This window comes from Butyrivibrio sp. MB2005, assembly GCF_000424285.1.
GTDB lineage: Bacteria > Bacillota > Clostridia > Lachnospirales > Lachnospiraceae > Butyrivibrio.
This window is the reverse complement of record NZ_KE384157.1, coordinates 157,167-214,837: the sequence shown is the minus strand read 5'-3', so window position 1 is coordinate 214,837 and position 57,671 is coordinate 157,167. Positions and strand designations below refer to the sequence as shown.

The window sequence follows — 57,671 nt, the reverse complement described above, 5'->3', positions numbered from 1 at the left end:
GAGACTGTAGAAGCCATAGCTGAACTGAGTAATCCATGCAGGGACACCTGTTACGGTATATGCCCACTGCCAGGGTACCTTAAAGGTCCAGAACAGCTTCACCACTGTCTTAAGAGATGCGCCGCCATAAACAAGGTAAGTCTGATAGATCATGTTACCGAACATTGTCATGAAAAATGCAAGGAACCCGTATCTGAAATATTTGCTGTACATCCAGGCAGGAGCAACCTTCCTGTTTTTCATTTTAAGAGCTCTCGGGATTATGGCAAAAAGCTTACCTCTGCCGCAGTATCTGTTACAGAAGGCTTTGCCGCCGCCAACTGAAGCTACTATGATCGGAACAATAAAATCGATCATTCCAAGCCATGCGAACAAAATATTGAAAAAGCCCAGTGAAAAATAAATGATGGGCCATATCCACAAATAGTCGTACCAGTGTTTCTTTTTCATTTTTTCATGTCCAATCTTTCTATCAGTGTGATGCATCCTGTGGGGCAGGTCCTGCTGCAGAGTCCGCAGCCTACACATTTAGCTGCATCCACATCCGCATAGCATCCGTTAATGGTTTTTATGGCGCCTACGGGGCATGCTTCCATACATGCCCCGCAGCTTACGCAAATATCTTTATCTACTACCGCGTTTTTTCTGATCATCTTTTTCTCCCGACTATTATGCTGAAATAAGAGAATCAAGCTTTGAAGAGAGAACTGATTCAGGCATTCCGCCCACTTCTGTATCAACAACCTTACCGTTCTTGATAAATACGAAGCTGGGGATGCTCATTACGCCATATTCTGCAGCGAGGCTGGGCTCTCTGTCTGTGTTGACCTTGCCAACCTTAACCTTGCCGTCGAATTTTTTTGCCATCTCTTCCACAACGGGGAGCATCATACGGCAGGGGCCGCACCAGTCTGCGTAGAAATCTACGAGTACAGGGATGTCGCTGTTTAAAACTTCTTCATTGAAATTGTCTTTTGTGAACTGATATTCCATTTTTATTACCTAACCTTTCTTAAAAAGCATTGTTAAATCGTTCTGATAATGTTAGTATATGTGGTATAAAAATTATATCAAGTACGCAGATTATATATACCTGGTAAGAAAAAACTGAGTAATGTGAAAGGAAGCGGATTATGGCAGCTAAGAAAAATTCGAAACCGGATCATGAACCCCTCTGTGAGGACATCGCAGGAAAGGGCTGCGGTCTGAAAAAGGTAATAGATATTATAGGTGGAAAGTGGAAGATAATGATCCTGTGCGTTATGGATAAGGAAGGCACCATCAGATACGGCGAGCTCAGGCGCAGAGTCTTTGGCATCACCAACACCATGCTCGCAACATCTCTTAAGGAAATGGAAGAGGATGGCCTTGTGGAGCGCATTCAATACATGGAAATGCCTGTAAGGGTTGAATATACTTTAACTAAGAAGGCTGAGAGCATCGTTCCTATTCTTCTTCAGTTAAAGAAATGGGGAGAGGAGAATCTTTGAATAATATGGGAGCTTATTTATTTGTACATTTTAGAGAAAAGACCACTCCTGACGGCGAGCAGGTTTATTTTGGACTTTCAAAGGATGGCTTTAACTGGGAAGAAGTAAATGGTGGCAAGCCGATTTTAACCAGTACCCTCGGCGAATGCGGCGTTAGAGATCATGTTATTTTCAGGAAAAAGGAAGGCGGCTTTATCATCCTTGCAACTGATCTTAGCCTTGCCAATAATTTTGCAACCAGATATCACTCCGACTGGAAAGAAGTAAACCACAACGGAAGCCCATATTTATCAAAGTGGGAATCCAAGGACCTTGTTCACTGGTCAGAGCAGGAACTGATAAAGCTTGTAGACGACAGCTTTGGCTGCGTGTGGGCACCAGAAATAATAGCCGATGAAGAAAATGGCGATTACATGGTTCATTGGAGCAGCTTTAATAACGTCAATGACCCTGATTATACAGCTATTTACTATTCTAAAACTAAAGATTTTAAAACCTTTTCAGAGCCGAAGATTCTCTGTTCCAAGAAGGATACAGGAATCATCGATTCAAACATTGTGTATGCAGATGGCTACTACTATAGATTTATAAAAAGTGATTTTGAACCAAACCATATCATGCTGCACAGAAGCACTTCACTGATCGGAGAATACGAGAGAATGCCTGCTTTTGATGAGGAAATAGAGAAGGAAGAGCTTGGTCAGTTCGAAGCCCCTACCTGCTTCAAACTAAGCGATGGCAGATGGTGCGTAATGCTTGATTACTATGGCAGCGACAAGGATAAACAGGGATATGTTCCATTTGTCGCAGAGGATATTTCTACCGGAAGATTTGTACGAAGCGATGCGGAATTCTCATTCCCTTACGGCTTTAAACATGGAACTGTTATGAGCATTACTGATGAGGAATATGAGAGGATTAAAAGGGCATTTAAATAGTATGACTTCTTAGATGAAATTACAGAAATCCGCACTAGCTGCGGATTTCGTGAGAACATGATACGAAAGGCAAATAGGCCCTTCGACGAAGTCGACTTTTAATGGCCTATTTGCGGCATTCTTGAATCTCTGATTCAAGAATGCATATAATATAGTTGTCTCAGTAATCGTTTTTAGGTAGAGGGGGTACTTATGGCAGTTTACAAATGTATGGCGTGCGGTTACATTTTTGATGAGGAAAAAGAGGGCAAGAGCATCAGAGATATAGATTATTGCCCCAGATGCAAACAGCCTGATGACAGGTTTGTTCTTGTTGAGGAAGACAGTGAAAAATAAAGCTGAAGCTGATTGCATGGCGTATTTTCAAGAATCAGAAAACACCATGCATTTCTGGCTAAATTCGCATGGCGTATCCGTATAATTCAAAAAACACCATGCCATACAGGTCTATATGGCATGGTGTATTTAGAAAATGATGGAAACACCATGTTTCGGGTGCATTTTTCGCATGGTGTTTTTTAGAAAACGCTGATACCGCCATGTTTACAGCAGTATCGCTAGATTCAACTTCAAAGCAAAACATCTGATAAAACGATTTAACTTAGTTCCAAAGTAAACCGCTCAATCAAATCAGTTTAATTCAACTTCAAAGCAAAAAACTCGAATAAATTAATTTATTTCAGCTCAAACTCCGCTGCGTTTTCTGTGGCAGAATCAAATCCAATAAATACCTTGAATTTGCCTGCTTCAGTCTCAAATACATTACGCAGAGTAAAGAATGCCAGCATATCTTCAGTGATATCAAAGCTTACCTCAGTACTTTCGCCGGGAACGAGAGTTACTTTCTTAAAGCCCTTAAGTTCCTTTACAGGGCGGACTCTGCTGCCAACGAGATCTCTTACATAGAGCTGAACTGTCTGAGTTGCCTCAGCATTACCCTTATTAGTTACGGTAGCGGTAGCAACGATCTTGTCGCCGTCGGCATAAAGTGAGGGCGTGGCAGATGCAGAGGAGATTCCCTCTGCTTTCTTCATCTCAGCCTTATCAAGAGTTACTTCTGAAATCTCAAAATCTGAATAGGTAAGACCATATCCGAAGGGATATCTGGCTTCGTTGGGGCAGTCAAGATATCTTGTTGTGAAAGCAGAGTAACGGTCTGTGGGCTTGGGTCTTCCTGTGTTAAAGTTGTTGTAGTAAAGAGGCTCCTGACCTACGCAGTAAGGGAAGCTCATAGGAAGCTTACCCTGAGGTGAAAACTTTCCTGTAAGTACGTCTGCGATTCCGTGTCCACCCTCTGTTCCCGGTCTGAAGCAGATCATAAGTGCATCGGATTCTTCCGGTAAATTGCCAAGATCAAGAGGTCTTCCGTTGAAGATAAGAGTGATGATCTTTTTGCCTGTAGACTTAATTTTCTTAAAGAGTTCTAATTGAATCTCAGGAAGCTTTATCTGAGCCTTACTGGTTGATTCTCCTGTCTGGAAAGCACTTTCACCAAGACACATGATGACAATATCAGCAAAATCAGCTGCTTCAAGAGCTTCTGCAAGGAGCTTCTCATTGTCTGCTTCAAAATTATCCAGGTGAGAATGGAAAAATCCAAGGTCAGCATCCTCATCAAGAAGAGTGCAGCCATTAGCAAATCTAAGCTCGGTATCTGTACCTTCAAAGGCTTCTGTGAAGGCCTGTCTAAGTGTTACGTTTGTATCTGCATTGCAGGTGATAGCCCATGAACTCTGAAGGTTCTTCTCATCCACATAAGGTCCGATAAAAGCGATCTTTTTAGAGTTAAGAGGAAGGGCGTTGTCCTTATTTTCAAGAAGAACAAGTGATTCGCGAACGGCAGCTCTTGCTACTTCGCGGCTTTCTTTTGAAAATGTGAGCTTCTCATATTTTTCAGCGGATGCTCCGTGGTAAGGATCTTCGAAAAGACCAAGCTCGTTCTTGAGATTAAGAACTCGAAGCACTGCTTCATCCACAAGCTTCTCATCGATTTTGCCTTCTTTGATAAGTGCAGCAAGGTTAAAGCCATAGCTCTCCGTGCACATATCAATGTCTACGCCTGCCTCCATTGCAAGGTGGGCTGCTTCTTTGAGATCTGCGGCAAGCCCCCAGGGAACCATCTCGCCTATTGCACCCCAGTCGGATATGAGAACACCATCAAAACCCATTTCCTTTCTGAGGACATCGCGCATAAGCCACTTGTTTCCTGAAGAAGGAATTCCATTAAGAGTATTAAAAGAGGTCATTGCCATTTTGACTCCGGCATCAACGGTCTTTTTATAAGCTCTAAGATACTGATCCTTCAGGGCGTATTCAGATAATTCTACGCTGTTGTAATCTCTTCCGGCTTCTGATCCGCCGTAAGCTGCAAAATGTTTTACGCAGGCTGCTACATGGTCGTGGTCTGCGATGTTATCGCCCTGATAACCCTCTACCATTGCGGCAGTCATCACTCCGTTAAGATACGGATCTTCGCCTGTTGACTCGACAACGCGGCCCCAGCGGGCATCCCTTACAAGGTCAGCCATGGGAGAGAAGGTTACGTGAATACCGTCGGCAGCGGCTTCCTTTGCCTGAATCTGAGCACCCTTTTTGGAGGTCTCGGGATTAAAGGTTGCACCCTGACCAAGAGGGCAGGGGAAAACTGTGTCGTGACCATGGATTACATCCAGCATGAAAAGAAGAGGGATGTGATGAGGATGGTTCTTTACATACTCCTCCTGGATTTTTCTGATCTTATCAGCGCCGTGAAGACCAAGGGTGCTTCCTGCCAGCTGTTTTACCTTTGCAGATACTTCTGCATCGGCAATACCTGTAATTGCTGCGTCATCCTCGAAAGCCTGTCCCGGGAGCTGAACCAGCTGCATGATCTTTTCTTCAAGTGTCATGTCGTTAAGTAATTTCTGTAAATCTTCTTTTTTCAATGTAAAATCCTCCTGCCTTATCTAAGTGAAAAATATTAGGTGTCACATGTACTTACGAAAGTATGAGCGCAGCTCACACCTTCGGGATTAACTATCTATTCTGGCTGCAAGTTTGCCATTTGCCAAAATCGAAAGGCTTCTTGTGGCGCGGGAAATTGCAGTGTAGAGACAATGCTTACCAAGCTCGTTATCAGGGTATGATTCTGAGTCTGCGTCCGCCAAAATTACGTTATCAAATTCAAGTCCCTTAACCAGCTTTAATTCTATTAAAAAGGCACCGCTCTTTGGAAGAGAGTCTTCCTCTTCAATAGTAATGGGAGCCTTGTCACCAAGGGCTTCTGCAATCTTATCAATAGCAAAGTGATTTCTGCAGATGATAGCAGTAAGTCCGTCTTTTTTCTCATATTCTGCGATGAGTTTTGAAAGTTCCTTATAGTATTCCTTATCCGTTGAACAGGCCTTTACAAAAACTTCTTCGCCGGGACGCTTAACGGAAGAAACCATCATTTTCTTTTCAGCGGGAAGTATTGATGCAAACATATCTGTGATCTCAGGCGAGCTTCGGTAGCTTGTCATAAGAGGCAAAGTCACGAAGTTCTTTTTCTCAGCCCTTGTCATTTCTTCGATTTCAGCAAAGGTGATTGTGCCTTCGCGGATTGCCTGAAACTCATCTCCAAGCAGCATGAATCTTGCGTTGGGGAAATACTTTTTAAATACCATCATCTGAGCCATGGTATAATCCTGAACTTCGTCGATCATGACGTAGCGCATATTTCTGTCGCATTCGCCGGTGAGCTCCATTTTGGTATAGAGCCATTCTGCAGTGGTGATATTGGTAGTGCCGAGTATCCGCTGTGCCACATGCATGACATTTATAAAGCCGCAGTGCCTGATACAGCTAAGGGCACCGCCAAAATCATTCTCTATGCGGTTATCCTCAGCAGAGTCAGATTTTGCGCTACTGCCGGATTCGTTGTAGGAGTTATCATCCAGGTTATGAAGGGCTATCTTTGCTCTGTGTTCAAGCTCATCGGAGGCTGTCTGAATAAGGCGCACTCCCATGGGGAACTGTTTGAATTTCTTTATTACGGAAAAGACTTCGTTTTTGGACATAACGATCTTGTCCTTTTGTCTGATATCAAGGAAGTCCTCGGGCTCCGGAGACAGAGTCTGTATAGTGTCATGAATCTTTTTGAGACTGTCTGCCTCAGAGTAATCATATTCTTCGCCGGAAAAAGGAACATCCACCATCTCAAGAAATTCCTGCCAGGTAAGGGTAAGGGGATTGGTCTCTCCAAGGTCAGGAAGAACATTGTCGATATAATCCCTGAAAACAGGATTGAGAGTCATGAGACATACATGGTCAGGACGAAGAGTATCCCTCTTTTGATAAAAAAGATAAGCGATACGCTGCAAAAGAACTGAAGTCTTGCCACTGCCTGCAATACCGTTTACTAAAAGCACAGGAACGTCAGGATAGCGGATGACGGTATTCTGTTCCTTCTGAATTGTCGCAGTGATAGCCTGCATTTTGTCAGAGTGAGTCTGTGACAGTGACTGAAGCAGCATGGGATCTTCAATTGCTATCTGAGTATCGAAGTATGCGTTCAGCTTGTCCCTTGTAATATCAAACTGTCTGCGCATTTGAAGGTCTACAGGGATTTCTCTGTCCTCTACCATGTAGCTGGTGTGGCCGATTTCCTGATTGTAGTAAACTTCAGCGATGGGAGAGCGCCAGTCAATGACCATCTGCTCGTAGCCGTTTTCTGATACAGCAGCGCGTCCGATGTAGTAGTTCTCAGGCTCTTCATCCTCTTCATATTTTAGTCTGATCTCTGCGAAATAGGGAGATTCAAGCAGCTTATTTACTGTTTCAAGACGATTATCAAGAGAATTGCTTTCAACGTTATATGTATCGATATAACGATTCCAAACCTCGATTTCTGCAAGAGTTTCCATGGTGGTCTCAATGTCAGCATAGTCGAATCTGATGTTGTCGCGGATATCATTTTTATCATCTGTTGCCTGCTCATTCAGGGCAGTGATCCTGCTTTCAAGGTCCTCCTTCATGGCAAGGAGCTTGTTGTAGGTTTGGGATAAATGTGCCTGTTCGGCTTCGAATATTTCTTTTTCCATAGAATGCTTACCTTTGTTTAGAACTTGTTTTTCTGCGGTTAGTATCTTTTTATTATAGCATTGAAATCCAAATTGGACATAAACATTGTGGCCTATATTGTTAAATGTATTTTTGAATTTTCGTTTAGAAAAATATAATAAAGTATTCATTTTATCGTAATTTAACATTTCAGAGAAAAAAGTATAATTTATCTATAAGTATCATTATGGAGGTAGATATCTATGGCAGATAAGAATATTAGTAGACCCAATTCAAGGCACATTAGTGCGCAGCTTCTTGTGGTTATCATTCCGATGATAATTGTGGCTATCGCGATTGTAACTGTTTTCATCGGAATTAACGCAAAAAACGTTATTGTAGAAGAAGCCACAAACGGACTTGCAATGGAAGCAAAGGCAAATGCCGCTGAGATAGCGGGCGAAATGTCCGGAATGGTATCATACTATAACAGTTTGGGTGATGTTTTAGAGAAGAGTGTTTACGCAGATGATGCTGCCTACTTTAGAGCTCTTGAACCCGGAATGGCTGCTTATCCTGATGTTGTTATAGATGTTTATTTGGCTGTTGGAACAGAAAGCTTCTATGATGGTGGCGGATGGGTTCCTGATGCTGATTATGATCCAACAACAAGACAATGGTATAAAAATGCTCTTGGTAAGTCGTCAATAGTAATCGGCGCACCTTCTGTTGATATGACAACGGGGAAAATGGTTGTTTGCGGCTCAAGACAGATAAATCTTCTTGATGGAAGAACCGCAGTACTTTCAACCGATATAGTTCTTTCAGGAATCTCTGAAACAGCAAGTGCATATAAGCCTCTTGGCAAAGGTTCAACCATGATGTTCGATGGAACAGTAATGGTGGCATCACCTGCTGCAGATCAGATAGGAAAAGATGTTTCCGAGTACCCTGATGATGATTTTATTCAGCAGATATCAGCTATAACCACATCCGGTGGAAGGGATGATATTTTCACATTACATGGAACTGATGGAATAGATTACTACGTTTCCATTGATCCTGTTATCGGTACGAATTTTTATCTGGCATCCTTTGTAAAGGTGGGTGATGTTCTTGCACCTCTTTATAAATTCATTATGATCAGCGCAGTTCTTGCATGCGTAATGGTACTTGTTATGGCAGTCATTATGTTCCAGGCAATTAACTCAATGATCGCAAAGCCTGTAAAGAAGCTTACTGATAACATCAACAGAATATCCAGTGGTGACTTCACTGTTGAGATTCAGAAGGGCTCAGGAAATAAAGAAAACGAAATCGGTCTGATGAACAACAATATGTCTGACTATGTTGCTCAGATGCGTGACACTCTTATAAAGATGAAAGATGTTACACAGAAGTTGGCCGGAGAAGCGACTAATTCCAAGAACGCATCCAGTGATCTGAACATTCAGGCAGATGAGCAGTCAAAGGCAATGCAACAGATCCAGGGTGCTATGGACGATATGGCAGATGCAGTAACAGAACTGGCAAACCAGGCAACAACCCTTGCTCAGGAGGTTTCAAATCTTACCGACAAGAGCCAGCAGACAAGAGATACCATGGATTCGCTCGTCACAAAGGCAAAAGATGGACAGCGTGATATGGAAGTTGTTCAAAGCGGCATGACCGCCATTGCAAAGTCCATGGAAGATATGAACGATGTAGTATCAGTTGTTGGAGAATCTGCACAGAAGATTAACTCCATTGTTGATATGATCAATTCGATTTCCAGCCAGACTAACCTGTTGTCACTGAATGCTTCAATCGAGGCTGCAAGAGCCGGTGAAGCAGGAAAAGGCTTTGCGGTTGTTGCTCAGGAAATCGGACAGCTTGCCCAGAACAGTGCTGATTCCACTCAGCAGATTTCCACTATCATCAAGGAAATCACAGTTCAGATTGAGGAGCTTTCCAATAAGTCCAAGAATAACATGGAAGAAATCAACAACAATATGGACGCTGTTAATACTGCCGGAACTACATTTGAAGAAATCTTCAAGAGTCTTGATGAGACCAGCGATATCGTAGGAGAGATGATAGCCAAGGTAGGAAGCGTTGATGAGATCGCAACCTCTATGGCAGCTATCTCGGAGGAGCAGTCAGCAAGTACTCAGGAAGTAAGTGCAACAGCAACACATCTTACATCCAGTGCAGAGCTTGTGGCTGAGAACTCCAAGGGCGTAGACACCAGTGCTACAGCCGTTTCTGATTCTTCAGATGAGATTGAGAATCTGATCAATGTATTTAAGGTATAAGTGAAAACAGTAAATAGCATGGTTTCAGGGAGCTGCCAATTTGGCAGCTCCCTTTGTATTTCATACAGAGTGCTCCGTGAGAATGCTGCAAGCGGCATTATATTTACGCTGACATTCGATTTATCGAAAAACGATAAAAAATTATTGACTAACAAAAGTGCCCGTGATATAACGAAATTACAAAAGAGGTTCAGAAAGCCTTAAAAAAGTAGTTAAGGAGCAGACACATGAGCGATAAGCTAAACAGAGTTTTCAAGATTTGCCTTGATGTATTTTTTTACATAGGACTGATCATCGAGGTGACCGTACCCCTCACACTGGGAAAAGCTGTGGATATGACAGTTCTGGCACTTGGTGAGACCACAGAATATGCCAGGATCAGGGATCATTATGTTTTTGCAGTGATTTCAATAATGCTGGCAGGTGCCTTTGCACTTCTCATTCTCCGCGAGCTTCGGAAAATGATGAAAACAGTTATAGAGGATGACTGCTTTGTTCAGGCCAATGTGGACAGCCTTCGCAGAATGGGGACATTCGCATTTGTCATTACTCTTGTTAAGGTTATCAGATGTTTTGTCTATTTCACTCCCGGAGCGGTTATTACGGCAGCAGTTTTTTGTTTTGCCGGAATCTTAAGTAAAGTGCTCTCCAAAGTCTTTGACAGGGCGGTGAGCTACAAAGAGGAGAATGACCTGACAATTTGATGAAATAGTGCTGAAAAAAGCGGGAAGGAAATTATGGCAATAGTAGTTAATCTGGATGTGATGATGGCAAAGCGAAAGGTGGGTCTTACCGAGCTTGCAGGCAAGGTAGATATCACCCTGGCCAATCTGTCCATATTGAAAAATAACAAAGCAAAGGCGGTCCGTTTTCAGACTCTTGAAGCGATATGCAAGGCTCTGGACTGCCAGCCCGGAGACATCCTTGAATATGTCCCGGATGATGAGAATTAAAAGAATTACTGAAAAGAGAAGACTACCGGATGAGACCCTGCTTTAAGAGATATTGCGGTAGTTCTAAATGGAGGTTTCTAAGTATGGAAAACAACATGAATCAGGATGAAATTTTATTAAAAGAAGAAGTTAATACACAGCAGGAGGTATTGGCGGACGGAACCTATGGCAAGGTGCTGATTAACGGTTCTACTCCTGTTTTCTCCGGCTCTGAGCCCGCTATAAATCCTGCACCGGTGGTTCTGATCGAAGAAGAGAAGGGCGATGATGTTTCTTTTAAAAAGTATGCGCTGCCTGCAGTGATATATGCAATTATTCATACCTACTGTCTTTACAGAAATACAGATGCTGTGACTTATCCAATCAGCATGCTCATTACTTTGGTACTCATGGGTATAGCGAGAAAACGGGATGGATTTTCTCTTATTGCTGACAAAAACGGTGATAAGCGTCTTGGACTATTTTACGTAATATCGTTAATGCTTTTATCTATATCAAAATTCATGACAGCAAACAGTACCCTTTTGTGGATTGACGGCTTTGCAATAACTGTGCTTATATTCAGCTTTGTGCTGCATCTTTATGCTGATACAAAGGGATGGGATATCTTTTCCTGGGCTATCGGAATTATGGCAACCCTGATGAGACCCATATCATGTATAGCCGATCCTTTCTATGATACTCACAGCTGGCTTAGTAAGCGCAAGGATGGAGATAAGCCTAAAAACAAAAATCTCGCTGCCATTATCGCCGGACTTTGCATAGCGGTTCCGCTACTCTTTGTGGTAGTAGCTCTCCTTGCATCAGCGGATCTGGTTTTCTCAAGTATGCTTGAGCACATAGTGGACCTTATTGAGCTTCCGGACAACATCGAGGACTACTTTGGAATTACCATTATGCTTGTGTGGTCACTATGGCTTTTCTATACGGTATTTAGGAGCTTGTCCAAGGGCAAAACAGGAACCCATGAAGCGAGAAATATTGGAATTAACCCGGTTGTAGCTATTACCTTCACATCACTTCTTAGCGCGGTTTACCTGCTCTTTAGCGTGATCCAGATCGTTTATCTTTTCATGGGAAATATGACTCTCCCTGAAAACTATACCTACGCTGAATACGCCCACGAAGGCTTTTATCAGCTTCTTGCCGTTAGCATTATGAACTTTGCTATCGTGATGACCTGTAAGAGACTGTTTTCAGACAATACCGTGCTTAAGGTGATTCTGACCATCATCGGTGCATGTACTTATATAATGATCGCATCAAGTGCTTTCAGAATGTTCATGTACATCGAGGTGTACCACCTCACCTTCCTCAGAGTGTTTGTACTTTGGTTTTTGGCAGTGCTTGCGGTGTGTCTTGCATACCTTATCTTTTATCTGTATGCGGACAGGTTCCCCATTTACAATGCCTGCATGGTGACGGTGACGGTGATGTATCTTGTCTTTGCTTTTGCTAACCCTGATTATCACATTGCAAAGTATGATATGAACTATCTGAATAAAGCAGTCGATACAAAGGAGTATTCGGGAACTGTTGAGTATTATCTTATGTATGAGATTTCTCCCGATGCCGTTCCTGCCTATGTGGGTAATGAGAGACTTCTTTCCGAATACTATCTCTTAGATGGTGATGATACTTATAAAAAAGAAGATCAGCACTTAAGGAACTTCAACTATTCAAGAAACAGAGCATATAAGCTTAAAAATCACAAATAATTCCATGATCGGAGTGCACTGCCATGGCGGAGCACTCCGATTTTTAAATATACATTCTGCCTTTAACATTTCATGAGCCCATTTTAATAAAAATATAATAAACACGCGGCTTTTAGCGTGCTAGAATAGTTGTTGTAGGAGATATTTTTATCGGTCAGTTGTCAAAAAATATTCGCATGGTCGATGGAATGTCGCAGGATAAATTTTTAGAAAACGGAGGAAGTGAAATGGCAGAAAACAACAAGTGGAGATGCAGAGCAGAAGACCTTAAGGGCACGCAGACAGAGAAGAATCTGCAGGCAGCTTTTGCTGGTGAATCAGAGGCAAGAAATAAGTACACTTTCTTTGCATCCAAGGCAAAAAAGGACGGTTTTGTTCAGATTTCAAATATCTTTGCAGAGACTGCAGCTAATGAAAAAGAGCATGCAGAGATCTGGTACAAGATTTTGACAGGCATTGGAAGTACAATAGAGAACCTCAAGACTGCAGCTGATGGTGAAGGCTATGAGTGGAAAGAGATGTATCCTTCATTCGCAAAGACTGCAAAGGAAGAAGGATTTGACGAGATAGCTGAGCTTTTTGAGAGCGTAGCAGCAATCGAGAAGGAGCATGAGGAACGCTATAAGAAGCTTCTTAAGAATATCGAGGATAAGATCGTATTTTCACGTGACGGCGATGCTGTATGGCAGTGCAGCAACTGCGGACATATCGTGATCGGTCCTGCTGCTCCGGAGGTTTGTCCGGTATGTAACCATCCACAGGCATATTTCCAGCTTAAGGCTGAGAATTATTAATATTCCAAACGAACAAAGGAGGTTTCGTTATGAAGTTCTACAAATGTGAGAAATGTGGTAGTTTCGTAATCAAGATCAATGAGGCAGCCTGCACACCCGTATGCTGCGGCGATCCCATGACAGAGCTCATCCCCGGCACATCAGACGGCGCTCATGAGAAGCACGTTCCCGTTGTTGAGGTGGATGGAAGCAAGATAACCGTTAAGGTTGGCGAAGTAGAGCATCCTATGATGGATAACCATTACATCCAGTACATTTGGCTCGAGACAGACAAGGGCTTCATGCAGAAATCTCTTACTCCTTCAGATAAGCCCTGCGCTGAGTTCGTTCTGGCAGACGGCGAGAAGGCTATTGCAGCTTATGAGTTCTGCAACCTTCACGGACTCTGGAAGAAGGATATCTGATAAGATTTTTGAGGGACACCTCCTGCTTAAAAAGCAGGGGGTGTTTTTGTATGATCTGTTTAAACTTGACATTTTTAGCGGTACATGTTTTAATCACATTCGTTGTCTTTCAGACACACAGTTTGCGTTCAGCATACTGTTTTTCAAATGGATTGATATACATTTTCGGGGGATATGGTTTATCAATTTGAATACTGTGTTTTGCAATGCCATGAAATAGGAGAAATGGCTGTTGCTCAGCATGCTTTTTATTGATGCCTGAAACTGAAGTATAGGAGGTATTGATTTTTTCTAAATATAGAAAGGATATTACAGAATTAATGGATGATTATTTAATGCAGTTGATTGCGAGAGAAAAAGAGTTGAAACGCGAGATAAGCAAAAGGAAAGAACGAATAAAGCAGGCCCCGGATGGGAATTTGAGAATCGCTAAAAAGGGGAAATATTTCCAGTATTATAAAGGGAATATTGGGGAGAAGAACGGTAAATATATTCCAAAATCAGAAGAAGCACTTGTTCTTTCGCTTGCTCAAAAGAGATATGATAAGACGTTTATTGAGCTGGGTGAGGAGGAATTAGTGTTAATATCAAATTTTCTCAAGAATTATACAAATAAAACGCGGGAAGTATTATCTCTATTCCCTGATGAACTGAAGAATAGGCTTGATTACGTAGATCTTCCTGATGAAGATTTCGTCAGGCAGTGGCAGAGGACTAAGTATCCGAAAAAGGCAATAGGTGATGATGTTCCAATGCATATAACAACAAGAGGAGAGCGTGTAAGGTCGAAGTCGGAAGAGATGATAGCTAATGCACTTTTCAAGAAAGGAATTCCATATAGATATGAATTCCCGGTACTTTTGTATGACGGTTCATATAGACATCCTGATTTCATGGTACTGGATGTAAGAACAAGAAAAGAAACATTTTGGGAACACTTGGGAATGCTGGATAAGCCGGAATATGTAGATAGAAATTTGAGGAAGTTCAGGGATTACGAAAGCTCTGGGATCTGCTTGGGACGAGATATGTTGGTTACTTATGAGAGTTCTAAGATGCCTCTTAACAGCAAAATTATAGACGACTTTATTCGCATTCATTTCGGTGTTTGAGATATTGGATTTCTAATCAGATAGATGATTCGTGAAAAATATTTCTTATATCTTGGTTTATTTGAAGGATTACAGCGAACGGTATTGGATAGGGGTGATTCGCAGTATAGATTAGTACTATTTACTGCGGGAATGACGGATTATGATTATCGCGCTGTATTGTATATGAAAGGATTACTGCGCGGAGAGTCATGGATGATTGGTGCGCAGCAATTTGAAGCATAAATTACTGCGATGTGACCGATATATGAAATATGCGCAGTACTGAATAATATTGAAAGGCATAAATTACTGCGATGAGACCGAGAAACGAACTTAGCGCAGTATTGAAAAGAAATTGAAGGGTTTTAATTGCAGCGGAAAGGGAGAATTAGGTGTTGGTCGCGGTAATACAAAAATTGGACAACAGAGTCGATATTAAAATAAATCAATAAAAATGATTAAATATGCCCCTAGTTAAAATATTCTCAAGTGGTACAATAAAATACATCAACAAATAAATGCTAGAATTATTTACTGCATTAATTATGTACGGAAAATCAAGGGTAAATTTAATGCTGATACATGCCGATAAAAGATTTACCTGATTAGGAAGATGGCAACTTAGACTTTATCTCAAATCAGCACATAAGTTGCTACGTAAAAATATCACCTGAGGAGGAGCATTATGAAGAACTTCGAGAAGTATCAAAGGCAGTACTTTATGCCGCCAAAAGTTACATACGACTGGGTTAAGAAAGATTATCTTGATCACCCACCTATCTGGTGTAGTGTTGATCTTCGTGACGGTAATCAGGCACTTATAGAGCCAATGAGCCTTGATGAGAAGCTCGAATTCTTTACCATGCTTGTAAACCTTGGATTCAAGGAAATCGAGATCGGTTTCCCTGCAGCATCTGAGACAGAGTTTGAGTTTGCAAGAACACTTATCGAGAAGAACATGATTCCCGATGATGTTACCGTGCAGGTACTGACTCAGGCAAGAGAGCACATCATTAAGAGAACCTTTGAGGCTGTTAAGGGTGCTCCCAAGGCTATCATTCATCTGTACAATTCAACTTCTGTTGCACAGAGAGAGCAGGTATTTAAAAAGAACAAAGAGGACGTAAAGCAGATCGCCATTGATGGTGCTAAACTCCTTGATAAGCTTGCAAAAGAGACCAAAGGAAACTTCTCTTTTGAGTATTCACCTGAGAGCTTCCCCGGAACAGAAGTTGACTATGCAGTAGAAGTCTGCAACGCAGTTCTTGATGTTTGGAAGCCTACAAAGGAAAATAAGGTTATCATCAATATTCCTACAACTGTTGAGATTGCAATGCCTCACGTATTTGCAACCCAGGTTGAGTATATTCACAAGAATCTTAAATATCGCGATGCTGTAACACTTTCACTTCATCCTCACAATGACAGAGGATCAGGAATAAGTGATGCCGAGCTTGGATGCCTTGCCGGCGCAGATCGTATCGAGGGTACACTTTTCGGAAACGGTGAGCGTACAGGTAACGTTGATATCGTTACTCTTGCCATCAATATGTATTCACATGGCGTTGATCCCAAGCTTGATTTCAGCAGAATTAATGAGATCGGTGCAACCTATGAGCGCCTTACAAGAATGAGAATATTTGAGAGACAGCCCTATGCAGGACAGCTGGTATTCACAGCCTTCTCTGGTTCTCATCAGGATGCTATCAGTAAGGGATTCTCCTGGCATGACGCAGGAAAAGATAACGGAATATGGAGCGTTCCCTATCTGCCCATCGACCCCAAGGATCTTGGAAGAGAGTACGACGGAGATGTTATCAGAATCAATTCTCAGTCCGGAAAGGGCGGCGTAAGCTACATCCTCAAGACCAACTATGGCATGATGGTTCCCAAAGAAATGCAGGCTGACATCAGCTACACAATCAAGGATGTATCAGACAGAGAGCATGCTGAGCTGGCACCCGGACGTATTTATCAGATATTTGAGGATAAGTATGTTCACAACGAATCTGTATTTAAGGTAAATGAAGTTCACTTTAAGCAGGTTAACGGTATTCTTTGTGAGGTTACCATTTCTCATGCAGGAAAAGATCACGTTATTGAGGCAAACGGAAATGGTCGTCTCGATGCTGTAAGTAATGCATTTAAGCAGTATTTTGGAGTAAGCTATGAGCTTACAGTTTACGAGGAACACGCACTTAGCAGAGGTTCTTCTTCAAAGGCCTGCACCTATGTGGGAATCACCTGCGATGGCAAGAAGTTCTGGGGTGTAGGAATTGACGAAGATATCATCAGATCCTCCATCAATGCTTTGACAGTAGCTGTAAATCAGCTTGATGATGTGAAGAAGAGCACAGATGGCAAGGATGAGAGAATAAGCGCTATCCTTAATTACATTCAGGAGAATTACCTGACAGTTACTCTTGATGATCTCTCTAAGGAGTTCTATCTTTCAAAGCCTTATCTTTCCAAATATATTAAGGAAAAATCAGGCATGACCTTTGGCGAGAACGTTAAGAAGATCCGTCTTAAGAAGGCAAGTATACTTCTTAAAAACGGCAACATGAAGGTTGAGCGTGTTGCAGAGGCAGCAGGCTATCAGAACGTTGAACACTTCAACAGACTGTTCAAGAAAAAGTACGGTATGACACCTGTTCAGTATCGCAGCAACAGTCGATGACAGAAAATGAATTTAAAAATTTGCTAAATTAGCGGTTAAGTGATAACATTTTGGCAGTATCACAGCGTAAGGGCTGAGGGAGATACATATTCAATTCTTTAGGAGGAGGACATGAAAAAATGACATACGAAGAGGTTGTTTCAAAGGTAAGAGAAGCACTTACAGGCGTTGATGTAAGCAGCGTATCAGAGCATACAGCTATTCAGGTCAACGTTACAGGTGAGGGCGAAGGCGCTTTTTATATCGAGGTTCAGGATGGAAAAGTTAATGTTGAGCCTTACGATTACTTCGACCGCGATGTTCTTATCTATGCTTCTGCAGAGGATATTATCGGTGTGGCAGAAGGTAAGGTTGACGTTGTAAATGCTTATCTTACAGGTAAGATCGTAGCAGAAGGTGACCTTAGAAAGGCTGAGTTCTTAAAGAACGCAAGCAAGGAAAAGGCTGCTGCACCTGCTAAGAAGGCTGCTGCAAAGAAGCCTGCAACAAAGAAGCCTGCGGCTAAGAAGACCACAGCTAAGAAAGCACCGGCAAAGAAAACTGCCAAGAAATAATCTGATCAGACAATATTAGATATGGAAGGTGGCTGCTGAGTTTTTCGGCAGCCATTTTTTATTTCTTTTTTAGTAGGAAATACATGGAAATTCTATTAAAATATATGTATAATGCGAAAGCACAATTTTGTTTTTGAATATAAAAAGAGGTAGAAAAAATATGGCAACAAAAAATGTAGACGTACTTATTATCGGTGCAGGACCGGGAGGCATATTCTGTGCTTATGAGCTTATTCACAAGCGCCCGGACCTGAAGGTAATGATAGTTGAAAAAGGAAGATCAATAGAGAAAAGACAGTGCCCTAAGCGTACAACAGGAAAATGTGTAGGCTGCAAGCCCTGTTCAATTACAACAGGCTTTGCGGGAGCAGGCGCTTTTTCAGATGGAAAGCTTTCTCTTTCTCCTGATGTAGGCGGAACGCTTCCCGATATTCTCGGCTATGATGAAGCTACTAAGCTTATAAATGAGTCCGATGAGATCTATCTTTCCTTTGGCGCCGACAAGAGCGTTTATGGTGTAAATAAAGAGGAGCAGATCAGAGATATCAGAAGAAAGGCTATTAACGCCAATCTGAAGCTGGTTGAGTGCCCCATCAGACACCTTGGAACAGAAGAGGGCTATAAGATTTACAGTAAGCTTCAGGAGCATCTTTCTGAAAATGGCGTAGAGCTTAAATTCAACACCATGGTTGAGAAAATCCTCGTTGAAGACGGCGCAGCAACAGGTGTATGTACATCTGACGGTGAGACCATCTATGCAAAAGAGATCGTATCAGCTGTAGGCCGTGAGGGCGCTGACTGGTTCAGAGCTCAGTGCGAGGAAATCGGAATTGAGACCAAGCCCGGTACTGTTGACGTAGGCGTACGTGTAGAAGTAAGAGACGAAGTAATGCAGAGCCTTAATGAGAACCTTTATGAGGCTAAGCTTATTTACCATACCAAGACCTTTGATGACAAGGTTAGAACCTTCTGTACCAACCCTTCAGGCGAAGTGGCTACAGAGTACTATGAAGGCGGCCTTGCAGTGGTTAACGGACATGCTTACAAGAGCGCAGAGTATAAGACCAACAATACCAATTTTGCTCTGCTTGTATCCAAGAATTTCACCAAGCCCTTCAAGACTCCCATCGAATATGGTAAGAAGATCGCCGAGCTTGCAAACATGCTCTGTGATGGCAAAATCCTTGTTCAGACCTACGGCGATTTTAAGAGAGGCAGAAGAACAACCGATGAGCGTCTTGCCAGAAATAACCTTATTCCCACACTTAAGGATGCAGTACCCGGTGACCTTTCACTGGTATTTCCTCACAGAATAATGGTTGACCTTGATGAGATGATCCAGGCCCTTGATAAGGTTACTCCCGGAATTGCATCTGAGGAGACACTTCTCTATGGCGTAGAGGTTAAATTCTATTCCAACAAGGTTATTGTAAATAAAGACTTTGAAACCAGCATTAAGAATCTTCGCGCAATCGGAGACGGTGCAGGAATAACAAGAGGACTTCAACAGGCAAGTGCCAACGGACTTTGCGTTGCCAGAAGCATCCTTGCAAAAATGAGCTGATAACATGAGACGATATGGAAGTTTTTGGGGTAAAATAAAAAAGTTTATCGCCTGTGGTCTAATGATTACCTGCATGTTCTCATTTAGCGGCTGCGATAATTTAAAGGGCTCTAAGGTGGTTCTTACAACCGGATTTTTGAATGATGAGCTTTTCAGAATAGAGGACAGCTCCTGCATGAAATCTGAGTTTCTGGTATATCTTGTGAACTCACAGAACATGTATGTTCAGGGCCTTGGAGAAGATATTTTTGCGGTAAAAGCAGGCGACCAGACCATGGAGGAGAGCATAAAAGCTGACTGCCTTTCCACCATTTCACAGGTTAAGGCCATGAATCTTCTTGCAGCGGACACAGGGATAGAGCTCACTGATCCGGAAAAAGAGCAGGCAAACGAAGCTGCAACGGAATATTTTGAATCATTAAATGCCGATGAGATTGCTGGCATGGGTGGTATTACACAGGAGCAGCTTGCTTTGATGTATCAGGAGTATGCCACTGCAAACAAACTTTACGATTACATTATTCGCGATATCAATCCTGAGATAAGTGATGACGAAGCAAGAACCATCACTGTTGAGCAGATAGTCTTAAATACCTGGACTTTGGATTCTATGGGCGAGAAAGTGCCCATGAATACTGCCGAGAAAAACAGCTTAAGATCCACTGCTTCTCAGATCCTTCAGCAGCTTTATGATGGAACTGATTTTGACGTGCTGATAGAACAGTACAACGAAGCGGAGGAGGGAACCGTTTCCTTCGGTAAGGGAGAGGTTGATCCGATTTTGGAGGATGCTGCCTTTAACCTGGATAACGGCGAGATCAGCGGAATTGTTGAGACAGAGGATTCATACGTGATTCTTAAGTGCGTCAGCACCTTTAACCGTGAAGAGACTGAGGCTAATAAAGTCAGGATTGTTGAAGAGAGAAAGCGAGAGGTTTTCGGAAAACAGTACAATGAATACGCCGCGGGGCTTTCAAGAATATTCAACAATGAGCTTTGGAAAAAAATAAAAATTAACTACTCGGAGAACATGACTACCACATCCTTTTTTGATGTGTATCAGAAGCATTTTAAATAGTATGTTTTAAGGAAGTAGAGGGTTTTGCTATGAAGAGAAGAAATAAGATTTTTGAAATGGCACTACTGACAGCAGGAGCTGTATGCTTATGCTTTTCTTATTCGGGCGGCATGAGGGTAAGAGCTGCTTTGGATGTTAATGTATCCGAGTACGGCGCACTCCCTAATGATGGAAAAGATGACACAGAGCAGATAAACAGGGCTATCCGCGAGGTTTCGGAAGCAGGTGGTGGTACTGTAAATCTCGACTCAGGCGAATTCAATATTTCCACTCCTATTCAGATAGGAATAGAGCTTAAGGATAATGTCACCTTAAATATGACAGGCAGTACTGTTTTAAGGCTTAAGCCCAACGACAAAGGGTACTATGATTATATAGCCATCAAAAATGCTCACAATGTCACCATTAAGGGCGGTAAGATTTATGGCGATAAAAAGCAGCACGGCAAGGATTCCGAGGACTGTCATGCAGTCTGCATCAAGGATTCCAAGAACGTAAAGCTTGAGAATGTAAAGATATATGATGCAGTTACTGATGGTATTTATCTTGGCACCATGAATGACAGTGATAATCTCTATGGCTGCAGCAAAATCACCATTAAGAAATGTACTATATCAAACAGCGGCAGAAATAACATCGGTATCGTAGATGCTGATAATGTGACAATTGATGGCTGCACTATTAAGAAGGCAAAAGGGAAAGCACCTCAGTGCGGAATCCTCATTGAGCCCACCACAAACGGTGGCAAGGTTATAAAGGATCAGATCTGCTCGAATATTACTATCAAAAATACCAAGATCACCTGTGTTAAAAAGGGTGACAGAAATGGTCAGTTTTTTGCAATCATGATCCTCAATCCATATTATTACGCAGGGAAAAATAATGTCGTTGCCAAGAAGGTTACAATAGATAAATGTAATCTTGGAGGTGATGCAGGTAATTATTCAGGACAGAAGGTAACCCTTAAGAACACCACTGTAAAAGGTACTTTCTACGATCATAAGGGCACTAAGATAAAGAAGTGCAAGATCAGTAAATTATATAAATTCTAAAATTCAGAATGAAAATTACAAAAAAAATTTCGAAATCCTCATTTTTTAATGAGGATTTTTTTTTCATAATAAACAGGTAACAAACATAAATGAAGGCGCAACTATCTGACAAAAATGCGCTAAAGAAGGGAAGGTTACATATGAAAAAGAAGTTAATTAGTACAATGATGAGCCTTACAATGGCTGCAGGTCTTCTTGCTGGATGTGGCAACAGTGCTGCTACAACTACAGAGACCGCTGATTCAACAGCTAGTACAGAGGCATCCGAGGAGACAGCTGAGGCTACTGCTGAGGAGAGCACAGAGGAAGCTGCTGAGGAGACAACAGAAGAGACAACAGAGGCTGCTGAGTCAGGTGACAAGGTAACACTTAGCATCTACACCCAGTATGCTGATGACGATACCAAGGTTCCTTATGACTACGCAGTAGAGCAGCTTGCAGAAGCTTATCCCAATGTTGAGCTTAACCTCATCGTTCAGGCTCAGGATGATGGACAGACACTTAAGACTCTTGCAGCTACAGGTCAGCTTCCTGACATCTATCAGGCTAGTACAGATCTTATCAATACATTCCGTGAGAGTAACCAGATCATGGTTCTCAATGATGTTGCACAGTCAACAGGCTTCCTTGATAAGCTCTATGATGCAAACAAGGATCTTGCTTATGCAGAAGACGGTAACATCTACGCATTTCCTTTCTCAGGACAGGAATATGTACTTTGGTACTACAACAAGCAGCTCTTCGAGGAGAACGGACTTGAAGTTCCTAAGACCTACGATGACTTAAAGAACTGCATCGATACATTTACAGCAGCAGGCATCACACCTCTTGCACTTTTCGGTCAGGAAGGCTGGAACACAGCAGCTGCTTATGACGTAATCGCAACTCGTTACGCTGAGGGTGGCATCAAGGCTCTTGATGACCAGAGCGCAACAATCACAGATCAGGGTTATGTAGACGCTGCTAAGACAATGGAAGAGCTTGTTGCAGCAGGTCTTTATCAGAAGGATGCAACAACAACCAATTACGACCAGGCTTCAGAAATGTTCCTTTCAGGCAATGCTGCAATGTTCATCAACGGCCAGTGGTACATCGAGGATGCTACAAAGGGCCTTGGCGACAACGTAGACTGGATGTTCTATCCTGCAGCTGACGAAGCTTCATACGAGGCTGGTAAGAGTGCATTTTCAGGCGGCGGCAGTGCTTCAGGTTTCGCTGTAAATCCTGATTCTCAGAACCCTGAGCTTGCAGCAGAAGTTGCTGAATTCATCACAGAGAAGTACTGTGAGGCAAAGGTTATGTATCGTCACAATCCTCTCGTTGCAATCGACACAGGTAAAGAGCCTGATTCAGAGTATCCTGCAATGATGAAGAAGCTTTCAGATACACTTCCTTCAATCACATCAACAACAAAGTTCACATGGGGACTTACAAACTCAACATTCAACGATGGTATCCAGTCTGAGACACAGGGTCTTGTATCCGGTCAGTTCTCAGCAGATGAGTTCATCGAAGACATGACTGACATTATGGCAGACATGAACGATTAAAGATTAGGAAGGTCACAGACAACATGCTTGCATGGTTGTCTGTGACTTTACTAATCGAGCGAACATGAGGGAGTAGCGCGATAGCGCGGATCCCGAATGTTCGTAGGATTTCGAGAGCTTCGAAGAAGCGTAGAAATCCGTATCGTTCATGAACAACAAGCTACTAAAACTAACTTGAGGATTTCTTATGAAAAAATACATGGGCAACAAGCTTGCCATTTTGCTTTTTATAGCTCCGGCTCTTGCAATATTTATATTATTTGATTTTATTCCGATTGTTCAGGTATTCGGCTACAGCTTTACTGACTGGAACGGACTCACAATGCCTACTTTTACAGGCCTTAAAAACTACATCAAACTTTTTGGAGACAAAGTATTCGTTACATCCAATCGCAATCAGCTTATTTTTGCGATCATAATTACCGTCTATCAGATGTTGTTCGCTACTGTATTTGCGATCACCATTTCAGATAAAAAGATGAAGGGTAGAAAGTTCCTGCGCGTTGCATACTTCATTCCCGTTATTCTATCAGTAACCGTTGTTTGCCAGCTTTGGGGATCAATCTTCAATGGTAACGGACTTCTCAATAAGCTTTTCGAAGCAGCAGGTTCTGACTACTCACAGAACTGGCTTGGAGATCGTTATAAGGCTATTTACGTTATCTCCTTTGTCAATGCATGGCAGTGGATGGGATACCAGTTTGCACTTATCGTAGCAGGTATCAAATCAATTCCCAGTGATTACTACGAAGCAGCTAAAATCGATGGTTGCTCCAACGTAAGGGCTCACAGAAAGATTACAATTCCGCTTCTTGCAGAGACCTATAAGTTCTGTCTCATCATTTCTGTTACAGGTGGTATCAAGGCCTTCACCGAGATGAATATTTTGACAGGCGGTGGCCCCAACAAGTCCACTTACACACTTACATACATGATGTACAATGCAGCATTTAAGAAGTCTGATTACGGCTATGGTCTTGCAGCTGCCACAGTCATGGTACTTGAGTGCATGATGGTTATGCTTCTCATTAACTTCATTTTCCGTGACAAGGATCAGGGAAAGGAAGAAGAAAAATCAAGGAGGAAGAGAAATGCTTGAAGAAAAGAAACGTTCATTTTGGCATTATGTCTTTGTGGCATTTTGCTGGATATATGCAGCATTTTCCCTTTATCCGCTGATTTGGATGCTGTTTTATTCATTTAAAAATAACCAGGAGATTTTCGTAACAAATCCCTTTGGTTTTCCCTGGCCGCTTCACTTTGAAAACTATGTGACAGCCTGGACCAAATATGATGTACCGCTGTACTTTATGAACTCACTTATTGTTTCCATAGGAACTGTTGCGATCACAATCGTAAGTGCACTGCTTTTCTCCTATGCGACCAGCAGAATGGTATGGAAGCTTAAGACCTTCACAAGACTTTTTGTGGGACTTGGTATGTTCATCCCGGTACAGGCAATCATGATTCCTGTAGTAAAAATAGTTCAGCAGTTTAACATGATGGGAACCAGATGGTCCCTGATTTTTCCATACGTAGCAATTAACCTTGCATTTGCATGCATGGTTTACTACGGATTCTTCAAGGGTATACCGATCGAGCTTGAGGAGGCAGCCTGCATGGACGGCGCCAACATTTTCCAGACCTTTTTCCTCATCATCGAGCCCCTTGTAAGACCGGCAACAGTTACCCTTGTTATTTACATATTCTTAAATGCATGGAATGAATTCATTCTTGCAAACGTAGTTGTGGGAAGCATTGCAGAGCTCAAGACACTGCCTCTCGGTGTCCTGTTCTTCCAGGGCGAGTTTACCACCGACTGGGGCGGCATGGGAGCAACAATGGTTATCGCCAGCTTCCCTGCAATTATCGTTTACACACTCTTCTCCGAACAGGTAGAGAACGCAATGACTATCGGCGGAGCAGTTAAAGGTTAATTCAAAACTACCCATACCGGAATATAAGAAGCTTGGGGCCCTGCGGCTTTGGAAAGCGAAAAACTTCAGCTTGGGCCCGAAGGGGTCAGGCAGGCGTTCTCCTTCCGCGCCTCAAAGCATTCCAAGATATTCCGCTTGTTATGAGCATGTGTGATTTTGCAAAACTCGTATATTTTCAGGCGATAACACTAACATTATGCGGCCGTTTCGAGTCTCTATAGCTGAGTGATGATTATTCTTATGCCTATGAGCATCCATTGTGCGCGCGAAGAAAGTTGTTTGAGCAAGGGCTTCTGATTAACACTATTTATTGCTAAGCTGTATCTATTGTTGATTGGAAGCCCTTGTGAGTTTCTTTCGAGAGCGCGCATTAACAATGGATGCATGGGCATTAGAAAAATCTCACGAAGATAACGAGACTCGAAACGGCCGCATTTTGGTAGTTTGAGCGCCTGAAAACATACTCAGACATGTTGCAAAATCACACATATACCAGCGGAATATCTTGGAATTTCGGCAGAGGAAGGAGAACGCCTACCTGACCCTCGTGGGCCCAAGCTGAAGTTTTTCGGAGAAAGCCGCAGGGCCCCAGGCTTCTTTATTATTCGGTATGGGTAGTTTTGTGTGATATAATACTGTCATGAGTGATATGACAGTAAAGGAAATGGAAAGGCTTCACGGTAGATCGAGGAAGCCTTTTCGTAATATTTCATTAAAATATAAGATTGCATTTTTTACAGCGCTTGTGGCACTTATTCCTATGTTGACACTGGCGCTTCTTATGGTTTTCTTTTATAGCCGTGCCACACTTGAGCGAGGTAACAGACAGATTCAGGAAAATATCAGGATCATGTCTGACAGAATCGGTGCAGTGCTTGATAATGGTACGGTCTGTTCCAACAACTTCACTATTTCTGTAAGTAATTACTATAATGACAGATCCATGAAAAGTGTCACCAGGGAAAGTAAGATTCTCTCGGAGATGACCCAGGATCTGCTGATCTACAGAGGAATAGATTCCATCGTTTACCTAAATGATACCGGGCTTTTTATAACTACTGATCCTGCCCTTGAAAAAATGGAGGCTGACATCAGAAGCAGCGATTATATTGCGCAGCTTAAGGATACAAACGGTGTAACTTATCTCATGGATGCTGAAAATAATCCCATGAGCTACGAGGGCAGAGAGATTGTGACTCTTGGAAAAAGAGTTATCAATACCGTCACAGGTTCAGGAATGGGCTATGTCCTTATAAATATGGATAAGCCCAACCTTGTAAAATCTGCCAAAAGTGAGATTAGCTCATATTTTCTCTACGACAGACAGGGCTATTGCATAAGCGATGTCTTTGAGGATGAGATATGGCAAAGCCCGGAACTTCGGGACAGACTTTTTCTGGGAGAGGACTCTGAGTTTGTTTTTAATGGAAAAAATGCAAGGATCACCTTCGGAGACGGAGTAGTAGAGCATGATACCGAGCTTTCAAAACTGATCGGTGCAAGTGATGAGAGCGCACTTTTGTATTATGACGGCGCGACCTATCTGATTGGAAGAGCGGAACTGACCAATTATCACTGGAGTCTTATCGGTATCACCAATCTAAATAAGTTCAATGTCACAGGGGAAGAGCTTCGCTTTATTATGGGCATCACGACGGGTATTGCGGTTATTCTTCTTTTGATTTCTATCGTTATCTCCGTAACGCTGGTAACAAGGCCTCTTAGGGTTCTTCACGATGGCGCAGAGCAGATAGCAGAAGGGAATATGAGCGTTCGCTTCCACTTTAAGACCAGGGATGAAATTGGTCAGCTTGGACGAATTTTTAACTATATGACGGAGCGCAACAGAGAGCTTCTTATCAAGGTGGATGAGGAAGCTAAGAAGAAGCGCGAATACGAGCTAGCCCTTATTCAGGAGCAGGTAAAACCACATTTTTTGTATAATACGTTGGATATCATAATCATGCTTATCGAGATGAGCAGAAGCAGGGAAGCTGCAAGAGTTACCCAGAAGCTTGCTAATTACTACAAGAATTCCCTGTCCGGCAGTGATGAGATAGTAACCGTGGAGCGAGAAATACAGATCACGAGAGATTATCTGGATCTTCAGGTCATGAGGTATGGCGATAAGTTCAAATACAGATTTGATGTGGATGAAAACATAATGCAGGTGAATATTCCTAAGATGACTCTGCAGCCCCTTGTGGAAAATGCCATCTATCACGGCCTAAAGTATAAAGAAAACTGGGGCACCATAGAGATTAGTGGTAAGGTTCTTGATGAGGAGGATAAGGCTGTTATCCAGGTAAGGGATGACGGAATCGGAATAGAAGAACAGCGCCTTAAGGAAATGCAGGATACTCTGGAAAGCGGCGAGATTCTTGAGGATGAAGATAAAAAGCATTTTGGCGTGTACAGCGTTGACCACAGAATGCGCCTTTACTACGGAGATGAGTACGGAATCACTGTAGACAGCACCTACGGCGAAGGATCAACTGTTACAGTCAGCATTCCTCTGACACAAAACAAGGCATAAGGCGCAAGCTAAATGCTACATGCAATTTGCAAAGCTACTAGGAGCAGTTTTATGAATAAGATAATGATAGTCGATGATATGCCGATTTTTTTGGAATATCTAAGAGGCTGTATAGACTGGAATTCATACGGATTTGAGATATGCTGCGAAGCACACGATGGCAGGGAAGCTCTTGAGAAAATGGAGGAGTTTTTGCCTGATGTGGTGCTGACGGATATCACCATGCCCTATTTAAACGGCCTTGAGCTCTCCGAGGAGATAGTGAAAAATTATCCCGACACTGCGGTGATTCTGATCACGGGCAATAACGAATTCGAATATGCAAGAAAAGCAGTAAAAATAGGTGTCTGCGATTATATTGTTAAACCCTTTGAAAAAGAAGAACTGATCCTTAGCCTTCTTAAGCTCCAGGATAATATCGGTAAAGCTGTGGAGAATGACGACATTGAAGGAACTGTGGAAGATGACGGTATGCAGGAAAAGCTTCGCAAGCTCATATATTCTGCCCAGAATCAGTCGGAGGATGAGATTATAGACGACCTTGGTGTTAAAGGGAAATATCCCCTTCTTGCAGTTTGCAGCCTTGCAAAAAGCATGAACAAATCCGCCATGGAAGTGGAGCAGATAATGAACTGGGAGCAGATGTTTGTGAGAATGCTTCGCGGCAGAATTGAGATTGACGGAGATTACAGACTTTTTCACGACTATGAGAATAATATTGTGGTACTGCTTTCCTTTGACAGCACAAAAAAAAGAAATCAGTACAAGGGCTATGAATTTGTGGATCTGTCCCAGATCATCAAGAGCCAGCTGGATATGGAGATGGTGACCTGCATGAGCGAGCCGGAAAACGGCTACAGCGGAATACATGATCTCTATGAGAAAATCCTTTCAAAGCTTTCTGAAAAGACCACGGAATCTCTTATTGATCTTAGGGTGACAGCAGGCGAAAACGGTGAATTCAAGGTAAAACAGCAGATTTCGCTGGATGCAGTTTTCAGGCTGAACCGCGACCTTGAAACTCTGCAGGCTGATGATGCAAGAGATGCGATTACAGAGATATGGGACAGGATGGCTCAGAGCGATTCACCAATGGCAGATATAAACATATTGTCAGGGGCTGTGAGCGTCCTTTTGACCAATATCATACAATCTGGATTTTCAATAGAAGCAATCTACGGTAAGGGTTTTTCTCCCGAAAAAGAGCTTATGTCCATCAGCACAAGAGAGGGCATGAGAGATAAGATAATCGAGATGTATGAGAAGAGGATTGAGTTCCAAAAGTCCAAGGAGGACTCCAAATCCCATAGCATTGCCGTCGCAGCAAAGGAATACATCGAGAATAATTACCACAACAATCAGCTTTCAATTGCAGATATTTCCGATGCGCTTTTAGTAAATCAGACATATCTCAGGCGCATGTTTAAGGCAGAGATGAATATGACACTTCAGGAATACATGACTCAGTACCGCATGCACAAGGCGAAAAAACTGATTTTAGAGACCGATGAAAAGCTTGCAGAGATCGCAGAGAATGTGGGCTACAGCGATGTGAGCTATTTTTCCAACTGCTTTAAAAAGTTTTATGGGGTATCACCCAGAAGTATGCAGAAATAATTTAAAAGACCATAGCGCGGTTCCTTTTCAGGTTCCACACTATGGTCTTTTCTATAAGAACATTGCCCATGTATTTCGGTTATATATTTTTGAATCTTTGTTTGTATTTATACATATTCTTGTCAGCCTGTTCAAAGATTTTGTTAACGGAAGAGCTTTTGTCCCCACGGGCATACCCTGCTGCGATGGTGACTTCACCCTTAACCCGGTTTTCATTATTTTTTGCTTCTAATACACTTAACAAATAATCAATTTTCTTATAGTCATAACCTTGGGCAATTGCAACAAATTCGTCACCGCCAATTCTGAATACAGGGCTGTGAGCGAAGGTTTCGCAAATTATTTTGCATCCGCTTTTAATATATTCATCACCCTTTTTATGACCGAATGTATCATTTATATATTTTAAATTATTCAGATCAAACACTATGATTGCATAGTCCTTAGCATTACCTTCAGCCAACTGATTGTTTAAAGTCGTTTCTGCTGCAGTATAAGCATGCTTGTTCTTTATACCGGTCAGGGCATCGGTTGTGGCAAGATTTTCAGCGTCTGCCAGGGCTTCTGTAAATTCGGCTTCCTTTCTTACCTGATTATCAATGTTGATCAGTCCGATAATCATTTTAGAATCATCATTTTCCTTGGACAGAACTGCTCTGAATTCAAAGAAAGTGGGCTTATCATCAATGATAAGTCTGTAGATATGTGAGAAGATGCCATCATTTTCTAATGTGCTGAGAATATTGTTTTTATTTACCTTACGCAAGAATTCTGCTAAATCATCCTTATAAATGGCAGATTTTATTCTGCGATTGGTTTCATCAAAAAAGTCGGTTCCCTTGGCGTTTTCTCCTATAAATGCTTCGCCTTCTGTGGTTTTGTATATAGTAAAAGAATCATCAATCAGATCAATGCAATATATAGCATAGAAGTTTCCGCATAAATTAGCCATTCGAGAATAAATAGCCCGTTCTTCTCTAATTTTCTCATATGCTTGCAGTTGTTTGATTCGAGGATCGACGTTATATATACCTATGATCAGATGATTGCTGTTATTCGTTTCCAGCACAGCCTTGAAATTAACATACCGTATGCCGTAGCTGTCATTGGCTCTGTAAGTGATAGAGAACATTCCATTATCATGTATGTTCTTCAATATATTTTCCTTTGTGCAGAGAGTTTTAAACATTTCTCTGTCTTCTTCGTAGGTTTTACCCTCTGTGTCATTCTGAGCGTCAAAGAAGAAATCCTCACCTCTTTTTTCAATTGTTACATTGCTATTAGAATCGTCAAAACGATATTCGGCATAATTATTCGTCTCTAAATCGACGAAGTACATAGTAATATAATCTTCCGAGAGAGAACGGATGATTTGATTAAATGATAAAAAATCTATTTTTTTCTCTGATGCCTCTGATGAAAGAATTGTAAGCAAAAAGGCGGTTTTGCCTGTCTCAGAGTTATGTGCGATTTTTTGGAGCATAAGATGAACTGCCATTCCTGAAGGCGATTTGTCGTCTACAATTATCGTGTCATCACTATTGATGCAATTTTTTATAGCATTAAAGGTAAGTGATCCGGGTACACCATCACCGGTGACGGTACTGAATGTACGCAGCTCCTTATTATCAGGGAAATTATCATATACAAACGCTTTCATTGTGGTATTACAGCGCAAAATAGTTATCTGATCATTATAATATTCCATGACTGCTGCAGGAATAATTTCGGTTTTACTGGTTTGTCCGTGTATATCTTTTACGCCGATTGTCTGGTGGAGATTTATTCTGTCAATAGCATCGAAGTAATATGACTCTGTGGCACTTTCGAGCCATAAAAAATGTTTGTTTGCACTGAAATTATCAAATAACTGTTGTACAGCCTGCGGTCTGCAGAAGAAGTATCCCTGATGCTTGGAACAGCCTACTTCCTTTAAGAAATCCACTTGCTTTTGGGTTTCAACGCCTTTTGCTACAGTTTCGATTCCATATGAAGTGGCCATATTTACAAGACTTGACAGTGCTTTAATGGCGTTATCATTATCCGGAATCTGTCTTACAATATCCATATTGAATTTCAGAGTATCAAAATGAAGCTTCTGAGCAAGCAAAAGCGAAATGTCACCTTTACCATAATCATCAAGCTCAAGCCGATATCCCAATTTTTGTAATTTTGAAAGGTGTTCTATTATTTTATGATATTCTATTGCAGTAGAACCTGCCGAGATTTCAAAAGCAATAAGATTTTTTGAAATACCGGATTTCGAGACCTTCTTATCTATTATGTTTATAATATCTGCAGATTGAAAATCGAGTTGGGAAAAATTGATTGATGTTGATACAATCGGAACATTATTATCAATCTGTCTTTGCATCTTTTCCAGAATCTTATCCAGAATGAACAAATCCAGACGATTTACAGCACCGGCCTCTTCCAGGACAGGAATAAAATCATTGGGATTAAGAACGCCTAATACCGGATCATCCCACCGTGCTAAGGCTTCTTCTTCACATACTTTTCCATTTGACGAACGAACTATAGGCTGGATATATATTTCAATCCAACCATTCTCTATTGCCCGGTCAAAATTATTTAATAAATATTCGTTCCTGTTTTCCAAAATATAATTCTTCTGCATATGGGCACCTAAATGAAAGAACTAAATTACAAACAAAGTTGAATATAATTACATACATATTATATCAAATTATTGAACAAATAACCAATTGTTAGCACTCTGTTGTTATGAGTGCTAATTTTTTATTGACTTTTGTGTCTGGCGGAATTAAACTCGTATTTGTGGAATGGAGGCACATAATTATGGCAAAAAAAGGTAATCTTTCAATTAACTCAGAGAATATGTTCCCTATTATCAAGAAGTGGCTGTATTCTGACCACGACATATTCTATCGTGAGGTTATTTCAAACGCATGTGATGCTATCACAAAGATCAAGAAGATGGATATGATGGGTGAGTACGAGCTCCCTGAGGGCTACAAGCCTCGTGTAGACATCGTTCTTAACGATAAAGACAAGACCATTAAGATCATCGATAATGGTATCGGTATGACTGCAGAAGAGGTTGAGGAGTACATCAACCAGGTAGCTTTTTCAGGTGCTACTGACTTCCTTAATAAGTACAAGGATAAGGCTAATGCTGACCAGATCATCGGTCACTTCGGACTTGGTTTCTATTCAACCTTTATGGTATCTGATTATGTAGACATTGATACTCTTTCATACAAGTCAGATGCTGCATCTGTTCACTGGACCTGTGATGGCGGTTCTGATTTCGAGATGGATGACGGAGATAAGAAGGAGATCGGTACTACAATCACTCTCCACTTATCAGACGACTGCCTTGAGTTCTGCAACGAGTACAAGGCTCGCGAAGTAGTTGAGAAATACTGCTCATTCATGCCTTATGAGATCTATATCTCAAGAGAAAATGAAGAGGGCACAGAGACCATTAAGGAATCTGAGAAACGTGATGATGACGTTGTAATCGAGGTTATCGAGCCTGAGAAAAAAGATGACGCTAAGGCAGAGGGCGAGTCTTCCGAGGAGAAGGAAGAGGAGAAGAAGCTTAAGATCAAGAGACGTCCTCAGCTTGTAAATGATACACATCCTCTTTGGGCTAAGACTCCCAAGGATTGCACAGATGATGAGTACAAGGAGTTCTACAGAAAGGTATTCCGCGACTACAAGGAGCCCCTTTTCTGGATCCACCTCAACATGGATTATCCCTTCAACCTTAAGGGTATTCTTTACTTCCCTAAGATCAACATGGAGTTTGAATCTGCTGAGGGAACAATTAAGCTTTACAACAACCAGGTATTTATCGCTGATAACATCAAAGAAGTTATCCCTGAGTATCTGATGCTTCTTAAGGGCGTAATTGACTGTCCTGATCTGCCTCTTAACGTATCAAGAAGTGCACTTCAGAACGACGGCTTTGTAAAGAAGATTTCAGACTACATTTCTAAGAAGGTAGCTGAGAAGCTTGCAGGTCTTTGCAAGACAGATAAAGAGAACTACGACAAGTACTGGGAGGATATCTCACCCTTCATCAAGTATGGTTGCCTTAAGGATGACAAGTTCTGCGAGAAGATGAACGACTATATTCTTTTCAAGAATCTTGACGGAAAATATCTCACACTTCCCGAAGCACTCCAGATCAACAAGGATGCTGAGGAAGCTGCAGCAGCTGAAGAAGCTAAGGATGAAAATGGTAACAAAGTAGAAGCTGAAGTAGTAGACGCTGATGGCAATACAGTAAGTGATGATGCCAAGACTGATGATAAGAAGGACGAGGAGAAAGAGCCCCGTACCATCTACTATGTAACCGATGAACAGCAGCAGAGCCAGTACATCAACATGTTCAAGGCTCAGAAGATGGATGCATTCATACTTAATCACAACATCGATGTTCCTTTCATCCAGCAGCTTGAGTCCAAGAACCAGGATATCCGCTTCCAGAGAATCGATGCTGACCTTACAGATACCTTCAAGAGCAAAACTTCCAAGAAGGCTGAGAAGGAGTTCGAGGAGATCGAGAAGACTATCGGTGAGAAGATGAAGAAAGCTCTTAAGAATGAGCAGCTGGTTGTTAAGGTTGAAAAGCTTAAGGATAAGAAGATTTCATCAATGCTCACTGTATCAGAGGATACACGTCGTATGCAGGATATGATGAAGATGTATGCTGCCAACGGAATGATGATGGGCGACCTTGGAATGGGCGGACAGACCCTTATCCTCAATGCTAACCATCCTCTTGTTAAATATGTAATGGATAACGGTGAGGGCGAGAACGTAGATACAATCTGTGAGCAGCTCTACGACCTTGCACGTATTCAGAACGCACCGCTTGATGCTGAATCAATGACTAAGTTCATTCAGAGAAGCAACGACATCATGATGCTTCTGGCAAAATAAATAGGGCTAAAGTTAAAAAAAATGTAAAATACTTTAGCGAGTGTATACGAAATAACACTAATATAAATTTGATATAATTAAACAGTAAAGCAGCGCATTTATGCGCTGCTTTACTTATTGTACCACCATAATTACTAAACTTAATCGATTTAGCGTTGACGAAATTTTGTGCAAAATGCACATTGGACATGTGTCAATGCTCGGAAAGGTATTGTTTATGCATATTCCGGGAGACGGGTGATTTACATAATTGTGCGGATTTAACATTTTTTAACATTTTTCAATCAATAGTATGTGATATTTTTATCAAATCGCGTTGCACTCGCTTGGAGCAAAGACTATAATTATAAAAACTGATAAAAAAACCGGTAATTTTGCATCAGTTTTTGTGTAGTTTGGAGATAAACTCTTTGGGGAAGGAATGAAAAAGGTTTTGTTGGGGGAGTCGTTTTTAACATTGTTAAAAATGTTAATTTCTGTTAATCACGTGCATATCTAAAATGCACATCCCAATTCTAGATCATTCCACAATATAGAAACAAAATTACTAGATTAAGCAGACAGCTAAGGGAGGATTTTTTATGAACGTAATGCATTCGGAGTGGCGAGGCAGAATATCACATTGGATGCGTACTCTGAAAGACGATTTCTATGAGCCCATAGGAGAATTCAAATGGGAAGCTGCAAGGACAATGGAAGAGCTTCCTTTTGATAAATTGGATTCACTGACATTTGCTCCTGTAGAGCCGGGATTCACCTGGGGTAATCTTTGGGAGTATTGCTGGTTTCGCTCAACTATTACTTTGCCGGAAAGCGCTGCAGGTAAGCGCATAGTAATGAAGCTTGTACCCGGCGGAGAGAGCACACTTTTTGTAAACGGTAAGAGCTTTGGAACTCACAGAGCTGAGTGGGTTTGGGTACCGCATCACTATATCGAGGACAACGTGCTCACTACAGATGGTAAGCCCGGTGAGAAATTCGACATATTGATGGAGACCTACGCAGGACATTATGTACCGGAAGCTCCTGATGGCGGATGTGCTACAGGACCGGTACTTCCCGGAAGTTATCAGGATCCTGCAGTTGAGGGAAAGCGCAGAACGCTTGGTGTCAGCACCTTCGGTATTTGGAACGAGGATGCTTACCAGCTTTATATGGACGTTGATACACTTAATCAGCTTCTTGGAACCCTGGATCAGACATCACTTAGGGCAGCCAAGATTGCAAAAGCTCTTGAGCAGTTTTCTCTGATAGTTGATTTTGAACAGGACAAGGAAGCCAGAATAGCAAGCTACCGCAAGGCGAGAGAAGCAATCAAGCCTTATCTTGAAGCTAAGAACGGCTCCACAATGCCTGAGTATTATGCAATCGGTAATTCGCATCTTGATCTTGCATGGCTCTGGCCTATGCAGGAGACCTACAGAAAAACAGCAAGAACCTTCGCAGCTCAGCTAAGACTCATTGAGCAGTATCCTGAATACAAATATCTTCAGAGTCAGCCTGCTGCATATGAGATGTGCAGAAAATACTATCCGGAGCTCTTTGAGAGAATCAAGGAAGCTATAAAGGGCGGACAGTGGATTGCAGAAGGTGCTATGTGGGTTGAGCCAGACACCAATATGGCCGGCGGCGAAGCACTTATTAGACAGCTCCTTTATGGTAAGCAGTACTACAAAGAAGAGTTTGGAGTAGACAGCGTAGTACTCTGGCTTCCAGATACCTTTGGATACACAGCGGCGCTGCCTCAGATTCTTAAGGGCTGCGATGTTAAGTATCTTGTTACTCAGAAGATTTTCTGGTCCTACAACGAAGGTGATATTTTCCCTTACCACTACTTCAACTGGGAAGGAATGGACGGAACAAAGATCACCGCGTTCCTGCCTACAAGCTACACCTACAGAACGGATCCTTCGCAGCTTGACGAAGTTTGGAAGGGTAGAAGTCAGGTTCAGGACCTTGACGCTTTCCTTCTTCCTTACGGATACGGCGATGGAGGCGGCGGCCCCAGCAGAGACTTTGTGGAGTATGCCCTTAGAGAAAAGGATCTTGAAGGTGCTCCGAAGGTTAAGATGGCAGGCCCTGTAGAGTTCTTTGAGGACATGGATAAAAAGGGCGGTCCTGTTAATACCTACACAGGCGAGCTTTATTTCTCAGCTCACAGAGGTACCTACACCTCTCAGGCTAAGGTTAAGAATAATAACAGAAGAGCAGAACTTGCTCTTAGAGATATGGAATTCCTTGGAAGTGTAGCACTTCTAAAGGGCGGAAGCTACGACCTTGAGGGAGCAGGTGATCTCTGGAAGGAAGTACTTCTTCATCAGTTCCATGACATACTTCCCGGCTCAGGAATCGCAAGGATGTACATTGAATCCAATGAGCGTATGGAGAAGGTAAGAGAAAAGGCAGCAGATAAGCAGAAGGAATATGCAGCATCTGTTTGCGAAGCTGATGATAGCGGTGCAGTAACCGTGTTCAATACTCTTTCCTTTGAGACCACAAGACTTGTTGAGCTTCCTGAGAGTTTTTCAAAAGGTGCTAAAACAGTTGATGGTGAAACTCTTCAGACAGAGACAGCTGACGGTAAGACAGTAGCCCGCATAACCATCCCTTCAATGGGAGCAGTTACAATTCTTCCCTGTGATGAGACAGTGGATGAAGTCAAGGCTACAGCATTAAAGACAGGTACTGATTTCGTTCTTGAAAACAGCAAGGTTAGAGCGGTAGTTAACGATAAGGGCGAGGTTATAAGCTTTGTTCTTAAGTCTTCCGGAAAAGAGTTTGCGGGGGAACCCATGAACAGATTCCATCTGTTTAAGGATGTACCAAGACTCTTTGATGCATGGGATATTGATTCCAACTACATCGAGCAGGAGATAGAAGGTGCAACAGATATTCAGGTAGAGATGATAAAGGACGGCGGCCTTTGCGCAAAGCTTTTGGTAACCGGAAAGATCAGCAATTCTACCTATAAGCAGATCATTTCTCTTGATGCAGAGGATGACAGAATAAGATTTGAAACTGAGGTTGACTGGGACGAACTCCACAGACTCCTCAAGGTGGGCTTCCCCACAACGATCTACGCTACTGAGGGTATAAACGAGATGCAGTTTGGATATGTAAAGCGTCCTACCCACAGATCCAGAGCTTATGACAAGGACCGTTTTGAGGTTTGCAACCACAGATATACAGCCCTTACAGATGGCGGCAGTGGCGTAGCGGTACTTAATGATTGTAAGTACGGAATCAGCATGAACGGTTCTTCTTTGGAGCTTACACTTCTTAGAGGTGCTGCATCCCCTGAGATGAGAGCCGACAAGGGACATCACAAATTCACCTATGCATTTACTGCATGGGAAGGAAGCTTCATAGACAGTGATGTTGTAAGAAAGGGCTATGAGCTTAATGTAGAGCCTTATGTTTTTGAAGGAAAAACAGAAAGCTTCTCATTAGCAGAGGCAGATAAAAATAATATTTTCATAGATACAGTTAAACCTGCAGAGGATGGTTCCGGCGATGTGATCATGAGACTTTATGAGGCAGCAGGTGCCGCAACAACCGCTACTGTAAGGACAATGCTTAAGGGAAGCGCAGATCTTTGCAATATGTTGGAGGAACAGCAGGAGAGTATCGGAGAATTTGACGGTGAATTCGCTCTTGATTTCAGAGCTTTCGAAGTCAAGACAGTCAGAATAAAGGGCTGACTGGTTTAAAAAGGTTTCATCTGCTTTTGTAAGACCGAAAAGAAAGGAGGGAGGAAAGGATAAGGTAAAAAGGGGTTCAGGTCCTATGAACGCAGAGAATATAAGAAAGACTTATTATAATAGGAGGTGTTTTTCTATATGAGGAAGAAATTGGTTTCCATTCTTATGGCATCCATGATGACTGTTTCCTTAATGGCCTGCGGCGGTGGCAGTAGCGCACCCGCTACAACAGGATCAGATGGAACAGCCGACACAGCACAGACAACACAGGAAACGGGAGATGCTACTTCATCAGACGCAGCTGAAACTACTGAAGCTACAGAGAGTTCAGCTCCTACAGGTGAGATGACTGAGGTTGGTACACCCAGAAACGAGACACTTATCGTTGAGACTCAGTCACCTACCGACGTTCCCGGACAGTTCAATACTTACATGCAGGGTACTCAGGCAGGATTTGGTATCCATCAGCTTATGTCAGCAATGATGTGGGAAATGGATACATCCAAGGGTGAACAGTTTGGTGAGGTTGCCGATGGCATGCCTGAATCCAATGCTGATTTCACAGAGCACACAGTTAAGATCCGTCAGGGTATCAAATGGTCAGACGGCGAAGACCTTACAGCTAAGGACGTTGCCTTCACATTTAACATGATCATGAACACACCCGGTATCTCATCAAGTGATTACTACAATTCAATCTTTGAATCTGTAGAAGCAACTGATGATTACACAGTAGTTATCAAGACAAAGGAATCCTTCCCTCGTCTTGCACTGAAGATGGGTGTTACTATCTGGGGTAATGATCTTAGAATCGTTCCTGAGCACATTTATTCTCAGGTTGATGATCCTTCAACATTCAAGGATGAGAATCCTGTAGTTGCTGGACCTTACACAGTTAAGAGTTACGATCCTCTTGGGAAATGGGTTCTTTATGAGCGCCGTGAGGATTGGGAAAACACTACAGTTGGTGTTGTAACAGGCAAGCAGTGTGCAGCTAAATACGTTTGGGTTCGCTACGTTGGTGATGACACCACAAGACAGATGGCTATGATCCAGAACGAAGTTGATATCCTCTGCGAAGTTACTCCCGAAATTCTTACATCCATGATGAGTTCTAACGATAAGATCTCCGCATGGTATAACGAATTCCCTTATGCTACATCAGACGATCCCTGCTCAAAGGGTATCGCTTTCTCACAGGGACAGGGTGCTCCTTATGACAGCGCTGACTTCAGATGGGGCGTTGCTCTTGCAATGAACTTTGATGAGATTTCAATGAATATCTTCGATGGTGCCGGAAGGTCATCACCGTTTGGTATCCTTTGTAACACATCAGCTTTCCAGGAACTCTATGCTAAGCCCATGCTCGACTGGTTTGAGAACTTCGAACTTGATCTTGGCGATGGCACAACATGCAAGCCTTGGGATTCTGAGTATAAGAACCGTATGGCAGAGAAGCTTGGTATCACAGGCGACGATGCTTATCTTGAAGACATGTTTGGTGTAGGATGCATCAAGTATGATCCTGAAGCAGCTGAGAAGCTCTTCATCAAGGCCGGTCTTGAGAAGAAGGATGACGGCTGGTACTTTAATGGTGAACCTTTCACAATTAACCTTACATACCTTGCAGACACAGAAGCACAGGCAGGACGTGGCGTTCAGGCTGCATACGACCAGCTCACAAAGTTTGGTTTCAACTGCAACATTTCTTCTGAGTCTTCTGCAACATGGGATGCTAACGGTGGTACAGGTAACTTCTATATTGCAGGTTACTGGCCGACAGGTTTCATAACCAAGGATATCTATTCACAGATCAATGGTTGGGATGCTGACCTCATCGTTCCTTTAGGAGAGATTGGTTCAGGCCAGGGCTCAAGATGGAACAACAAGGAAGCAACAGAGATTATCCACAAGCTTGCAAAGGTATCTCCTGATTCTGATGAAGCTTATGAGCTCGCTCAGGAATTCATCAAGGTTCAGTTCACAGATATGCCTTTCATCTCATTCCATTCAGGCGTTAAGTTCGTTCCTACGAACAGCACATATTGGGGCAATTATCCCAATGCTGAAAACGCATACAATGGTCCTTGGTGGTGGTGGAGCTGCTTCAAGTACATCGTAGCTGAGCTTCAGCCCCAGTAATATTTAATAATGGTGGAGGGAGGCGTGCAGGTGCGCCTCCTTCTTTATCTAAAAGAACGAGCAGGTGCGTTCTTAACAGGCTTTACGTAGCTTGTAAACAAGGGAGGTTGTATCCCTGATTCTAGAAAAAAGGTTGGTGGTTTCGTGAAATTCAGAACTTATTTTTTAAAGCGTCTGGCGACGTGGGCGCTGACCATTTGGATCGGCGTTACATTTATATTCTTTATACCGAGAATGTTTCCGTCAGATCCTGTTGAATCCATGATCGGACAGATTTCCGCCCGTTCTGGTTCTATGGATCCACAGCAGATGGAATCCTTAAGAAGATCCCTTAGACTGCAGTTTGGTCTTGAAGGATCCTTGACTGAACAGTATACATCTTTTTTATGGAAGGGACTTTTACATTTTGACTTTGGTCCCTCACTTATGAGTTACCCTGAACCGGCAGGCAAGATTATTGCTACATATCTTCCCTATACCGTAGGACTGTCAATGATAGCGACAATCCTGGCATGGATAATAGGTAATATGATAGGACTTCTTGCAGGCTTCAGGAAAAACAAACGATCATCGAAAATTCTGGAAGGAATCGCAATCTGTATCTACCCGATTCCTTACTTTCTCGTAGCACTGGTACTGCAGATCTTCTTTGCATACATATTAGGATGGTTTCCCCTGACTACAACTATCAATAGTTTCCAGGGCTTTGGTGTTTTCATGGCATCCCTTATAAAATCATCCATATTACCGGCACTTTCACTTCTTCTTGTTGGTACAGGCTGGTGGATCATCTCCATGAAATCTCTTGCCGCAACCACATCAGAAGAGGACTACGTTTTGTATGCTCGTTATCGTGGACTTTCCGAAGGTGTAATCGGAACAAAATACGTTCTTAAGAACTCCATTCTTACTCAGGTTACAGCTCTTGCAATGAGCCTTGGCGGAGTGTTTGGCGGTTCCATCATGACAGAGATCATCTTTGGATATCCCGGAGTTGGTACTCTTATTCAGAAGGCTATTTTGCAGTCTGACTACAATATGATACTTGGTTGTATAACTATTTCAATCGTAGCTATTTCAACCGCAACCCTGATTGTCGATCTGGTTTATCCCTTCATCGACCCTCGTATCAGATATTCATAAGGAGGTGTCGCATGAAAAGATTATGGAAAAATGCAAACTTTGCTCTCAAGGCAGGAATGATAATTACAGCAATTTTCTTAGTGATCGGCTTCGTGGTTTATTTCATTCCCCATGCGGATCCTTTTACCTTTAATACCTATGATCCAAAGCTTGGTTCCTGTAAAGGACATATCCTTGGAACCACTTCCATGGGACAGGATGTTTTGTGGCTCCTTGTTGAATCTATCCACAACTCTCTGGTAATCGGACTTATAGTTGCAACCATAGGAACAGTGGTTGGTGTATTCGTTGGACTTCTTTCCGGATTTTCCGGCGGAATCCTGGACAGAATACTAATGGTTATAACAGATACTTTCGTTGTTATACCTTCACTTCCTATTCTGATCCTGATGACATCCCTTATGAAGGGTTCATCCACGGTTTTTCTGATTGCGCTTGTCCTTGCTATGTTCGCATGGGCATGGCCCAGCAGACAGATCAGGTCCATGGCCCTTACCTTAAAAGAGCGTGATTTCATTCAGACAGCCAAGTTTTCAGGTGAGAGCACGGTTCAGATCGTTGTAACTGAGATTCTTCCTTTTGCATTCACATGGTCACTTTCAAACTTTATGAATGCAACCCTGGCTGCTATTGCATCAGAGTCTTCACTGGCAGTTCTTGGCCTTTCTCCTGCTAACCTTGTTTCTCTTGGAAATATGATTCAGTGGGCAAGAGAGAGAAATGCCATATTCAACAAGCAGTGGCTTTGGATCGGATCACCTATCGTGGCAACTATCGTGATGTTCATAGGTCTTTTCCTTCTTATCACGGGCTATAACGATTATCTTGCTATGAAGAGAGGTAGGTGAAAATATGATTAAAGTTGAAAATCTGTCTACCACGTACAAGACAATCGATGGAGACGTACACGTATTAAATGATCTCAATTTCACGATCAATGATAATGAGATATTCGGAATTGCCGGTGAGTCCGGCTGCGGAAAAACTACACTTCTTAAGACGCTCTACGACATCATTGAGTGGCCCCTTGAGATAGATAAGGGACAGATAGTTCTTTCCGGAACAAAGGATGGTAAAGAGTTCTCCTTTAAATCCGGCGAAATAAGAAAAACCTGGTGGAACAACATCGCTTATGTTCCTCAGGCTGCTCAGTCGGTTCTGGATCCCATAACAAGACTTAAAAAGCAGTTTTTGGATTCCATTCCCAAGGAGGACAGGAAGAAGGAAACCAAGGAGGAGACTCTTAAGAGAGTAGCCAATTATCTGGAGGAGCTTAGTCTTTCTCCCGATATTTTAGAGGCATTCCCCTTCCAGCTTTCAGGTGGTATGAGACAGCGTGTTATCATCGCGCTTGCAACCTTCATGTCACCTAATGTTGTTCTTGCAGATGAGCCTACCACAGCTCTTGACGTTGTGGTACAGAGGGGTATCCTCATGATGCTCACCAAGCTGCAGAAACAGCTTAAGAACACCATGGTAATAGTAAGCCATGATATGGGTGTTCATTATCAGATAACCGACCGCATGGGTATCATGTACTCAGGCAGTATGATAGAGCTGGGCCCCACAGAAGGAATCTTCGAGGATCCGCTTCATCCATACACAACAATGCTTGTAAATGCTCTTCCCAAGGTTGGTGATAAGAGCGCCAAGGTAGGAATACCGGGACGTCCGCCGGAACTCAAAAATCCACCGCCGGGATGCAGATTTGCTCCCCGTTGCCCTCACGCAACTGACAAGTGCAGAAGCGAAGTCCCCCAGTTCAGGGAGATCAAGCCGGGCAGATTTGCGGCATGTCATTTACTGAAAGAGGGAGGTGGAATGATCGATGGCTAATGATTATTTATTAGAGGTTAAGGGAGTCTCCAAAGTCTTCCGAATCGGAGGTATGCTCCGAGGTAAAAAGATGACTGCTGTCGATAACGTATCCCTCAAGATAGGCACAGATAAACCCGTTATTCTGTCTATAGTAGGTGAGTCAGGCTGCGGAAAATCTACATTATGTAAAATGATCCTAAAACTCCACACCCCTGACGGTGGAGATATCGTCCTTAACGGACGAAGCTACAGCGATAAAAACGGCTATGATCCCAAGCAGTTTAAGCTTGATGTTCAGCCTATTTTCCAGAATCCATACGAATCCTTTTCGCCAAGAAAAGCTGTTGATACATATCTGTACAACACCGCTTTGAAGCTTGGAATAGCGAAGAATATGGAGGAGGCAAAACAGAAGGCTGACGAAGCGCTTAAGAGCGTAGGAATGTCTCTTGCTGTAGTTCAGGGAAAGTACTCGGCACAGTTCTCAGGAGGTGAGCTTCAGAGAGTATCAATCGCTAGAGCTCTTATTACAAGACCCAAGCTTATCATCGCTGATGAGCCTGTAGCGGCTATTGATGCTTCCATGAAGATGAACATAGTAAACCTCTTCAAGGAACTAAAAGAGAAATACAATATTTCATTTATTTACATTACACATGATCTGTCCACTGCTTATTACGTATCAGACTATATCGCAACTCTTTACAGAGGCGGCCTTATAGAGTATGGTCCTGCAAAAGAGCTGATGGATTATCCTGCTCATCCTTACACAGAGCTTCTTATGGAAGCTGTTCCCCGTGTAGGAGATAAGTGGAATCAGGAATTTGTAATGCCTGATATGGAGTCAAAAGAATATGCACTTACCTGCTGCAAATTTGCACCCAGGTGTCCCTATGCAACCGATGAATGCAGACAGAATAAACCTGATGAGGTTGCTATCGAGGGCGGAAGAAGTGTTTACTGCTTCCATCCTTTAAAGGCAGCAATGGACAGACAGCAGGAACTCTTAAATGAGAAAAAGTGAGGATTAAAAAATGGCAGCAACATGGTTAAAAGATGCAGTATTTTATGAGATTTATCCTCAATCCTTCTATGATACCAATGGGGATGGAATCGGAGATTTTAACGGAATCATAGATAAACTTGATTACATAAAAGATCTTGGATGCAACGCACTTTGGATTAATCCCTGCTTCGACTCTCCTTTTAAGGATGCAGGCTATGATGTTAGGGATTACAAGAAGGTAGCTCCAAGATACGGCTGCAATAACGATCTCTACAGACTTTTCGGAGAGGCTCACAAGAAAGGAATCAAGGTTCTTTTAGATCTTGTTCCCGGTCATACCTCCGAGGAGCACGAGTGGTTTAAGATGAGTCAGAAGGCAGAGAAAAACGAATACACCAATCGTTTTATCTGGACTGACTTCTGCTTCCAGAAAGCAGCTGATCTTAATTATGTTGGCGGTGAGAGTGAGAGAAGTGCTACATATGCTCTTAACTTCTTTAAGTGTCAGCCGGCACTTAACTATGGCTTCCTTAAGCCTGAAGAGCCCTGGCAGCTTCCTATGGATCACCCGGATGTAATTGCTACTAGAGAAGCTCTTAAGGATGTTATGAGATTCTGGCTTTCTCATGGATGCGACGGCTTCAGAGTTGATATGGCATCATCACTTGTTAAGCATGATGATGAGAAAAAGTCCGGAACCAGTGCAATATGGCTTGATGTTCGTAAGATGCTGGATGCGGAATTCCCGGAAGCAGCCATGGTTTCAGAGTGGAGCAATCCACCTTTGGCTCTCAGAGCAGGCTACGACATGGATTTCTATCTGAATATTCCCGGTGGAGGTTATTCCACACTTATGCGTGACTACGCTATATTCGGAATGGAAGAACATGAGGATAATTCCTACTTTAAAAAAGATGGTGACGGGGACATCAATCGATTCCTCGATGAATATCTAAAATGGTATGAGGACACGAAAGGGGTAGGCTACATCTCTATGCTCACCTGCAATCACGACACCAACCGTCCAAGGTATACGCTGGAACCTGATGAACTTAAGCTTGCCTATGCGTTCCTGTTCACCATGCCCGGAGTTCCTTACCTGTATTACGGCGACGAGATCGGAATGAGATATCTTGAGCTTCCTACCAAGGAAGGCGGATATTTCCGTACCGGTTCAAGAACCCCTATGCAGTGGACAAAGGGCAAGAATCTGGGATTCTCCGAGGGCTGCGAAGACAGTTTGTATCTGCCTGTAGATAGCGCAGCAGATGCTCCGACTGTTGAAGCCCAGGAGAATGATCCCGATTCACTCCTTAATATGGTAAGAGGAATTCTTGCTCTCAGACATAAGGAAGAGGACCTCCAGGCAGATGCCGAGTTCAAGGTTCTCTGCTCTGAAAAAGGTAAGGCCTTTGTATATAAAAGAGGAAGCCTTACAATAGCAGTCAATCCTTCAAATAAGGAACAGACAGCTCCTGTAGCGGTAGAGGGTGAAGTAATCTACTCCATCGGAAAAGCTACTCTTGGAAGTCAGATAACACTGGCACCTCAAACGTTCGTTGTGGTTCGCTGATAATATGAGATTTTGAAAACTCCGCGCAATTTTTTCTGCGCGGAGTTTATTTTTGCCTAATTCCTCCAAAACAGTGTAAAATACGCCATTATCTGTGCGCTTTTAACGTGTTTAAGGCAGAAATGATAGTTTATACTTTGGAAAGAAGTTATGAAGACATCTTGTATTCTAAATCGTTATAGTATAAGGTTCTTATTGTATTAGCTTTAATTTCAAAAACAAATGTAGTGCCGATATTTTCTATATTTATTCGGTATTGCATGGATTATAGGAGGAGTCATGCCTGCACTGGTAGAAGTAAAGGATATTTGCAAGATTTATAATCCGGGGGAAAATGAAGTCAGGGCTCTTGATCATGTGAGCCTTACAATAGATGAAGGAGAATTCGTAGCAATTATCGGTCAGTCCGGTTCCGGAAAATCCACGCTTATGAACATGCTTGGATGCCTTGATACACCCACCAGCGGAAAATATCTGTTGCATGGATTGGATGTATCACATATGACGGATGACGAGCAGTCAGATGTCAGAAACCGTGAGATAGGCTTTATATTTCAGGGCTTTAATCTTATACCGTCACTGACAGCTTTGGAAAATGTTGAGTTGCCTCTTATATATAGAGGAGTTTCCAAGAAAAAGCGAAGGGAATTGTCCATAAAAGCCTTAGAGCACGTGGGTCTTGGGAAAAGAATGACCCATAAGCCATCAGAGCTTTCAGGTGGTCAGCAGCAGAGAGTTGCCATAGCAAGGGCCATAGCCCAGGCACCGCCCATACTTCTTGCGGATGAGCCCACGGGTAACCTTGACAGCGGATCCAGCAGAGAGATAATACAGACCATTAAAAATCTTTATGCCGAGGGCAGAACGGTAATACTTATCACCCATGACCCGGGCATAGCAAGACAGGCCAAAAGAATAATAACAATCAGCGATGGAAAAATTGCCAGCGATGAAATCAATACAGATTTCAAAGAGGAGGAAAAATGAGTCTATTTAAGAAAAAACAAAAGGCAGTAATAGAGGGGGAAAACACAACAGAGATTACGGAGAGCTATACTCCCGGCAAAAAGAAGAAGGGCTTTGTTAAGTGGATAGTCCTTGGAGTCATAGTGCTTGGAATAGGATGGGTTGTTTATTCCAATATAAAGGCAAAGAATGCACCCACTCCCGTTACAACAGATATAGTAGCAAAGGGTGATATTGAAGTTATTGTTTCCGTAAGCGGAAACGTAGCATCTGATGAGACCAAGTCTTATTTTGCAAAGCTTACAGGTCCGATTGAGATGGCTGATTTTGAGACAGGTGACAGAGTTAACAAGGGCGATATTCTGTACAGCTATGATACAGAGACTTTAGAGAGCAGCAAGAAGACTGCTGAGCTTAATCTTCAGCAGGCTAATGGAAGCTACAGCGGAAGTATTGAGAAAAATAACAAGACAATCGATGTGCTTGAGGGTAGAAGTATCCATGACATCAACACAAGACTTGATGAGATAACAGCTCAGATTGATGCTCTCAACGATAAGATTGCAGAGAAGACTTCCAGAATGAACAGAACTCTTACAGATCTTCAGAAGGTTTCTCAGGACGTAGACGAGAACGGTATATCCGATTCCTATGATCTGACTCAGAATAACAATGCTCCCAATGAGAGGAATTCTGAAGAAGGTAACCAGATGTCTCTTGAGATTTCAAATGCAATATCTGAGGTTCAGTATGCACTTCAGAACGACCCAGAGATCAAGGACTGGAACGATCAGATAACAGCACTTAATGAAGAGAAGGCTGACCTTAGCGAGCAGGCATCTGCAGAGATGAGTAAGCTTACAGCTGGTGAAAAGAGTGCGCTTGATGCACAGAGAGAGCTTACAGAGCTTCAGACCACTGATACTATCGAAGATATCGAAGAAGTTGAAAGCGGAGTAACCGCTGAGTTTTCAGGTGTTATCACAGAGCTTGCAGCAGAGGATGGCGCAACTGTATCACAGGGAGCAAAGCTCTTTACTATAGAAAGTACAGACAACGTTAGAGTAGATATTCAGATTTCCAAGTCTGACCTTGGTAAGATCAAGGTTGGACAGAAGGTTGATATTACAATCGGCGCTAATCAGTATGAAGGTGAAGTTGTTCATATCGCAGGAAAGGCTGTAAATAATTCCAGCGGAGTTCCTGTAGTTGATGCCAAGATCAAGATCACCAATCCCGATGATTCGATTATCCTTGGGGTAGAAGCAGGCAATAAGATTCACACTGAGAAGGCAGAAGGCGTTCTTGTTGTTCCTTATGAATATATCGGAACAGACGGCGAGGGCGATTTTGTATTCGTGATTGAAAACGGCGTTCTTGTAAGAAAGCCTGTAACTCTTGGACTTACAACAAGTACTGATGCAGAGATTAAGGAAGGTGTCAGCGAAGGCGACAGAATTGTTACAACAGATCCCGCTTCACTTGTAGAAGGTACTGCTGTAGTAGAAACAAATGCAAATTGACGGAATAGATAATGGATACGATTTTAGAATATTTAGAAAGTGCCATGAAAAATATTCGCAGCAATAAGATGCGTACAGGTCTTACCATGCTGGGAATCATAATCGGTATTGCATCCGTCATTGCCGTTCTTACTATAGGTAACGGAATGGAGAGATATGTATCGGATGAGGTGGATGCCATAGGTGGAAATGTGGCTGAGATATATCTTGACTCATCAGTTGCTGAAAGAGGCTTCACAAATGAAGATATCCAGGAAATAGAAGAAGAGTTTTCACTCAAAGGTACCACCTTCTATGAAGCTGCTTATGGTATTGCTTCGGGAAACAAAGGTGCATTTGATGCCTTTGTATATGGTGCGGGAGCTGATTATCAGTATTCTACCGGAACAAAGTTGAAAGAGGGTACATATTTTAATGATAATCAGGTAGAGCAGGCCGCAAGGGTTTGTGTCCTGATGGAAGATGATGCCGTGCATCTGTTTGGAACATCTAATGCCATTGGTAAAACAGTAGAGATTTCTGTTGGAGGATCTTCTGTGGAACTTGAGGTAATCGGTATCAAGGAAAACTGGAGCGAAATGATTGCGCAGATGATGGCTATGGAGATGGAAGACTACACCTGCATGATAGAGATGCCCCTTACTACATATGGCAAAGCATATAAACTGGATGTTTCCGAATTTGGAAGCTTCGAGCTGTTTTGGACATCAGATCAGCCGGGAACCATTGTAAAGGACGTAGTCAGATATGTTGAAAATATGATGGGACTCAGAGGCCAGGATGCGGTCTACTACATGAGTATGTCTGACATCAGTGAAGAGGTTGATTCCATTATGGGAGCCATAACAGCTTTCATGTCTCTTGTAGCCGGTATATCTCTGGTGGTAGGTGGTATAGGTGTCATGAATATCATGCTGGTATCTGTTACAGAGAGAACCAGGGAGATTGGTATCAGAAAATCAATCGGCGCCCGTACAAAAGCAATTATGATACAGTTTTTGGCTGAGTCAGCCATTATTTCACTAATGGGTGGAGTCGTTGGAATAGTGCTGGGGATAAGTGTTGCTTATGTAGGATGCATACTGCTTGATCTGAAAGCGGTTATTGATCCTGTAATTGTTATCGGTGCTGCGCTCTTTTCAATGATGATAGGTGTTTTCTTTGGAATCTACCCTGCCAGAAAAGCAGCAAAGTTAAAACCCATAGATGCCCTGGCAAGAAACTGATACAACAGGAAAAAGGGTCACTTGGAATTTTTATGATTTACTGAAATATCATGTCAAGAGGATAATTAGTTGGAATACATTATCAGTGCTTTTTCTAGTATAAAACAGAATAAAGGACGAACACTCCTTACCATGTTGGGAATAATCATAGGTATTGCGTCAGTTATTACCATTCTTTCAATTGGAAACGGAATGAAAGCGTTTGTAAATACCAGCCTGGACGACATGTCATCAGGAGGCGTTACAATAAATATTGATCAGAAAAAAATTGACAGATATCTTACTATTGAGGATCTTAATACCATTAAGGAGGCTGTTCCTGAAATACTTGGTGTAACGATGAATCTTAGTTCCGGTGCAACCATAAATGTTAAGGGAAATGATTGTTATGTGGGACTTAACGGCGGAACTGCCGACATCTACAATGAGGTCACATCAGGCTTTTATGCGGGCAGGTTCTTTAGAGAGGACGATGTTGAGATGGGGTCTGCGGTGTGCGTTATCGCTCAGCGGGATGCCCTGTTGATTTTTGGAACCTACGACGTTCTTGATAAAGAATTTACTGTTGAAGCCGGGGCAAAGAGTATTGATTTAAAAATAATCGGCATTACTTCAAGTACTGATGATGAGCTGCAGTCTGCCTATGAGGCAATCAAAAGAGGTGAGCAGAGTTATTATTATTACAGCCTTTATGTTCCCTACACAGTCCTCAGCAATAGTTTGGGGCTTAATAGTGATAAGCTTGATGGTTTCAAATTCTATACCACACCGGGAATGGCAGATGAGACAGCCCTGAAGGCTAAAAGTGTCACCGAGAATATTCTTGACCTCAGAGGTGAAAATGCTGTAAAGATTCAGTCCTTTGCTTCAATGGCAAGTACCTACAACAGAATATTGAACGTTGTTACCATGGTAGTTGCACTTATAGCAGCAATATCACTTATTGTAGGTGGTATCGGCGTTATGAATATAATGACGGTTACCGTAACTGAGAGAACAAGGGAAATCGGAATAAGAAAATCTCTTGGAGCAAGAACCCAGTACATACTTCTTCAGTTTCTTACAGAATCTGCAGTTATAACGTTGATTGGCGGATTTATCGGATTTGTAGGTGGAGTTGCGTTTACTGCCATAGTAAGGAATTTCATGTCTTTCCCGCCTGTGATCAATGCATCGGATGTTATTCTTGTTGTACTGATATCTATAGGAGACGGCCTTTTCTTTGGAATTTATCCCGCAAGAAGAGCTGCAGCCCTTAATCCTATAGATGCACTTCGCCAGGAATAAAATGTATTAATAAAAAGTACAAAAAATACGTGTAAATGGTTTAAAAATCACTGTTTTTAAGAAGTAAATAATGCCATAATATCAGTATGTGATTTTATATGATAATACCGATGTGGAGGTTAAAAAATGATTTTTTCTAATGAGAATGGGGCTCTTGTTGCAAAGAGACAGGGTGAGACTCTCCGTATAGAAGGATGGGGAGATGATTCATTTCGAGTAAGAAGTACCATGTATCCTGAATTTACAGGTAATGACTGGGCTCTTACAGAGAAAATTGACGCAGCCAAGACCATAGTTATAATAACAGAAAGAGAAGACGGACCCTTTGCAGAGATTACTAATGGCAGGATTAAAGCTACAGTGAACTTTGCAGGAGTTATTACTTTTTATAAGGATGACGTTCTTTTCCTTAGAGAGTATTTCCGCAATTATGGCGGTACAGAGTCTAAGGAGAGCAGATGCCTTAAATATGTAAACAGAGATTACAGACCCTATGTGGGCGGAGATTATCATCTCACTGTTAAGTTTGAAAGTAACGACGGTGAGAAGATTTTTGGTATGGGACAGTACCAGCAGCCTTACACAGATCTTAAGGGCTGTGTTTTGAATATGGAGCAGAGAAATTCACAGATTACTGTTCCTTTTGCAGTATCAAGCTTTGGTTATGGATTCCTTTGGAATAACCCGGCAGTTGGACGCGTAAGCTTTGGTATGAACTTTACAGAGTGGGTTGCAGAATCCACAAAGGAAATGGATTACTGGCTCACAGTTGCAGATACACCCAAGGAGCTTCTTAAGAGTTACACAGAAGTAACAGGAAGAGCACCTGAGTTCCCTGAGGATCTTATGGGACTTTGGCAGTGCAAGCTTCGCTACAGAACTCAGGAGGAAGTACTTAAGGTTGCACATGCCTGCAAGGATAATGATGTGCCTATCGATTGCATAGTTATCGATTTCTTCCACTGGACAGTTCAGGGTGACTGGGTATTTGATGAGACCTATTGGCCCGATCCCAAAGCAATGGTGGATGAACTCCACAGCATGGGTATCAAGGTAGTTGTTTCAGTATGGCCTTCAGTTGATAAGAGAAGCGTGCATTTCTACGACATGTTAGAGAGAGGACTTCTTTTGAAAAATGAGAGAGGCAGTCTTCAGAACTACGACTATCAGGGCGACTGCACGATCTTTGATGCCACCAATCCCGAAGCAAGACAGTACGTATGGGATGTCTGCAAAAAGAATTACTACGATCTTGGAATAGATATGTTCTGGCTTGATAACTCAGAGCCTGATCTTGTTAAATATGATTTCGATTCTCTCAGATATTATCTTGGCCCCGCACTTGAAGTGAGCAATATCTATCCTCAGTGTTACAGCAGATTGTTCTTTGAGAATATGCAAAAAGAATCCGATAAGCCTGTGGTTAATCTTCTTCGTTCAGCCTGGGCAGGAAGTCAGAAGTATGCAAATGTTGTTTGGTCCGGAGATGTTCCAAGCACCTTCGAAGCATTCAGAGATCAGCTGGCAGCAGGCCTTAACATGGGTCTTGCAGGTATTCCCTGGTGGACAACAGATATCGGCGGCTTCATGACAGATGATGTAAACGATCCTGATTTCAGACAGCTTCTTATCAGATGGTATGAATTTGCAGTGTTCTCACCGGTTCTTCGTATGCACGGAGACAGAGGACCCTATGATATTCCACCGCTTGATAACAGAGATTTTGGCGGCGGTTATCTCCACACAGGTCAGGACAATGAGCTTTGGAGTTATGGTGAGGAGAACTTTAAGATCATGAAGGATCAGCTGGCTCTCCGCCATGAACTTAAACCCTACATCAAGTCACTTTATGAAGAAGTAAGCAAAAACGGATCACCTCTTCTCCGTACTCTTTTCTATGAGTTCCCTGAGGATAAGAAGAGCTGGGAAGTTTATGATGAGTACATGTTTGGTGATAAGTACCTTGTTGCACCTATCATGGAGCTCAATAAGTTTGAGAGAGAAGTATATCTTCCCGAAGGAAAATGGGAAGACATTCGTGACGGAAAGACCTACGACGGTGGCTGCGTGATTACAGCGGCAGCACCTATAGAGTCAATTCCCGTATTTAAGAGAGTATGAGAAAAAAGTTTCTACAACTGGTCTCAGTAATTATGGCAGTCTGCATCCTTACAGGATGTGGGCTGCCTTTTGGTGACCGGGGCAAAACCGAAGGGGAAAACAAATATCCTGAGTTTCTGACCATAGATGTTTTTGATACCCAGGCCAATACCCAGGGACTTCAGAGGGGATGGTTTGCCCATATTGTCAGGGAAAAATTCAATATGCAGCTAAACATCATATCCCAGAATCAGGATCATAACGGTGAAGCCACCTACGAGACCATGAGAGCTTCAGGAAAGCTGGGCGATCTCATTATGACAAACGTAGATGACGGCAGGCTTTCCGAGATGGTAAGAGAGGGGCTTGTACTGGATATGACTTCATATCTGGAGGACTGCGAGAATCTGAAAAAATACCGAAAGCAGATGGAAGCGTCTTCTGCCTATGCAGGAGTTGACGGCTTGTGGGCTATTTCCAGTGAAATCTCGGAAAATGCTGCCACTGAGCCATCTGACTATGACGAGACTACAAATGCTCCTTTTATCAGATTTGATCTGTACAAGCAGCTGGGGTATCCACGAATTTCCACATTGGAGAATATCCTTCCTGTTCTTAGGGAAATGCAGAATCTGGCAGGAAAAAGTGACTCCGGAAAAGATGTATATGCCTTTAGTCTTTTCAGGGACTGGGACGGCGGAGCGATGCAAAATGCAGGTGCGCTTACAGCTCTCTATGGATATGATGTACAGGATTTTGTCCTTTTGAATCCTGAAACAGGAGAAATTCAGTCTATAGCGGATAAGGACTCCATATATTTCAGAATGGTGAAGCTTTTGTTTGATGCCAATCAGATGGGGCTGGTGGATCCGGACTCACCTTATCAGAACTACGAAACCGTCGCATCAAAGGTAAAAGACGGGGCAGTTTTGTATACATTCTGGCCATGGATGGGAACCTCTTTATATAATTCAGACGACCATCTTGCTCAGGGAAAGGGCTTTGAATCTATAGTTGTTGAAGATGCCAGCTATCTTACCTGGGGAAATGATCCGGATGGAAGACAGAGCTTTTCTCTGATGATAGGTGCGAACACCAAGGATCCTCAGAGGCTGGTTGATTTCGTAGACTGGCTCTATTCTCCTGAGGGAATAGAGTGCTGCGGATCACCCACAGGGAATTTCAGAGGTCCTGAGAATCTCACCTGGGAGATGACGGAGGATGGACCAAAGCTTACTGATTTTGGCGTTGATGCTTTTATCAATATGAAGCCTGATCTTCAGGTGCCTGAAGAGTTTGGCGGAGGGACCTGGACTGAGGGCGTATCATGGCTGAATTTTAAGCCCCTGGATAAGCAAGAAGTCGATGAGAGAGGTAATCCTTACTACTACGGAATATGGCAAGATTACAGAGACAGAACTGCAACTATTATTTCCGATGACTGGAAGGAACATTACAGAACGCAGCTCACTCCCATAGGCTATTACGAGGAAAAGGACATGATAACTGTTGTCCCCGGAACAGAGTGGGCGCAGGAGGAATATCTTGATTACTTAAAGACTGTGCAGGAACAGTGCAGACAGACCATAATAGATTACTCCTGGAGGATGGTTTTTGCTGAGAGCGAGGATGAGTTCTACAGGTTAAAGGATGAGCTTTTGGGAACTATCAAAAGACTTGATTATGACAGTTTTCTTGAAGTTAATATTGAGAATGCCAAAAAGAGATATGAAGTCTTAAAGCAGGCAGCAAAGGAGTCACCATGAGGCGCCGGGGTAGTGTCGGCAGGCAGATGTACAATGTGCTTTTCTTTGCCATTGTAATTCCGATTGCAATCATTGGCATAATTGCAGCGGTCCTGCTTGTCAGGCAGATGAATCAAAGATATGAGGAACAGATAAAGGCTGAAAATACCAGAGTTAAATCTATTCTCTTTGATGTGACTTCAAGTCTTTATACCAATCTTGAACCTATTGTTTCTTTGCAGAGTTACAGAGATTTATTGTCAGGAAGTTCCTTTGAGGGTTTGCAGCAAAACGAGCTTGATTCTCTAAACAGGGATCTGACGTCTCTTAGAAGGACAACGGCAGCCATTTCATCCATAGCTGTTTATACCAATAACCCTGCAATTCCTTCGGGAGATATGGTGATAAATGTTGGGCCAAGCGGAAATGAAGCCGTGGGAGATGATGCCGATAAGGCAGCAGGCAGTGGCACTGCAGATGATCCCTTTAGCAGGTTTGAGTGGTATGGCGGAATAGACCCTTATGCCTGGGATACTTATACATGTATGCATGTTCCGCTAAATGAGTACGAGGATGCCTACGAGCTTACACTTGTAAGGAGATTTAATACAGGTAACAGTGGGAACAGAGCCTACGCAGTTGTTACTATAAGTAGCAACTATCTGCGAAACAGGCTTTTGACCACAGAGAATTATATGCTTGTTAATCTGGCAGGCTATCCCACATTTTTTGCATCGGAATATGATGAGCAGGGAATAGAGATGCCTGAAGCTGCAACAGCTGATCCTGATGATTACAATTATCTCGGGGATATGATGCTGGATGGAAAGGTTGCCCTTACCTATGTTTCAAGTTTTGTTCCCTATAAGGCAGATAACAGATTTTTTGTTCTTATCGGTGATTATGATGCTCACAACATCGTTAGATCGATTTTGAGGAATTACCTCATAGTTCTTTTTCTTGCGATAGCGGGCCCTGTTATAGCTATTTTCCTATATTCCAGGTTCTTTACAGCAAGGGTATCGGCACTAAGAGAAGCCATGCACAGAGCAAGCACCGGAGACTACGATATTATCGAGAGTCTTTCCGGAGATGATGAGCTGACAGATACCTTTAACGACCTAAAACTGACAACAGAGAAAATCCGCGAGAATGAGGGCAAATACTACGAAGCAAAAATTCGCGAGCAGCAGCTTATCAACATGCAGCAGAACATGGAATTTAAGATGCTCTCGGAGCAGATAAATCCGCACTTTTTGTATAATACCTTAGAGGCTATCAGAATGCAGGCAATTAGAGGCGGAGATAAGAATGTTGCCACCTCCGTTAAATTCCTTGCAAAGATAATGCATTATGTTCTTGAAAGCACAGGAAGAAGCGTATCTACTCTTGATGATGAGCTTAAGCATGTGGATAGCTACATGCAGATTCAACGGCTCCGCTTTGGAGAAAAGGTAAATTGGAATTTCTATATTGCTGAGGATTTTGATCCCAAGCAGTACCATATATTACCGCTTCTTTTGCAGCCGATTGTTGAAAATGCGGTTAGTCACGGCCTTAAGGATATGGACAGAAACGGTCATGTAAGTGTGATCGTTGAATATGAAAGAGGTGAAGAGCCTGACAGAAAGCTCCTTATTACCGTAAATGATGACGGCCTTGGAATGAGCCCCAAGGAGGTTGATGAACTGAATAAATCTCTTGAGATCAAGAAGTCTGAGACCGATGAAAAGGGTGCGGGAAGCATAGGGCTTTACAATATACATCAGAGGATTAAGCTCTATTATGGAGAGGAATATGGTCTTTTGATAAGATCCCAGGAAGGAAAGGGGACAAGTGTTGTACTTGCGCTTCCTTCTGACGGAAAAGGAATACAACAACGAGAGGAAGATTTGGGAACTGACGAATCCAGTAAGATTTAAGTTGGATTTTTAGAGGAGGATAAAAGGATGAGAGATAAAAAGAAGCTGATCATGGATTGCATGAACAGAGCAGTAGAGGAGAAAGAACTTGCAGGTCTTAACTACCTGGTACTTGAAAACGGTGAGGAAAAGTTCTATGCAGAGGCAGGTTATGCCAATATAGAAGAGAACAGGAAATTCCAGAGAGATACAATAGTCAGACTTTACTCACAGAGTAAACCCATAACCGCAGCTGCAGCAATGCTCCTTATTCAGGATGGAATCATTGAGCCCTATGAGCCTGTAGGAAACTACATCGACAGCTTCAAAAAGCAGGATATTGTTGAGGGCGGCGTGAGAAGACCTGTCAGAGAAGATCGTCCCATGTTTATTAAAGACCTTCTTGATATGACATCAGGCCTTGTTTATCCCTTCACGGATTCCCCTGCTGAAATCGGAACAGGGGATCTCTACAACGAGATGATAGACAGATTTTCAGGCGATAACATGATGAGTACTATGGAGTTTGCAGAGCGCCTTGGAACACTTCCTCTTAACTTCCAGCCGGGAGAACATTTCCGCTACGGAACAAGCGCAGATGTACTTGGCGCTGTAATCGAGAAGGCTTCCGGAATGAAGTTTGGCGATTTCCTTAAGGAGAGACTTTTTGATCCTCTTAATATGAAGGATACTGGTTTCTTCGTACCTGAGGAGAAGCTTTCAAGATATGCTACAGCTTATCACTGCGGCGAGGAGACTTTAAGACCCTACAGTGGAAATAACTTAGGCATCAGAGATGATGCTAAAAAGAATGCCTTTGAGTCAGGCGGAGCAGGACTTTTCTCAACTATCGATGACTATGCTAACTTTGCAAGAATGCTTATGAATGGCGGAACCTTCGAAGGTAAGGAGATCCTCACTGAGAGAACCGTTAAATTCATGACCAGTCCTCAGCTCACAGATGCACAGCAGCAGGATATGTTTTCATGGCATGCCCTTGGCGGATTCTCCTATGGTAACCTCATGAGAATCATGAAGAATCCAGCTAAGTCCGGAACCATGGTTGGTGAAGGCGAGTACGGCTGGGACGGCTGGCTTGGCCCTTACTTCTGCAACGATCCAGAGAGCGGACGCACAGTGCTGATGCTCACGCAGAGAGTTGACTACGGCACAGGCACTGTTACCAGGAAGCTTAGGAATATTGTATTTTCTTGATTGTTAAACGCTGATGAAAGGTTTGAGTCAGGTTTTGAGGGACCGCGAAGCCTTCCTCTGCTCAGAAAGGGACTTCAATCCTTGATAGGAGGTGCTCAAGCAGAGGAAATGGCCAAAA

Annotated in this window: 42 protein-coding genes (1 of these 42 only partly in view); 36 read left to right on the top strand and 6 right to left on the bottom strand. The window is 42.6% G+C overall.

Features of this window, described 5'->3' with window-relative positions:
* The 3 genes in view from G610_RS0115970 to trxA are tightly spaced (at most 16 nt apart) and all read right to left on the bottom strand, a layout consistent with a single transcriptional unit that may run on beyond the window.
* Positions 1-450 carry the 5' portion of a 4Fe-4S binding protein gene (locus tag G610_RS0115970; protein WP_026525567.1) on the bottom strand. 120 nt of this gene lie to the left of the window's left edge, so the window shows 450 of its 570 coding nt (coding positions 1-450); the start codon lies at positions 448-450; the stop codon falls past the left edge of the window.
* The gene (locus G610_RS0115965; RefSeq protein WP_026525566.1) at positions 447-653 is read right to left on the bottom strand and encodes an ATP-binding protein; all 207 of its coding nucleotides are present in this window, start codon (positions 651-653) and stop codon (positions 447-449) included. The genes G610_RS0115970 and G610_RS0115965 overlap by 4 nt, the downstream gene beginning before the upstream one ends.
* Before the next feature lie 16 nt (positions 654-669).
* Entirely contained in the window at positions 670-993 is a 324-nt protein-coding gene (gene trxA / locus G610_RS0115960) for a thioredoxin (protein ID WP_026525565.1), read from the bottom strand.
* Positions 994-1,133: 140 nt separating this feature from the next.
* Here trxA and G610_RS0115955 point away from each other — a divergent pair, with 140 nt between their 5' ends.
* From G610_RS0115955 to G610_RS23205, 3 genes are all read left to right on the top strand, one after another.
* Positions 1,134-1,490, top strand: coding sequence for a winged helix-turn-helix transcriptional regulator (locus tag G610_RS0115955; RefSeq protein WP_026525564.1), 357 nt, complete (start codon positions 1,134-1,136; stop codon positions 1,488-1,490).
* Positions 1,491-1,495: 5 nt separating this feature from the next.
* Positions 1,496-2,428: a glycoside hydrolase family 43 protein gene (locus G610_RS0115950; protein ID WP_026525563.1), complete on the top strand. Its 933-nt coding sequence runs from the start codon at positions 1,496-1,498 to the stop codon at positions 2,426-2,428.
* Positions 2,429-2,620: 192 nt separating this feature from the next.
* Complete coding sequence (locus tag G610_RS23205) at positions 2,621-2,764, top strand: hypothetical protein (protein ID WP_155831052.1); 144 nt, start codon at positions 2,621-2,623, stop codon at positions 2,762-2,764.
* Between the two features lie 338 nt (positions 2,765-3,102).
* On the opposite strand, the gene bglX is transcribed toward G610_RS23205, so the two are convergent.
* Entirely contained in the window at positions 3,103-5,352 is a 2,250-nt protein-coding gene (bglX, locus tag G610_RS0115940) for a beta-glucosidase BglX (RefSeq protein WP_026525562.1), read from the bottom strand.
* Positions 5,353-5,439: 87 nt separating this feature from the next.
* Positions 5,440-7,488 (bottom strand): HelD family protein, encoded by a 2,049-nt coding sequence (locus G610_RS21330; protein WP_035797773.1) that lies wholly within the window; start codon positions 7,486-7,488, stop codon positions 5,440-5,442.
* Positions 7,489-7,710: 222 nt separating this feature from the next.
* On the opposite strand from G610_RS21330, the gene G610_RS22410 reads away from it, so the two are divergent.
* From G610_RS22410 to G610_RS0115845, 17 genes are all read left to right on the top strand, one after another.
* Positions 7,711-9,741, top strand: a complete 2,031-nt coding sequence (locus G610_RS22410) for a methyl-accepting chemotaxis protein (protein ID WP_026668993.1) — start codon at positions 7,711-7,713, stop codon at positions 9,739-9,741.
* A 227-nt stretch (positions 9,742-9,968) separates the two neighbouring features.
* Complete coding sequence (locus tag G610_RS0115925; RefSeq protein ID WP_026525561.1) at positions 9,969-10,445, top strand: DUF2975 domain-containing protein; 477 nt, start codon at positions 9,969-9,971, stop codon at positions 10,443-10,445.
* 33 nt (positions 10,446-10,478) lie between these two features.
* The gene (locus G610_RS0115920) at positions 10,479-10,694 is read left to right on the top strand and encodes a helix-turn-helix domain-containing protein (protein WP_026525560.1); all 216 of its coding nucleotides are present in this window, start codon (positions 10,479-10,481) and stop codon (positions 10,692-10,694) included.
* Positions 10,695-10,777: 83 nt separating this feature from the next.
* A complete protein-coding gene (locus G610_RS0115915) occupies positions 10,778-12,412 on the top strand; it encodes a DUF4153 domain-containing protein (protein ID WP_026525559.1) in 1,635 nt (544 codons plus the stop codon).
* 227 nt (positions 12,413-12,639) lie between these two features.
* A complete protein-coding gene (gene rbr, locus G610_RS0115910) occupies positions 12,640-13,206 on the top strand; it encodes a rubrerythrin (RefSeq protein WP_026495011.1) in 567 nt (188 codons plus the stop codon).
* A 29-nt stretch (positions 13,207-13,235) separates the two neighbouring features.
* The gene (locus tag G610_RS0115905) at positions 13,236-13,610 is read left to right on the top strand and encodes a desulfoferrodoxin family protein (protein WP_026525558.1); all 375 of its coding nucleotides are present in this window, start codon (positions 13,236-13,238) and stop codon (positions 13,608-13,610) included.
* Between the two features lie 320 nt (positions 13,611-13,930).
* Positions 13,931-14,722 (top strand): hypothetical protein, encoded by a 792-nt coding sequence (locus tag G610_RS0115900; RefSeq protein ID WP_155831051.1) that lies wholly within the window; start codon positions 13,931-13,933, stop codon positions 14,720-14,722.
* 667 nt (positions 14,723-15,389) lie between these two features.
* Positions 15,390-17,384, top strand: a complete 1,995-nt coding sequence (locus tag G610_RS0115890) for a 2-isopropylmalate synthase (RefSeq protein WP_026525555.1) — start codon at positions 15,390-15,392, stop codon at positions 17,382-17,384.
* Positions 17,385-17,503: 119 nt separating this feature from the next.
* Positions 17,504-17,938 (top strand): SCP2 sterol-binding domain-containing protein, encoded by a 435-nt coding sequence (locus tag G610_RS0115885; protein ID WP_026525554.1) that lies wholly within the window; start codon positions 17,504-17,506, stop codon positions 17,936-17,938.
* A gap of 160 nt (positions 17,939-18,098) precedes the next feature.
* Complete coding sequence (locus G610_RS0115880) at positions 18,099-19,502, top strand: NAD(P)/FAD-dependent oxidoreductase (protein ID WP_026525553.1); 1,404 nt, start codon at positions 18,099-18,101, stop codon at positions 19,500-19,502.
* A 4-nt stretch (positions 19,503-19,506) separates the two neighbouring features.
* Positions 19,507-20,580, top strand: coding sequence for a peptidylprolyl isomerase (locus tag G610_RS0115875; protein WP_051198062.1), 1,074 nt, complete (start codon positions 19,507-19,509; stop codon positions 20,578-20,580).
* A gap of 29 nt (positions 20,581-20,609) precedes the next feature.
* On the top strand, positions 20,610-21,632 hold the full coding sequence (locus G610_RS0115870; protein ID WP_026525551.1) for a right-handed parallel beta-helix repeat-containing protein: 1,023 nt from the start codon (positions 20,610-20,612) through the stop codon (positions 21,630-21,632).
* A gap of 140 nt (positions 21,633-21,772) precedes the next feature.
* Complete coding sequence (locus tag G610_RS0115865; RefSeq protein WP_026525550.1) at positions 21,773-23,182, top strand: ABC transporter substrate-binding protein; 1,410 nt, start codon at positions 21,773-21,775, stop codon at positions 23,180-23,182.
* Between the two features lie 187 nt (positions 23,183-23,369).
* Positions 23,370-24,281, top strand: coding sequence for a carbohydrate ABC transporter permease (locus G610_RS0115860; protein ID WP_026525549.1), 912 nt, complete (start codon positions 23,370-23,372; stop codon positions 24,279-24,281).
* A complete protein-coding gene (locus tag G610_RS0115855; RefSeq protein ID WP_026525548.1) occupies positions 24,274-25,119 on the top strand; it encodes a carbohydrate ABC transporter permease in 846 nt (281 codons plus the stop codon). The genes G610_RS0115860 and G610_RS0115855 overlap by 8 nt, the downstream gene beginning before the upstream one ends.
* Before the next feature lie 649 nt (positions 25,120-25,768).
* Entirely contained in the window at positions 25,769-27,655 is a 1,887-nt protein-coding gene (locus G610_RS21320) for a sensor histidine kinase (RefSeq protein WP_051198061.1), read from the top strand.
* A gap of 51 nt (positions 27,656-27,706) precedes the next feature.
* Complete coding sequence (locus G610_RS0115845) at positions 27,707-29,272, top strand: response regulator transcription factor (protein ID WP_035797770.1); 1,566 nt, start codon at positions 27,707-27,709, stop codon at positions 29,270-29,272.
* A 79-nt stretch (positions 29,273-29,351) separates the two neighbouring features.
* On the opposite strand, the gene G610_RS0115840 is transcribed toward G610_RS0115845, so the two are convergent.
* Positions 29,352-31,892, bottom strand: coding sequence for a bifunctional diguanylate cyclase/phosphodiesterase (locus tag G610_RS0115840; RefSeq protein WP_196809859.1), 2,541 nt, complete (start codon positions 31,890-31,892; stop codon positions 29,352-29,354).
* A gap of 197 nt (positions 31,893-32,089) precedes the next feature.
* On the opposite strand from G610_RS0115840, the gene htpG reads away from it, so the two are divergent.
* The 16 genes from htpG (at position 32,090) to G610_RS0115760 (ending at position 57,553) form a co-directional block, all read left to right on the top strand.
* Positions 32,090-34,207: a molecular chaperone HtpG gene (htpG, locus tag G610_RS0115835; protein WP_026525545.1), complete on the top strand. Its 2,118-nt coding sequence runs from the start codon at positions 32,090-32,092 to the stop codon at positions 34,205-34,207.
* Between the two features lie 581 nt (positions 34,208-34,788).
* On the top strand, positions 34,789-37,908 hold the full coding sequence (locus G610_RS0115830; RefSeq protein ID WP_026525544.1) for an alpha-mannosidase: 3,120 nt from the start codon (positions 34,789-34,791) through the stop codon (positions 37,906-37,908).
* 138 nt (positions 37,909-38,046) lie between these two features.
* Entirely contained in the window at positions 38,047-40,050 is a 2,004-nt protein-coding gene (locus G610_RS0115825) for an ABC transporter substrate-binding protein (RefSeq protein ID WP_026525543.1), read from the top strand.
* 144 nt (positions 40,051-40,194) lie between these two features.
* A complete protein-coding gene (locus G610_RS0115820) occupies positions 40,195-41,193 on the top strand; it encodes an ABC transporter permease (RefSeq protein ID WP_026494993.1) in 999 nt (332 codons plus the stop codon).
* Between the two features lie 11 nt (positions 41,194-41,204).
* Positions 41,205-42,041, top strand: coding sequence for an ABC transporter permease (locus G610_RS0115815; protein ID WP_051198060.1), 837 nt, complete (start codon positions 41,205-41,207; stop codon positions 42,039-42,041).
* Positions 42,042-42,045: 4 nt separating this feature from the next.
* Positions 42,046-43,029 (top strand): ABC transporter ATP-binding protein, encoded by a 984-nt coding sequence (locus tag G610_RS0115810; RefSeq protein ID WP_026525542.1) that lies wholly within the window; start codon positions 42,046-42,048, stop codon positions 43,027-43,029.
* Positions 43,022-44,035 (top strand): ABC transporter ATP-binding protein, encoded by a 1,014-nt coding sequence (locus tag G610_RS21315; RefSeq protein ID WP_051198059.1) that lies wholly within the window; start codon positions 43,022-43,024, stop codon positions 44,033-44,035. The genes G610_RS0115810 and G610_RS21315 overlap by 8 nt, the downstream gene beginning before the upstream one ends.
* Positions 44,036-44,045: 10 nt before the next feature.
* Positions 44,046-45,590, top strand: coding sequence for an alpha-amylase family glycosyl hydrolase (locus G610_RS0115800; RefSeq protein ID WP_026525541.1), 1,545 nt, complete (start codon positions 44,046-44,048; stop codon positions 45,588-45,590).
* A 279-nt stretch (positions 45,591-45,869) separates the two neighbouring features.
* Positions 45,870-46,577, top strand: a complete 708-nt coding sequence (locus tag G610_RS0115795) for an ABC transporter ATP-binding protein (RefSeq protein WP_026525540.1) — start codon at positions 45,870-45,872, stop codon at positions 46,575-46,577.
* Positions 46,574-48,079, top strand: a complete 1,506-nt coding sequence (locus tag G610_RS0115790; RefSeq protein WP_026525539.1) for an efflux RND transporter periplasmic adaptor subunit — start codon at positions 46,574-46,576, stop codon at positions 48,077-48,079. Before G610_RS0115795 ends, G610_RS0115790 begins: the two co-directional genes overlap by 4 nt.
* 11 nt (positions 48,080-48,090) lie before the next feature.
* On the top strand, positions 48,091-49,305 hold the full coding sequence (locus tag G610_RS0115785) for an ABC transporter permease (protein ID WP_026525538.1): 1,215 nt from the start codon (positions 48,091-48,093) through the stop codon (positions 49,303-49,305).
* Positions 49,306-49,374: 69 nt separating this feature from the next.
* Positions 49,375-50,592, top strand: a complete 1,218-nt coding sequence (locus tag G610_RS0115780) for an ABC transporter permease (protein WP_026525537.1) — start codon at positions 49,375-49,377, stop codon at positions 50,590-50,592.
* Positions 50,593-50,718: 126 nt separating this feature from the next.
* Positions 50,719-52,713, top strand: a complete 1,995-nt coding sequence (locus G610_RS0115775) for a glycoside hydrolase family 31 protein (RefSeq protein ID WP_026525536.1) — start codon at positions 50,719-50,721, stop codon at positions 52,711-52,713.
* The gene (locus G610_RS0115770) at positions 52,710-54,458 is read left to right on the top strand and encodes an extracellular solute-binding protein (RefSeq protein ID WP_026525535.1); all 1,749 of its coding nucleotides are present in this window, start codon (positions 52,710-52,712) and stop codon (positions 54,456-54,458) included. The genes G610_RS0115775 and G610_RS0115770 overlap by 4 nt, the downstream gene beginning before the upstream one ends.
* Positions 54,455-56,359 carry a sensor histidine kinase gene (locus G610_RS21310; RefSeq protein ID WP_026525534.1) on the top strand — a complete coding sequence of 635 codons (1,905 nt, stop codon included), beginning with the start codon at positions 54,455-54,457 and terminating at the stop codon, positions 56,357-56,359. Before G610_RS0115770 ends, G610_RS21310 begins: the two co-directional genes overlap by 4 nt.
* Positions 56,360-56,386: 27 nt before the next feature.
* On the top strand, positions 56,387-57,553 hold the full coding sequence (locus tag G610_RS0115760; protein WP_026525533.1) for a serine hydrolase domain-containing protein: 1,167 nt from the start codon (positions 56,387-56,389) through the stop codon (positions 57,551-57,553).
* The last annotated feature ends 118 nt before the right edge of the window (positions 57,554-57,671 follow it).

What these genes read in the sequence shown, in the direction of transcription:
- G610_RS21330 (WP_035797773.1), bottom strand. Translation starts at nt 7,488, where the DNA reads ATGGAAAAAGAAATATTCGAAGCCGAACAGGCACATTTATCCCAAACC.
- G610_RS0115890 (WP_026525555.1), top strand. Translation starts at nt 15,390, where the DNA reads ATGAAGAACTTCGAGAAGTATCAAAGGCAGTACTTTATGCCGCCAAAA.
- G610_RS0115790 (WP_026525539.1), top strand. Translation starts at nt 46,574, where the DNA reads ATGAGTCTATTTAAGAAAAAACAAAAGGCAGTAATAGAGGGGGAAAAC.
- G610_RS0115855 (WP_026525548.1), top strand. Translation starts at nt 24,274, where the DNA reads ATGCTTGAAGAAAAGAAACGTTCATTTTGGCATTATGTCTTTGTGGCA.
- G610_RS0115795 (WP_026525540.1), top strand. Translation starts at nt 45,870, where the DNA reads ATGCCTGCACTGGTAGAAGTAAAGGATATTTGCAAGATTTATAATCCG.
- trxA (WP_026525565.1), bottom strand. Translation starts at nt 993, where the DNA reads ATGGAATATCAGTTCACAAAAGACAATTTCAATGAAGAAGTTTTAAAC.
- G610_RS0115785 (WP_026525538.1), top strand. Translation starts at nt 48,091, where the DNA reads ATGGATACGATTTTAGAATATTTAGAAAGTGCCATGAAAAATATTCGC.
- G610_RS0115800 (WP_026525541.1), top strand. Translation starts at nt 44,046, where the DNA reads ATGGCAGCAACATGGTTAAAAGATGCAGTATTTTATGAGATTTATCCT.
- G610_RS0115760 (WP_026525533.1), top strand. Translation starts at nt 56,387, where the DNA reads ATGAGAGATAAAAAGAAGCTGATCATGGATTGCATGAACAGAGCAGTA.
- G610_RS0115915 (WP_026525559.1), top strand. Translation starts at nt 10,778, where the DNA reads ATGGAAAACAACATGAATCAGGATGAAATTTTATTAAAAGAAGAAGTT.
- G610_RS0115880 (WP_026525553.1), top strand. Translation starts at nt 18,099, where the DNA reads ATGGCAACAAAAAATGTAGACGTACTTATTATCGGTGCAGGACCGGGA.
- G610_RS0115825 (WP_026525543.1), top strand. Translation starts at nt 38,047, where the DNA reads ATGAGGAAGAAATTGGTTTCCATTCTTATGGCATCCATGATGACTGTT.
- G610_RS0115925 (WP_026525561.1), top strand. Translation starts at nt 9,969, where the DNA reads ATGAGCGATAAGCTAAACAGAGTTTTCAAGATTTGCCTTGATGTATTT.
- G610_RS0115865 (WP_026525550.1), top strand. Translation starts at nt 21,773, where the DNA reads ATGAAAAAGAAGTTAATTAGTACAATGATGAGCCTTACAATGGCTGCA.
- G610_RS21315 (WP_051198059.1), top strand. Translation starts at nt 43,022, where the DNA reads ATGGCTAATGATTATTTATTAGAGGTTAAGGGAGTCTCCAAAGTCTTC.
- G610_RS0115900 (WP_155831051.1), top strand. Translation starts at nt 13,931, where the DNA reads ATGGATGATTATTTAATGCAGTTGATTGCGAGAGAAAAAGAGTTGAAA.
- G610_RS0115815 (WP_051198060.1), top strand. Translation starts at nt 41,205, where the DNA reads ATGAAAAGATTATGGAAAAATGCAAACTTTGCTCTCAAGGCAGGAATG.
- G610_RS0115770 (WP_026525535.1), top strand. Translation starts at nt 52,710, where the DNA reads ATGAGAAAAAAGTTTCTACAACTGGTCTCAGTAATTATGGCAGTCTGC.
- G610_RS0115845 (WP_035797770.1), top strand. Translation starts at nt 27,707, where the DNA reads ATGAATAAGATAATGATAGTCGATGATATGCCGATTTTTTTGGAATAT.
- G610_RS0115965 (WP_026525566.1), bottom strand. Translation starts at nt 653, where the DNA reads ATGATCAGAAAAAACGCGGTAGTAGATAAAGATATTTGCGTAAGCTGC.
- rbr (WP_026495011.1), top strand. Translation starts at nt 12,640, where the DNA reads ATGGCAGAAAACAACAAGTGGAGATGCAGAGCAGAAGACCTTAAGGGC.
- G610_RS21310 (WP_026525534.1), top strand. Translation starts at nt 54,455, where the DNA reads ATGAGGCGCCGGGGTAGTGTCGGCAGGCAGATGTACAATGTGCTTTTC.
- G610_RS0115860 (WP_026525549.1), top strand. Translation starts at nt 23,370, where the DNA reads ATGAAAAAATACATGGGCAACAAGCTTGCCATTTTGCTTTTTATAGCT.
- G610_RS0115810 (WP_026525542.1), top strand. Translation starts at nt 42,046, where the DNA reads ATGATTAAAGTTGAAAATCTGTCTACCACGTACAAGACAATCGATGGA.
- G610_RS0115830 (WP_026525544.1), top strand. Translation starts at nt 34,789, where the DNA reads ATGAACGTAATGCATTCGGAGTGGCGAGGCAGAATATCACATTGGATG.
- G610_RS0115950 (WP_026525563.1), top strand. Translation starts at nt 1,496, where the DNA reads ATGGGAGCTTATTTATTTGTACATTTTAGAGAAAAGACCACTCCTGAC.
- G610_RS0115920 (WP_026525560.1), top strand. Translation starts at nt 10,479, where the DNA reads ATGGCAATAGTAGTTAATCTGGATGTGATGATGGCAAAGCGAAAGGTG.
- G610_RS0115905 (WP_026525558.1), top strand. Translation starts at nt 13,236, where the DNA reads ATGAAGTTCTACAAATGTGAGAAATGTGGTAGTTTCGTAATCAAGATC.
- G610_RS0115955 (WP_026525564.1), top strand. Translation starts at nt 1,134, where the DNA reads ATGGCAGCTAAGAAAAATTCGAAACCGGATCATGAACCCCTCTGTGAG.
- G610_RS22410 (WP_026668993.1), top strand. Translation starts at nt 7,711, where the DNA reads ATGGCAGATAAGAATATTAGTAGACCCAATTCAAGGCACATTAGTGCG.
- G610_RS0115885 (WP_026525554.1), top strand. Translation starts at nt 17,504, where the DNA reads ATGACATACGAAGAGGTTGTTTCAAAGGTAAGAGAAGCACTTACAGGC.
- G610_RS0115875 (WP_051198062.1), top strand. Translation starts at nt 19,507, where the DNA reads ATGAGACGATATGGAAGTTTTTGGGGTAAAATAAAAAAGTTTATCGCC.
- G610_RS0115775 (WP_026525536.1), top strand. Translation starts at nt 50,719, where the DNA reads ATGATTTTTTCTAATGAGAATGGGGCTCTTGTTGCAAAGAGACAGGGT.
- G610_RS21320 (WP_051198061.1), top strand. Translation starts at nt 25,769, where the DNA reads ATGACAGTAAAGGAAATGGAAAGGCTTCACGGTAGATCGAGGAAGCCT.
- G610_RS0115870 (WP_026525551.1), top strand. Translation starts at nt 20,610, where the DNA reads ATGAAGAGAAGAAATAAGATTTTTGAAATGGCACTACTGACAGCAGGA.
- G610_RS23205 (WP_155831052.1), top strand. Translation starts at nt 2,621, where the DNA reads ATGGCAGTTTACAAATGTATGGCGTGCGGTTACATTTTTGATGAGGAA.